This is a genomic window from Tepiditoga spiralis (assembly GCF_014701195.1).
GTDB lineage: Bacteria > Thermotogota > Thermotogae > Petrotogales > Petrotogaceae > Tepiditoga > Tepiditoga spiralis.
In genome coordinates this window covers 115,343-173,013 of the sequence record NZ_AP018712.1, presented here as the reverse complement: position 1 = coordinate 173,013, position 57,671 = coordinate 115,343, and the positions used below count along the sequence as shown (strand labels likewise).

Annotated in this window: 51 protein-coding genes, 2 tRNA genes, 1 other RNA gene, 2 pseudogenes and 1 CRISPR repeat array (2 of these 57 running past the window's edge); of the genes and pseudogenes, 22 read left to right on the top strand and 34 right to left on the bottom strand. The window is 26.3% G+C overall.

The annotated features are described in order from the left end of the window. From IGS63_RS00810 to IGS63_RS00790, 5 genes are all read right to left on the bottom strand, one after another. A protein-coding gene (locus IGS63_RS00810) for a 4Fe-4S dicluster domain-containing protein (RefSeq protein ID WP_190615159.1) crosses the window boundary here: on the bottom strand, positions 1 to 160 show its 5' portion. 56 nt of this gene lie to the left of the window's left edge; 160 of the gene's 216 nt are visible here — the first part of the coding sequence; the start codon lies at positions 158 to 160; its stop codon lies beyond the left edge, outside the window. 35 nt (positions 161 to 195) lie between these two features. Next, positions 196 to 1,473: a sodium ion-translocating decarboxylase subunit beta gene (locus IGS63_RS00805; protein WP_232521247.1), complete on the bottom strand. Its 1,278-nt coding sequence runs from the start codon at positions 1,471 to 1,473 to the stop codon at positions 196 to 198. A gap of 147 nt (positions 1,474 to 1,620) precedes the next feature. Next, the gene (gene ppdK, locus IGS63_RS00800; RefSeq protein WP_190615158.1) at positions 1,621 to 4,281 is read right to left on the bottom strand and encodes a pyruvate, phosphate dikinase; all 2,661 of its coding nucleotides are present in this window, start codon (positions 4,279 to 4,281) and stop codon (positions 1,621 to 1,623) included. Between the two features lie 157 nt (positions 4,282 to 4,438). Continuing rightward, entirely contained in the window at positions 4,439 to 5,332 is an 894-nt protein-coding gene (locus IGS63_RS00795) for an ABC transporter substrate-binding protein (RefSeq protein ID WP_190615157.1), read from the bottom strand. Beyond that, the gene (locus IGS63_RS00790; protein WP_190615156.1) at positions 5,329 to 6,495 is read right to left on the bottom strand and encodes a metallophosphoesterase; all 1,167 of its coding nucleotides are present in this window, start codon (positions 6,493 to 6,495) and stop codon (positions 5,329 to 5,331) included. The genes IGS63_RS00795 and IGS63_RS00790 overlap by 4 nt, the downstream gene beginning before the upstream one ends. Positions 6,496 to 6,694: 199 nt before the next feature. On the opposite strand from IGS63_RS00790, the gene IGS63_RS00785 reads away from it, so the two are divergent. The 4 genes from IGS63_RS00785 to secF all read left to right on the top strand — a co-directional run bounded on the left by IGS63_RS00785 (position 6,695) and on the right by secF (position 9,638). Continuing rightward, positions 6,695 to 6,771, top strand: a tRNA-Asp gene (locus IGS63_RS00785). A 134-nt stretch (positions 6,772 to 6,905) separates the two neighbouring features. Then, on the top strand, positions 6,906 to 7,301 hold the full coding sequence (yajC, locus tag IGS63_RS00780) for a preprotein translocase subunit YajC (RefSeq protein WP_190615155.1): 396 nt from the start codon (positions 6,906 to 6,908) through the stop codon (positions 7,299 to 7,301). A 35-nt stretch (positions 7,302 to 7,336) separates the two neighbouring features. Then, the gene (gene secD / locus IGS63_RS00775; protein ID WP_190615154.1) at positions 7,337 to 8,743 is read left to right on the top strand and encodes a protein translocase subunit SecD; all 1,407 of its coding nucleotides are present in this window, start codon (positions 7,337 to 7,339) and stop codon (positions 8,741 to 8,743) included. Between the two features lies 1 nt (position 8,744). Continuing rightward, the gene (gene secF / locus IGS63_RS00770) at positions 8,745 to 9,638 is read left to right on the top strand and encodes a protein translocase subunit SecF (RefSeq protein ID WP_190615153.1); all 894 of its coding nucleotides are present in this window, start codon (positions 8,745 to 8,747) and stop codon (positions 9,636 to 9,638) included. Positions 9,639 to 9,697: 59 nt separating this feature from the next. Here the strand turns inward: secF and IGS63_RS00765 are convergent, their stop codons facing one another. Together IGS63_RS00765 and IGS63_RS00760 are read right to left on the bottom strand one after the other, a co-directional pair. Continuing rightward, on the bottom strand, positions 9,698 to 9,802 hold the full coding sequence (locus IGS63_RS00765; RefSeq protein WP_190615152.1) for a MetS family NSS transporter small subunit: 105 nt from the start codon (positions 9,800 to 9,802) through the stop codon (positions 9,698 to 9,700). 11 nt (positions 9,803 to 9,813) lie between these two features. Further along, complete coding sequence (locus tag IGS63_RS00760; protein WP_190615151.1) at positions 9,814 to 11,325, bottom strand: sodium-dependent transporter; 1,512 nt, start codon at positions 11,323 to 11,325, stop codon at positions 9,814 to 9,816. Positions 11,326 to 11,546: 221 nt separating this feature from the next. Here IGS63_RS00760 and IGS63_RS00755 point away from each other — a divergent pair, with 221 nt between their 5' ends. Further along, positions 11,547 to 12,125, top strand: coding sequence for a hypothetical protein (locus IGS63_RS00755; protein WP_190615150.1), 579 nt, complete (start codon positions 11,547 to 11,549; stop codon positions 12,123 to 12,125). After that, a complete protein-coding gene (locus IGS63_RS00750; RefSeq protein ID WP_190615149.1) occupies positions 12,103 to 12,654 on the top strand; it encodes a DUF4416 family protein in 552 nt (183 codons plus the stop codon). Before IGS63_RS00755 ends, IGS63_RS00750 begins: the two co-directional genes overlap by 23 nt. A 30-nt stretch (positions 12,655 to 12,684) precedes the next feature. Here the strand turns inward: IGS63_RS00750 and IGS63_RS00745 are convergent, their stop codons facing one another. The 14 genes from IGS63_RS00745 to IGS63_RS00680 form a co-directional block, all read right to left on the bottom strand. Further along, complete coding sequence (locus tag IGS63_RS00745; RefSeq protein WP_190615148.1) at positions 12,685 to 13,698, bottom strand: 6-phosphofructokinase; 1,014 nt, start codon at positions 13,696 to 13,698, stop codon at positions 12,685 to 12,687. A gap of 179 nt (positions 13,699 to 13,877) precedes the next feature. Further along, entirely contained in the window at positions 13,878 to 14,960 is a 1,083-nt protein-coding gene (locus tag IGS63_RS00740) for a 4Fe-4S binding protein (protein WP_190615147.1), read from the bottom strand. Between the two features lie 4 nt (positions 14,961 to 14,964). Then, positions 14,965 to 16,224, bottom strand: coding sequence for an amidohydrolase family protein (locus IGS63_RS00735; protein ID WP_190615146.1), 1,260 nt, complete (start codon positions 16,222 to 16,224; stop codon positions 14,965 to 14,967). Further along, positions 16,221 to 17,519: an amidohydrolase family protein gene (locus tag IGS63_RS00730; protein WP_190615145.1), complete on the bottom strand. Its 1,299-nt coding sequence runs from the start codon at positions 17,517 to 17,519 to the stop codon at positions 16,221 to 16,223. Before IGS63_RS00730 ends, IGS63_RS00735 begins: the two co-directional genes overlap by 4 nt. A 1-nt stretch (position 17,520) precedes the next feature. Next, entirely contained in the window at positions 17,521 to 18,510 is a 990-nt protein-coding gene (locus IGS63_RS00725; RefSeq protein ID WP_190615144.1) for an ornithine carbamoyltransferase, read from the bottom strand. A gap of 51 nt (positions 18,511 to 18,561) precedes the next feature. Beyond that, entirely contained in the window at positions 18,562 to 19,758 is a 1,197-nt protein-coding gene (locus tag IGS63_RS00720; RefSeq protein ID WP_190615143.1) for a YgeY family selenium metabolism-linked hydrolase, read from the bottom strand. Beyond that, positions 19,755 to 21,173, bottom strand: coding sequence for a PLP-dependent cysteine synthase family protein (locus IGS63_RS00715; RefSeq protein ID WP_190615142.1), 1,419 nt, complete (start codon positions 21,171 to 21,173; stop codon positions 19,755 to 19,757). The genes IGS63_RS00720 and IGS63_RS00715 overlap by 4 nt, the downstream gene beginning before the upstream one ends. Next, a complete protein-coding gene (locus tag IGS63_RS00710) occupies positions 21,170 to 21,634 on the bottom strand; it encodes a nucleoside-triphosphatase (protein ID WP_190615141.1) in 465 nt (154 codons plus the stop codon). Before IGS63_RS00710 ends, IGS63_RS00715 begins: the two co-directional genes overlap by 4 nt. Beyond that, a complete protein-coding gene (locus IGS63_RS00705) occupies positions 21,628 to 22,425 on the bottom strand; it encodes an XdhC family protein (protein ID WP_190615140.1) in 798 nt (265 codons plus the stop codon). The genes IGS63_RS00710 and IGS63_RS00705 overlap by 7 nt, the downstream gene beginning before the upstream one ends. An 11-nt stretch (positions 22,426 to 22,436) precedes the next feature. After that, positions 22,437 to 23,054 (bottom strand): hypothetical protein, encoded by a 618-nt coding sequence (locus tag IGS63_RS00700; RefSeq protein WP_190615139.1) that lies wholly within the window; start codon positions 23,052 to 23,054, stop codon positions 22,437 to 22,439. Continuing rightward, complete coding sequence (locus tag IGS63_RS00695) at positions 23,051 to 23,881, bottom strand: FAD binding domain-containing protein (RefSeq protein ID WP_190615138.1); 831 nt, start codon at positions 23,879 to 23,881, stop codon at positions 23,051 to 23,053. Before IGS63_RS00695 ends, IGS63_RS00700 begins: the two co-directional genes overlap by 4 nt. After that, on the bottom strand, positions 23,872 to 24,342 hold the full coding sequence (locus IGS63_RS00690) for a (2Fe-2S)-binding protein (protein ID WP_190615137.1): 471 nt from the start codon (positions 24,340 to 24,342) through the stop codon (positions 23,872 to 23,874). The genes IGS63_RS00695 and IGS63_RS00690 overlap by 10 nt, the downstream gene beginning before the upstream one ends. Further along, entirely contained in the window at positions 24,332 to 26,401 is a 2,070-nt protein-coding gene (locus IGS63_RS00685; protein ID WP_190615136.1) for a xanthine dehydrogenase family protein molybdopterin-binding subunit, read from the bottom strand. Before IGS63_RS00685 ends, IGS63_RS00690 begins: the two co-directional genes overlap by 11 nt. Beyond that, on the bottom strand, positions 26,402 to 26,974 hold the full coding sequence (locus IGS63_RS00680) for a nucleotidyltransferase family protein (protein WP_190615135.1): 573 nt from the start codon (positions 26,972 to 26,974) through the stop codon (positions 26,402 to 26,404). A gap of 364 nt (positions 26,975 to 27,338) precedes the next feature. Between IGS63_RS00680 and IGS63_RS00675 the strand changes: the two genes are divergently transcribed. Further along, a complete protein-coding gene (locus tag IGS63_RS00675; RefSeq protein ID WP_190615134.1) occupies positions 27,339 to 28,529 on the top strand; it encodes a pyridoxal phosphate-dependent aminotransferase in 1,191 nt (396 codons plus the stop codon). Between the two features lie 21 nt (positions 28,530 to 28,550). Here the strand turns inward: IGS63_RS00675 and IGS63_RS00670 are convergent, their stop codons facing one another. The 3 genes from IGS63_RS00670 to IGS63_RS00660 are packed head-to-tail and all read right to left on the bottom strand — an operon-like array spanning position 28,551 to position 31,068. Continuing rightward, the gene (locus IGS63_RS00670) at positions 28,551 to 28,931 is read right to left on the bottom strand and encodes an ATP-binding protein (RefSeq protein WP_190615133.1); all 381 of its coding nucleotides are present in this window, start codon (positions 28,929 to 28,931) and stop codon (positions 28,551 to 28,553) included. Beyond that, on the bottom strand, positions 28,928 to 30,163 hold the full coding sequence (locus tag IGS63_RS00665; protein WP_190615132.1) for a DUF5693 family protein: 1,236 nt from the start codon (positions 30,161 to 30,163) through the stop codon (positions 28,928 to 28,930). Before IGS63_RS00665 ends, IGS63_RS00670 begins: the two co-directional genes overlap by 4 nt. After that, positions 30,163 to 31,068: an RluA family pseudouridine synthase gene (locus IGS63_RS00660; protein WP_190615131.1), complete on the bottom strand. Its 906-nt coding sequence runs from the start codon at positions 31,066 to 31,068 to the stop codon at positions 30,163 to 30,165. The genes IGS63_RS00665 and IGS63_RS00660 overlap by 1 nt, the downstream gene beginning before the upstream one ends. A 120-nt stretch (positions 31,069 to 31,188) precedes the next feature. Here IGS63_RS00660 and IGS63_RS00655 point away from each other — a divergent pair, with 120 nt between their 5' ends. The 7 genes and pseudogenes from IGS63_RS00655 to IGS63_RS00630 all read left to right on the top strand — a co-directional run bounded on the left by IGS63_RS00655 (position 31,189) and on the right by IGS63_RS00630 (position 38,738). Further along, positions 31,189 to 31,878, top strand: a complete 690-nt coding sequence (locus IGS63_RS00655) for a hypothetical protein (RefSeq protein ID WP_190615130.1) — start codon at positions 31,189 to 31,191, stop codon at positions 31,876 to 31,878. Positions 31,879 to 32,201: 323 nt separating this feature from the next. Beyond that, the gene (locus IGS63_RS00650; protein WP_190615129.1) at positions 32,202 to 34,061 is read left to right on the top strand and encodes an ABC transporter substrate-binding protein; all 1,860 of its coding nucleotides are present in this window, start codon (positions 32,202 to 32,204) and stop codon (positions 34,059 to 34,061) included. An 88-nt stretch (positions 34,062 to 34,149) separates the two neighbouring features. Further along, positions 34,150 to 35,187 carry an ABC transporter permease gene (locus tag IGS63_RS00645; RefSeq protein WP_190615128.1) on the top strand — a complete coding sequence of 346 codons (1,038 nt, stop codon included), beginning with the start codon at positions 34,150 to 34,152 and terminating at the stop codon, positions 35,185 to 35,187. Between the two features lie 10 nt (positions 35,188 to 35,197). Further along, positions 35,198 to 35,320: pseudogene (locus IGS63_RS11820) on the top strand (ABC transporter permease); the annotation flags it as partial. 456 nt (positions 35,321 to 35,776) lie between these two features. Next, positions 35,777 to 36,523: pseudogene (locus IGS63_RS11815) on the top strand (ABC transporter permease); the annotation flags it as partial. 11 nt (positions 36,524 to 36,534) lie between these two features. Continuing rightward, complete coding sequence (locus IGS63_RS00635; protein ID WP_190615127.1) at positions 36,535 to 37,554, top strand: ABC transporter ATP-binding protein; 1,020 nt, start codon at positions 36,535 to 36,537, stop codon at positions 37,552 to 37,554. Further along, positions 37,554 to 38,738, top strand: coding sequence for an ABC transporter ATP-binding protein (locus tag IGS63_RS00630; RefSeq protein ID WP_190615126.1), 1,185 nt, complete (start codon positions 37,554 to 37,556; stop codon positions 38,736 to 38,738). The genes IGS63_RS00635 and IGS63_RS00630 overlap by 1 nt, the downstream gene beginning before the upstream one ends. Positions 38,739 to 38,771: 33 nt before the next feature. Here the strand turns inward: IGS63_RS00630 and IGS63_RS00625 are convergent, their stop codons facing one another. The 3 genes from IGS63_RS00625 to IGS63_RS00615 form a co-directional block, all read right to left on the bottom strand. Next, entirely contained in the window at positions 38,772 to 40,451 is a 1,680-nt protein-coding gene (locus IGS63_RS00625; protein ID WP_190615125.1) for a phospho-sugar mutase, read from the bottom strand. An 87-nt stretch (positions 40,452 to 40,538) separates the two neighbouring features. Beyond that, positions 40,539 to 40,904, bottom strand: coding sequence for an HsmA family protein (locus tag IGS63_RS00620; RefSeq protein ID WP_190615124.1), 366 nt, complete (start codon positions 40,902 to 40,904; stop codon positions 40,539 to 40,541). A 2-nt stretch (positions 40,905 to 40,906) separates the two neighbouring features. Next, positions 40,907 to 41,398, bottom strand: coding sequence for a TetR/AcrR family transcriptional regulator (locus tag IGS63_RS00615; protein WP_190615123.1), 492 nt, complete (start codon positions 41,396 to 41,398; stop codon positions 40,907 to 40,909). 116 nt (positions 41,399 to 41,514) lie between these two features. Here IGS63_RS00615 and IGS63_RS00610 point away from each other — a divergent pair, with 116 nt between their 5' ends. Continuing rightward, positions 41,515 to 42,519 carry a dipeptidase gene (locus tag IGS63_RS00610; RefSeq protein ID WP_190615122.1) on the top strand — a complete coding sequence of 335 codons (1,005 nt, stop codon included), beginning with the start codon at positions 41,515 to 41,517 and terminating at the stop codon, positions 42,517 to 42,519. 21 nt (positions 42,520 to 42,540) lie between these two features. Then, complete coding sequence (locus tag IGS63_RS00605) at positions 42,541 to 44,175, top strand: sensor domain-containing diguanylate cyclase (RefSeq protein WP_190615121.1); 1,635 nt, start codon at positions 42,541 to 42,543, stop codon at positions 44,173 to 44,175. Between the two features lie 18 nt (positions 44,176 to 44,193). Here the strand turns inward: IGS63_RS00605 and ffs are convergent. The 4 genes from ffs to IGS63_RS00585 form a co-directional block, all read right to left on the bottom strand. Further along, positions 44,194 to 44,292: signal recognition particle sRNA small type (gene ffs, locus IGS63_RS00600), an RNA gene on the bottom strand. A 45-nt stretch (positions 44,293 to 44,337) separates the two neighbouring features. Next, complete coding sequence (locus tag IGS63_RS00595; protein WP_190615120.1) at positions 44,338 to 45,804, bottom strand: hypothetical protein; 1,467 nt, start codon at positions 45,802 to 45,804, stop codon at positions 44,338 to 44,340. Between the two features lie 111 nt (positions 45,805 to 45,915). Further along, positions 45,916 to 47,238, bottom strand: a complete 1,323-nt coding sequence (gene glnA / locus IGS63_RS00590; protein ID WP_190615119.1) for a type I glutamate--ammonia ligase — start codon at positions 47,236 to 47,238, stop codon at positions 45,916 to 45,918. Between the two features lie 87 nt (positions 47,239 to 47,325). Next, positions 47,326 to 48,264, bottom strand: a complete 939-nt coding sequence (locus tag IGS63_RS00585) for an asparagine synthetase A (RefSeq protein WP_190615118.1) — start codon at positions 48,262 to 48,264, stop codon at positions 47,326 to 47,328. Between the two features lie 366 nt (positions 48,265 to 48,630). On the opposite strand from IGS63_RS00585, the gene IGS63_RS00580 reads away from it, so the two are divergent. Next, positions 48,631 to 48,705, top strand: a tRNA-Glu gene (locus tag IGS63_RS00580). A gap of 97 nt (positions 48,706 to 48,802) precedes the next feature. Here IGS63_RS00580 and cas2 read toward each other — a convergent pair. The 3 genes from cas2 to IGS63_RS00565 are packed head-to-tail and all read right to left on the bottom strand — an operon-like array spanning position 48,803 to position 50,571. Further along, on the bottom strand, positions 48,803 to 49,090 hold the full coding sequence (cas2, locus tag IGS63_RS00575) for a CRISPR-associated endonuclease Cas2 (RefSeq protein WP_190615117.1): 288 nt from the start codon (positions 49,088 to 49,090) through the stop codon (positions 48,803 to 48,805). Positions 49,091 to 49,096: 6 nt separating this feature from the next. Then, complete coding sequence (gene cas1b, locus IGS63_RS00570) at positions 49,097 to 50,086, bottom strand: type I-B CRISPR-associated endonuclease Cas1b (RefSeq protein WP_190615116.1); 990 nt, start codon at positions 50,084 to 50,086, stop codon at positions 49,097 to 49,099. An 11-nt stretch (positions 50,087 to 50,097) separates the two neighbouring features. Beyond that, positions 50,098 to 50,571: a CRISPR-associated protein Cas4 gene (locus IGS63_RS00565; protein ID WP_190616065.1), complete on the bottom strand. Its 474-nt coding sequence runs from the start codon at positions 50,569 to 50,571 to the stop codon at positions 50,098 to 50,100. 214 nt (positions 50,572 to 50,785) lie between these two features. Between IGS63_RS00565 and cas6 the strand changes: the two genes are divergently transcribed. The 5 genes from cas6 to cas3 are packed head-to-tail and all read left to right on the top strand — an operon-like array spanning position 50,786 to position 57,155. Then, the gene (gene cas6 / locus IGS63_RS00560) at positions 50,786 to 51,514 is read left to right on the top strand and encodes a CRISPR-associated endoribonuclease Cas6 (RefSeq protein ID WP_190615115.1); all 729 of its coding nucleotides are present in this window, start codon (positions 50,786 to 50,788) and stop codon (positions 51,512 to 51,514) included. Positions 51,515 to 51,521: 7 nt separating this feature from the next. Next, a complete protein-coding gene (gene cas8a1, locus IGS63_RS00555; protein ID WP_190615114.1) occupies positions 51,522 to 53,216 on the top strand; it encodes a type I-B CRISPR-associated protein Cas8b1/Cst1 in 1,695 nt (564 codons plus the stop codon). A gap of 2 nt (positions 53,217 to 53,218) precedes the next feature. Further along, the gene (gene cas7i / locus IGS63_RS00550; protein ID WP_190615113.1) at positions 53,219 to 54,103 is read left to right on the top strand and encodes a type I-B CRISPR-associated protein Cas7/Cst2/DevR; all 885 of its coding nucleotides are present in this window, start codon (positions 53,219 to 53,221) and stop codon (positions 54,101 to 54,103) included. A gap of 16 nt (positions 54,104 to 54,119) precedes the next feature. Beyond that, the gene (cas5b, locus tag IGS63_RS00545) at positions 54,120 to 54,884 is read left to right on the top strand and encodes a type I-B CRISPR-associated protein Cas5b (protein WP_190615112.1); all 765 of its coding nucleotides are present in this window, start codon (positions 54,120 to 54,122) and stop codon (positions 54,882 to 54,884) included. 6 nt (positions 54,885 to 54,890) lie between these two features. Beyond that, positions 54,891 to 57,155 (top strand): CRISPR-associated helicase Cas3', encoded by a 2,265-nt coding sequence (cas3, locus tag IGS63_RS00540; RefSeq protein WP_190615111.1) that lies wholly within the window; start codon positions 54,891 to 54,893, stop codon positions 57,153 to 57,155. A 179-nt stretch (positions 57,156 to 57,334) separates the two neighbouring features. Then, positions 57,335 to 57,671: a CRISPR direct-repeat array (repeat unit 30 nt; unit sequence ATAATAATCAAACCATATTGGAATATAAAT); it runs 485 nt beyond the window's last position.

Below are 57,671 nucleotides of genomic sequence, written 5' to 3'. Positions count from 1 at the left end.
ATTGTAAACATCCAATACATTTAGCATGATCTGGAACTTCAGGTTTTCCATATTCTCCTGCAATTATTGTTTTTGTAGGACATATCCAGTAACATAATCCACATTTTTTACAGTACTCATAGTTTATTTCCACCTTGAAATTTTTTTTCACGGATGGCATAACAGCACCTCCAAATTAATTCGCAAATGCGATAATTAGTGTATCATGTTTATAAAAATACCAGCGGCAACTGCTGATCCTATAACACCAGCAACATTTGGACCCATTGCATGCATTAATATAAAGTTTCCAGGATCGTCTTCTTGTGCAACATGCTGAGCAACTCTTGCTGCATCAGGTACAGCAGAAACTCCTGCTGCTCCTATTAAAGGATTTATTTTGTTTTTTAAGAATAAATTCATAAACTTAGCAACTAAAATACCAGATGAAAGGGCAACTATAAATGCAGCAGCACCTAAGAATAATATTTTTAAAAATGCTGGTGTCAAGAATTTATCTGCAGTTGCAGAAGCTCCAACAGATAACATTAAAAGTATTGTACTCACATCGAGTATATACCTTGAAGCTGCTTCGGCAAGCCTTGCAGTTCTTCCACTTTCTTTTAAAAGATTACCAAGCATTAACATACCAACTAAAGAAATTGCCTGTGGAACTATTAAGGTTACAACAAGAGTCGTTAATATTGGAAAAATTATTTTTTCTCTTTGAGAAACAACTCTTAATTTTTTCATTCTTATTTTTCTTTCTGCTTTTGTTGTCCAAAATTTTGAAATAGGTGGTTGAATAATTGGTATTAAAGCAATATATGAATACGCTGCAACAGCAATTATTGATAATATTTGAGGAGCAAATCTTGATGCAAGATAAATAGATGTAGGACCATCTGCACCACCAATAATTGAAATTGAAGCAGCTTCAAACATATTAAATCCAATTAAATTAGCAATGATAAAGGTTACAAATATTCCAACTTGAGCAGCAGCTCCGAGTAAGAATAATATTGGATTTGCAATAAGATAAGAAAAGTCTGTCATAGCTCCTAATCCTAAAAAGATTAATGGAGGATATATACCTAAAAGCATACCTTGTTTTATATAATAAATTAATCCTCCTGGTGAAACAGATGTTGGCGGAGATAAAAATCCTGTAACTTCTGGTGGAATATTTGCCAAAATCATACCAAACCCCAAGGATACAAGTAATAAAGGTTCTGCATCTTTAGATATTGCAACCCATATTACCAAGATACCGATTAAGATCATAACTATGTGTTTCCAAGTTAGTTTTGCAAAGCCGTTGTTTTTTAAAAATAAAATTAAACCGTTTTCTTCAGTAGTATTACTAGTAGTAACTACCGATGTTGTATTAACGTTGTTTTTTGCAGGAACATTAGGAGTATCTGCAAAAAGTGAAAATGTTACCAACATGAACATAAGAATAAAAATAATTTTTTTTACGGATGGGGATGTCATGCCTCTTCCTCCTTAGTTATTTTAAAAGCTAAAAATATTATAATTCACCATGAAAAATTTTTCAAGTTTAATTATATAAGCATATCGGGGTATATTGTAAATAATTTATAAAAAGCGGGGATAAACTCCCCGCTTTAAGATTATTTATTAATCATTAACTCTTTTTCTTCTTTTGTATGTAACTGCAGCTTGAGCAGCAGCGAGTCTTGCAACTGGAACTCTATATGGAGAACATGAAACATAGTCTAAACCAACTAAGTGACAGAATTCAATTGATTCAGGATCTCCACCATGTTCACCACAAACTCCTGTTTTTAATAATGGATTAACTTCTCTACCATCATTAAGAGCCATCTTAATCATTCTACCAACACCTCTTCTATCAATGTGTTGGAATGGATCTGATTCATAAATTCCTTCTTTTATGTATTCTTTTATGAACTTACCATAATCATCTCTTGAGAAACCAAGTGTTAATTGAGTTAAATCATTTGTACCAAAGCTAAAGAAATCTGCTTGTTGTGCAATTTGATCTGCAGTAGCAGCAGCTCTTGGAACTTCTATCATAGTACCAACTTTGTATTCAAGGTCAATTCCTGATTCTTTTATTAATTCATTTGCTGTTTTTTCAACTAATTCTCTTAAGAATTTTAATTCATCAACTTTTCCAACAAGTGGAATCATGATTTCTGGTCTAACTTTTTTACCTTCTTTTGCTACTTCAATAGCAGCACCTATAACAGCTTTTGTTTGCATAACTGCAATTTCAGGATAAGTTATAGAAAGTCTACAACCTCTATGACCCATCATTGGATTGAATTCATGTAAATTTTCAACTATTTCTTTTAATTCTTCAACAGATATACCGAGTTGAGGAGCAATTTCTTTCATTTGTTCTTCATCATTTGGTAAAAATTCATGAAGAGGTGGATCCAAGTATCTTATAGTAACTCCATATCCTTCCATTGCTTCAAATAAACCTTTAAAGTCTGCTTTTTGGAATGGAAGTAATTCGGAAAGAGCAGCTTCTCTTTGTTCTACAGTTTTAGAAACAATCATAGTTCTCATCTTCATTATTCTTGCTTCATCAAAGAACATATGTTCTGTTCTACAAAGTCCAATTCCTTTTGCACCAAATTCTCTTGCTACTTTTGCATCTCTTGGTATATCGGCATTTGCTCTAACTCCAAGATCTGCTAATTTATCTGCAACTTCTAATAATTCAGCTATATCTCCGTGTAAACCTTGAGGTTTTATTGTTTTTACTTTACCAGCATAATATTTACCTTCGTTTCCATCTAATGATACCCAATCATTTTCTTTTATAGTAACGCCATTTATTGTAGCAGTTTTAGCATTTTCATCTATTTCTAAGTTTGCAGCTCCAACTATTGCAGTTTTACCCATACCTCTTGCAACAACTGCAGCATGTGAAGTCATACCTCCTGTTGCTGTTAAGATACCTTCTGCAGCATTCATTCCACCAACATCTTCTGGAGATGTTTCTGGTCTTACAAGAATAACTGGAATACCTTCTTCAGCTTTTTCTTCAGCTTTATCTGCACTAAATATAGCCATACCTGTTGCAGCACCTGGAGAAGCAGGTAATCCTTTACCCATATATTGAGCTTTTTTAAGTTCTTCTGCATCAAACATAGGGTGAAGAAGTTTTTCAATATCGGCAGGTTTAACTCTCATAACTGCTTCTTCTTCTGTTATTAATCCTTCTTTTAACATGTCTACAGCTATTTTAACTGCAGCAGCAGAAGTTCTTTTTCCTGTTCTTGTTTGTAATAAATATAATTTACCTTTTTCCATTGTAAATTCAATATCTTGCATATCTCTAAAATGATTTTCAAGTTTTGTCATTATATCACATAATTGTTTGTAAACTTCAGGATTAACTTCATTTAATTTTTCCATTGGTTCTGGAGTTCTTATACCAGCAACAACGTCTTCACCTTGTGCGTTTAATAAATATTCACCATAAAATTTCTTTTCTCCAGTATTAGGGTTTCTTGTGAAAGCAACTCCAGTTCCAGAATCTTCTCCCATATTACCAAATGCCATCATTTGAACATTTACAGCTGTTCCAAGTAATTCTCCTTCTTTAATACCATTTATAGCTCTATATTTTATAGCTCTTTCGTTATTCCAACTTCCAAAAACAGCTTCAATAGCAGCCCACATTTGTTTCTTTGGATCTTGTGGAAAGTCTAATCCTGCTTCTTTATAAGCTTCTTTATAAAGTTCAACAACTTTCTTTAAATCTTCTGCATCAAGTTCGAGATCTCCTGTAACGCCTTTTTCTCTTTTTACTATATTTAATTTTTCTTCAAATTTAGCATGTTCAATTCCAAGAGCAACGTCACCAAACATTTGCATAAATCTTCTATATGAATCATAAGCAAATCTTTCATTGTTTGATAATTTTGCTAAAGCTTTAACAGAAACATCATTTAAACCAAGGTTTAATATAGTATCCATCATACCTGGCATTGAAACTGCAGCACCTGATCTAACAGATACTAATAATGGATTTTCATTGTCTCCAAATCTTTTACCAGATATTTTTTCTAATTTTTCAATAGCTGCATCAACTTCAGCTTTTAATTCTTGAGGAAAAACTTTACCATTTTTCCAATAGTAATCACACATTTCAGTTGTGATTGTAAATCCACCTGGAGTAGGGAATCCTAATGATGCCATTTCAGCAAGATTAGCTCCTTTACCTCCTAAAAGATGTTTCATTTTTGAACTACCTTCAGCTTCTCCGTTACCCCAAGAGTAAACATATTTTTTAGTCATTCTTTTCCCTCCCATTTCTAAAGTAAATACGTAAATATTTTTTATAATCAAGAAATGATACCATATTTTTATAAATAGAAAAAATCAATAACCATCAAAATTATTACAAAAATATAGATTCTGTGTAAAAAACAATGTTTGTATAGTGTTGAAAAGGTTATTTTAAGTACAACATATCTTTAGAATAATTATCTATAAAATTAAACTTTTTTAATATTTTTAAATAATTTAAAACATTTCCAATATCTGTTTTGTATATTATTTCAGAACGTTTTGCAGCTTTTTCAATTACAGGTTTGGGCATCTTTCCTCCCATTGATTTAACAACAAAATCTATGGCTTCATTGGTGTTATTTATGAAAAAATCATTTGTTGATTTTCTGTAAGCGTTTATAATTTCATTTGCAGTAGATACATTTATTGAGTTTTTTATAAAAAGTCCTGCAATAGGAATCTTGTTGATACTTTTTGAAACCTTATAATAAATACTTTGTATATCTAATTTTGGACTTATTTTTCCTTTAGTTTTTACTTCTGCTAAAGATACAAATGGTTCTGGAAGTACAGCTATACTTTCTTTGTTACTTGCAAGAAGTTGAATTATATCTGCACCACTTTTTACGTATACTATATCAAAATTCAAGTTCATTTCTTTTTTTACCATTTTTAAAATTAAATCTGCAGTTTGACCTGGTCCATGTATAGTTAAAACTCTTTTACCTTCAAGTTGTTTTACATCTTTTATGTTTTGTGAAGAAACAAGATAAAAAGTTTTCCACAAAGATACTCCAGCAAGCTTATAATTTGCACCCTTATTTATTAATTGTATTCCATAAGCTACTGGTAAAACTATAAAATCAGCTTGTTCTTTTAAAACAATTGTTTGAGCTTCATCAAGCGTTCTCCATAAGTTGGTTTTTAAATCTTTTGGTGGAGCTATATATAGTCCAGCAGCAGGTAATAAAGTTGGACCTATAGGATTGTAAAAACTCATTGAGAAAATAGATACTGAAACAATTAAAATAATGCTAACAATTAAAAATTTTTTCATTTTCCACCTCCAAAATAACTTTCTTCAGTATAGAGTTTTACTTTTAAATTTTCTTCTATACAAAGATAAGATATTACATTTTTTCTTATAAATTCATTTTCATTTATCCCAAAATTTTTAGAAACTATATGTTTCCATGCACCTGTATTAGCATAAAATTTTTTTGTGTAAGCATTTTTTAATATTTTGTGTGTGGGTTGATGATTGTGACCCATGATAATACCATTTATATCTTTTGAGTCTAATCTAATAGATTTATCTGTATATCCAATTAAATTTTTTTTAGGAATATAAAAATCATCTAATAATAGTTTTTTTGATTGTAATAAAAGTGAATTTGTTTTTTTAAAACCTCTAAATAACATTATTGTTCTAACTAAAAATTCTCCAAATTTCATTCCACCAATTTTATTTACAAAAACATTAGTTAATATTGAGTATTTTGGGAAACTTACCTTTAACCATTTTTTTATTTGAGGTGTTCTTACAAAGTTTATAAAATTTTCAGACCACAAAGATTTTAAGTTACATTTTAAGTTGTACCTTTCGTTTATATAATCTAACCATTGAAAAACATCCAGTATAGGTGAAATATTATCATAATCAGAAATTAATTCATCTGGAAGAATATCATTGACTGTAGAATCAAAATTTTCTTCCATATACTTCATCATATATTCACCAAAAGAAGGTAAAATATTATTTTCTTTGTCAATTGCAAATCTATTCATTGGATCGAATTGATTACCATGAATGATAAATATTTTACATTTTTTATCATAATAATAAGGAAAGAATTCTATATTTCCCATAAAATCTTTTATTGTTTGTTGTAATTTTTCATTGTGAAATATATAATAATCATGATTTCCAATAATATATCTAATTTTAGACTTTTTAGATATTTTATTAATTGTATCAAAAAGTTGTTGATGCTTATTGTACACATTTTTTAATTCTGATACATTAAAATTATCTATATACTCTTTTGCCGTATTGAGTAAAGAAGTATTGTTTCCAGCTATTAATTCAAAAATATCACCAACAAAAAATAGTTCATTAAACTTCATATTTTTTAATATATAAATTAAATTTTCATCATAAACAAAATCATCTTTAGAACTTCCATTTCCAATGTGTAAATCGCTTATATAAAGTTTCATAAATCACTTCCCAAAATATAAAATTCACTTTTATTATACTCTAAGGAAAAATAAAAATCAAATATTAAAAAATAAACAGTGAAGCTAATAAATTAAAAAAATTTATCAATAATTAAGAAAAATAAAAATGTAACATTTTTTTAACTTTAAATATATTTACAAATTACCAGAAATCTGTTAAAATAATTCACGTAAACGCGGGGACGTGGTGCAGTTGGTTAGCATGCGGGTCTGTCACACCTGTGGCCGCGAGTTCGAGTCTCGTCGTCCCCGCCATGAAACCTCCTAATTTATTAGGAGGTTTTTTTTTACTTATAAATTAATAAAAAAGATGAAATTTACATTAAATTGTGTTATAATTCTTAAGTGTATATTTAAAATTAAGAAAAATTTTTTTGGAGGTGTAAGTTATGTTTGAAAACATATTAAATTTTGTTAATTTTGGTGCTGCTGGAGGAACTGCTCCTACTGCAAGTGCTCCAACAACAACCGGTGCAGCAGCAAGTAGTGGATTTGGTAGTATATGGTTTATAATAATACTATTTGTTTTAATGTATGTTATGTTGATATTACCTCAAAAAAGGCAAGAAAAGAAACATAAACAAATGTTATCTCAAATAAAAAAAGGAGATAAAGTTTTAACTTCATCTGGAATAATTGGAAAAGTTGTATCTGTAAATTCTGATAAAATAAGAATAAGAACAGCTGAAAAAACAGAACTAGACATTACTAAAAATGCTGTAGGAACTGTTATTAGTAAAGCTTCTGAAGATACAAAAAAAGATGATATAAAAGAAGAGAAATAATAATTTCAAAATTTATTATAAGGGGGTTTCATTAGGTGAAAGCAAGAAAAGTTCGTTTGATTTTTTCAATAGTCATTATACTTGTAGCCCTTCTTGGAATGATTATTCCGGGAAAAGATTCTGCCAAGTATAGTGGAATGAGTAAGGTTCTTTCCAAGATAAAACTTGGTCTCGATATTCAAGGGGGAAGCTCTTTAGAGTATGATTTAAAAGTTGATAGTACAGCAAAAGCACAAGATATTATTGACAATGTTATACTCGTTTTAAGAAAGAGATTGGATATTGCTGGATATACTGAAGCATCAGTAGCAAAAGTAGTTAGCAATGGTAAAATAAGAGTAAGAGTAGAAATTCCAGGAATTTCAGATACAGCAAAAGCAGAAAAATTAATTGGTAGTAAAGGTAAACTTTATTTTGCAGAAGTACTCGATACTAAAGTTTCAGATGTAAAACCAACACTTTTAAGAAATAGAACTATGGAAATTGATGGTAATAAGATAGACTTATATGATTATGTTCAAGATAAAGATAATGCAACAAAGTGGTACAAAGTAAAAAAAGTTTTTGAATTTGGAGAAAATCCTTTTGAAATTACAGGTGCAGATTTAGTTGATGCAAAACCATCTGTTAATACAAGAAATGCAGGGTTTTTAATAAATTTAAACTTTGGTTCAGAAGGAGCTAAGAAATTTTCATTAGCAACTGGAAATTTAGTAAATAAACAGTTAGCTATAATTCTTGATGATAGAGTAGTAATTGCTCCTGTTGTTAATACACAAATTACTTCAGGTGCAGCTATTATTGAGGGAATATCAACACTTGAAGAAGCAAAAAATGATTCTGCTTTAATAAAAGGTGGAAATCTTCCTGTTGATTTAATAAAATTTCAAGAAAGATCACTTGGACCAACACTTGGAAGAGATATAGTTGAAACTATAATTAAAGCAGGTTTATTTGGTTTAATACTCGTTATGATTTATATGGTAATATTCTATAAATGGATGGGTGTTGTTGCCGATATTGCTTTGATATATAACTCATTGTTATTGATGGGATTTTTAAGTTGGACAGGTGCAATATTAACCTTACCAGGTATTGCAGGTATAATTTTAACTTTTGGTACAACAGTTGATGGAAATGTTATTATATATGAAAGAATAAAAGAAGAATTAAGACTTGGTAGACCACCATTGACGGCTGTTAAATTTGGATTTGAAAAAGCCTTTTGGACATTATTTGATGCTAATTTAACAACTATAATTGCTGGTGTGGTTCTTTATTACTTTACAACAGGTGCAGTTAGAGGATTTGCTATTACTCTTATAATTGGAGTTATAGGAAGTTTATTTACTAATCTTGTTGTTTCAAGAATTATATTAGAATCAACTTCTCACAATGTAAAATCTGAAAAACTTGTAAAAGAAGTAAAGGGGGAAAACTAATATGAATATAGATTTCGTAGGAAAGAGAAAATTTTTCATAACCCTTTCTTCTATACTAATTGTAATAGCTCTAATATTATCATTTACAAAAGGGTTTAACTTTGGTATAGACTTTGCAGGAGGAACAGAATTAACTGCATCATTAGATAAAAAGGTTGAAATATCAGAAATAAGAAATGTTTTAAAAAGTATAAAAAGTGATTATGCAACAGCAAAAATTGTTGAATTAAAACCTTTAAAAGGTCAAGAAAATAAATTTTTGTTTACTATAACAATTAAGGATTCATTTAATACAGATCAAAAGGAAAACTTTTTAGCTTCTTTGAAAAAAGGATTTGGAGATAATAACTTTGAAAAATTACAATTTAATGATGTATCAGGTGCAGCAGCTGAAGAAATTAAAACTTTTGCTTGGTATGCTGTATTAATATCTCTCGTATTATTATTGGGTTATATATCTCTTAGATTTAAATTTTCTTTTGGTGTAGGAGCACTTGTTGCACTTGCTCATGATATAATAATTGTTGTAGGTTTATATTCATTATTTAATATAGAAATAAATGTTTCAGCAATAGCTGCGTTTTTAACGCTTGCAGGATATTCGCTAAATGATACAATAGTTGTTTATGATAGAATAAGAGAAAATATGAAAAAAATGAGAGGTAAAGATATCTCTGAAATTGTAAATAATAGTATAAACGAAGTTATTGTAAGATCATTAAATACATCTATAACAACATTTGCAGTTGTGTTTTTGATGTTGTTAATTGGTGGAAGATCAATTGCACCATTTGCTTTTGGATTAACTTTTGGTGTTATTGTAGGTACTTATTCATCACTTTATATTGCAAGTCCTCTTGTAATTGGATGGTTAAAAAAATCTAAAGTATATTAAATTTTAAATAAAAAAAACGATTTCTAATTCAGAAATCGTTTTTTTTTTATTTAGTGTAATTATTTTTTATTTTGTTTTTTATAAGCTACACTTAGTGACCATCCAAGACCACCAAAAAGGACAGTCCCAACAATTATCATAAAAACTATAGCAGATGCACTCATTATATCCCTCCTTAGTCTTCTACGTCAAAATTTATTTCTTTTATAACAAAGTCTTTGTTCTTTTCTTTTATTAAACTAAAAATAAATCCTAATATAGGAACGAATACAAAAACTGAAAAACCTGTTAATATAGACCAAATAGGATATCCACCATATGGTTTTTTGAATTCATCTATAGCTGACGTTGTTAAAATCCAAATTAATATTATTGGAATTAAGTATTTTATAAAGAAAGTAAACCATTTACCAATTTTTATTTCAGATACATTATTTATATAAGTTCTTAATTTTTCTGCTCCTATTATCCATCCAAATATTAAGGATTCAAAAATTCCAACAATTAAGAGCGCATAATTTCCTATAAAATGATCTATTATATCTAACCAATAGAGTCCTCCTTGAGTTGCAAATAAAAGACCAAATATAAAACCAATTATAGACATTGTAATTAGAAATTTTTTCTTTCCAACTTTAAATTTATCAGAAATAGATGCTTCTATTGCTTCTACTAATGAAAAGGCAGAATCTATTCCTAAAGTCAATAGCATTACAAAGAATAAAAATCCAAATATAGCTTGAACAAAAACTCCTCCAGGTAAAAGAGATATAGCTTTTGGATAAACAACGAATGCTAAACCAATTCCTTGAGAAACAACTTTATCTACACCTACACCTTGAATTGTAGCCATGTAACCTAAAACAGAGAAAACAGCTATTCCAGCTAAAAAAGAAGTTGCAGAATTTCCAAGTGCTGTTATTACAGTGTTATTTGCAACATCACTTTTTTTAGAATTGTAACTTCCATAGGTTATCATAACACCAAAAGCTAAACTTAAAGAAAAAAATATTTGTCCAAAAGCTGCTGCCCAAACTTTTACATCAGCTAACTTCGAAAAATCAGGTGAAAATAAATAGTTTAGTCCTTCTCCAGCACCATTTAAGGTTATACCACGTAAACCTAAAACAAGTAATAAAATTATAGGTAAAGGTACAGTCCAAGCAACAGTTTTTCCAACACTATCTGTTCCTTTTCTTAAAATTAAATAAATCCATAACCATGTAACTGCAAGTCCAATAACTATTGCCCATCTTAAAGCACCTATTTCTCCAGGACCACTACTAATTTTTAAAAAGCTATTAAAAAAATAATCTGAAGGATTATTTTTCCAAGCAACAGTTGTTGATTTTATAAGATAATTAAATATCCATCCCATAATAACATTATAATAAAAAGTAATTATTGCTCCAGAAAAAACAGCCCACCAACCAATCATTTCAAATCCTTTTCCTGCACTTCGCATTACTTTTGGTGCACTAGCCTGTAATCCTTGTCCCATTCCAAACTCTGCCATTAATAAAGGTATACCTGCTACGAATAAAGCAATAAAGTAAGGAATGTAAAAAGCTCCTCCCCCATTTGAATAAGCCATGTAAGGAAATCTCCAAGCATTTCCTAAGCCAGCTGCAGAACCAACAGCAGCAAGCACGAAGGCCCATCTCGAATTCCATCTTTGTCTTGCCATAAATATTCCCCCTTTTTTGAAATGAATAAAATTATTTAAATTATATTATAATATTTCTTTTAAGTCAAGTTTGTTAAAAAAGTATTAATTAAAATTAATATAAACATATTTTATGCTTTTTATTTTTAATAAACTGTTTCTATTAATAATATTCTTTTGTATAAAAATTTTTAATAAAAATATTTTTAATTATATGGTAAAATATAGTGGGAGTTGATAAGATGAAAGGAACCTTTAATAAAAATATATCTTACTTAATAAAATCAAAAAATCTTGATATTAAAGAAATTGCAAAAGAGTTAAAAATTTCAATGTATTCTTTTCAAAAAATTTTAAATGAAGATTATACAGGATATTCTCGAACTTCATTAAAAGATATATCAAAAAGGCTTGAGGAAATTTTAGACGAAAAAATAACGTTTATTGAAAAAAAAGAAAGTATTGTTGAAGATAAAACTGTAAACAAAAAAGCTGTTATTTATTTAATATTTCTTTGGTTTCTAATATTTTTGAATGGGATTTTTTTGTTTCTAGTATCTAAAGATGCTCTATTATATAGTAAAATAAGAAATGGAAAAACCTTTGATGTTTATATAAAAAATTTAAGTAAAAAAGATATAAAATTAAATAATAAACTTTTATCTTCGGAAAAATCTCTATTAGTTAAACTAAGTGTAGATGATAAAATTAAAGTAGAAAATAATAATGGTATAGTTGAATTAAAAACACCATTTGAAGTATACAGAATAAAATTAGAAAATTTTGAGGTGGTTTTAAGTGGGAAAGTTAAAAAAAAGTGAAATGGTGAATTATGTAATTCACGCATTTACAGCTGGTAATTCTGATTATTGGCTTAACGAAACAGGAGTTATTGAAGAAATAAAAAAACATTTTGGAAAAATTGATTATATTTCAAAACCATTAGATTTTCAAAGATTTACAGACTACTATAATGAAGAGATGGGTAAAAATATTGTAGTTGAAGGAAGAATGATCAGTTTAGAATTAATGGCATCGCCAGCCTTTTTAGCAGATGCAAAATTAATTACAAATAAAATTGAAGAAAAGTTTGCAATTGATGGTAAAAGAAAGGTAAATTTAGATGTTGGATATGTTCATCATACACAGTTTGTTTTAGCTACAACAAAACAACAAGGTAATAGAATTTATATAGGTAGAAATATATATGCTGAGATAACTTTAATGTACGTTTATGGAAAATGGGCTCATAGTAATAATTCTTATGAAAATTTTAAAGATGAAATGTATAAAAAAGAACTTGAAGTTATAAGAGGTTTATATTTAAAAAAGAGAAAAAAAATAAAATAAAACAGGCTTTAGCCTGTTTTATTTTATTTTTTAAAAGAAAAGTTTTGCCATTTCATAAATTTCTGGTTTAACAGTTTTATTTTCTAGGATTTCTTCTGTGTAAGGAATTTCAGTTACTTCATATCCATGAAGACCAAGAGCAACATTAGTTTTTCCTTCTTTAACAGCTTTAACAGCTCCACAACCAAATTTAAAAGCAAGGAATCTATCAAAAGCTGCAGGAGATCCTCCTCTTTGCATATAACCTAGATTTACTATTCTACAATCTATTTCATCTGAAACATTCTCTTTTATGTATTCCATTACTAATTCAGAAGGTGAAACAAGTTTATTATCTGAACCAGAAACATTTTTAATTTCTTCAGGAAGTTCAGCTTTTTCTTCTACAACAATTATAGAGAATTTTTTACCAACATCATATCTCTTTTTTATATTTGCAAGCATATCTTTAGGATCAGGAAGTACTTCTGGAGTTATTATATAGTCAGCTCCTCCAGACATTCCACCAATAGTAGCAAGCCAACCAGCTTCATCTCCACCAACTTCAACAACTATTACTCTATGACCAGCATTTGCTGTTGAATGTAAAAAATCAAGTGAAGTAACTACAGTTTGAAGTGCTGTTAGAAAACCAATACTTAAATCTGTCCATTTTAAATCATTGTCTATTGTAGCTGGAATTATAACAGAAGGTACACCTTCATCTTTTAATTTTAAGGCTATACCAGCTCCAGTGTGACCTGTTAATAAAATTAAAGAGGTTATTTGATACTTTTTTACATTTTCCTTTAATTTCTCAAGATCTTCAGCGTTTTTAGTTGGATCATATTTAGAAGAACCTAGTATAATTCCACCTTCAGGAAGTTTTCCAGAAACGTGTTCCTTTGTCATGATAAACATCTTATCATTTACAAGACCTTTAAATCCATCGTATACACCTATTACTTCTATATCTTCTTCTGCACCTTTAACAATTAGTGCACGAATAACTGCGTTTAAACCTGGACAATCTCCACCAACATTTAAAATGGCAATTCTTTTCATAGAGCTTACCTCCCAGAATATTTTTTTGCTTTCATTTTAATTTTATCATTAATGTAAAAAAATGTCTACTAAAAAAAGTAAAGATTTTTAATGAAAAGTTAGAATAATTCCAATTTATAAAAAAAGGTTAGTGAAAAAGAGAAATTTTATTTTTTAATTCAAAAGCAATAAGTAATGCCCTATAGAACATTACTTATTGCTTTTGTTGGACATCTTGATTCACATAAACCACAGCCAAAACATTTTTTGTTATCAACTATTACTTTTTCATTTACTGTAATTGCAAAGTATGGACAAACATTTTCACATAATTTACATAATGTGCATTTTTCATTATCTATTTTTGGGTGATTTGGAGTAAAGGTAGGTGTTCTGGTTAATATTTTACTTTCAATTACGTGTTCTATTGATGAAAAACCATATTTTTCAAGTTTTTTTGGTAAAGAATTTATTATTTTTTTATATAAGTCCTTACCTTTTATTAGTGCTGATGAAAGCATTTGAACACCAGATGCACCAGCTAGTAAAAATTCAATAATATCTTCAGCTTTTTCTACACCACCTGTTCCTATAATTACAGCATTTGGAACATTTTTATGAATTTCGTGTATAAGAGCAAGAGATAGTGGTTTTATTACAGGACCAGAAGTCCAGGCAAAACCGTCTTTATTTCCTAATAATGTGCTTCTTGTTTCTAAATCTATTTTCATTGTTGGTCCAAGTGAATTTATTGCAACAACACCATTAGCACCACTTTCCATTATTTTTTTAACAAATTCTATTGGTTCTGGTATGTGTGGACTCATTTTTATGAAAAGTGGTTTTTTTGTGTATTTTCTTATAGTTTTAACTATTTCTGATATTTTATTTAAGTCTTTTCCAACATAATGAGTTGATATTTCAAATATATCTGCAAATTCATCTAATTTTGGTATTAAAAATTCCATATCTTCTTTTGTATATCCGGCGCTTACAATTAAAGGAATATCAAACTCTTTTTTTGCTTTTGGGAGTATTTCATGTATCCATTTTTTATAAGAATACTCTGACCAAAGTTCATTGTTCATTATAAAATTTTTTTCGCCATATATACAAGGTCTTATAACTTCAGCACCTTTTATTGATATAGTTTTTGTAACCATTGCTCCAACACCACTTTTATAAAGAAAATTCATCTTTTCAAAGTCTCCAGTCAATGGACCTGAGGCAGGCATTAGAGGATTTTTTAAGTCTATTCCACAAATAGATGTTTTTAAATTCATAAAATCACCCCTGTATTTTATTCCATAATTTTTGTGATACTTTTTTTGATTCATTATATATTTCATTGTTTGTTTTTAAAATTTTTCCATTACAAATTACTGTTTTAGGTCTAAAATTATCAAATACACCATAAAAGATGTGACCATCTGCATTTTCTTTTGTCATAGGAGTTGGTGAATTATAAGGAACAATTAAAAAATCTGAAACATAATCTTTTTTTATTTTTCCAAGTTTTATTTTTAGTATTTTTGAAGCATATTCAAAGTTTGTATTTATTATTTTTTTTAAATCATCTATAGAAAAGGCAAGTGGATTTAAATATTTATGTTTCATTGAAAATAAAAGTGTTTGTATATCCTTTGCGAAATTATATCCAAGTCCATCATTCCCAAGCATTAAAGGAATACCTCTTTTTTGCAGCATTTGAATATCAGGAAGTCCAACACCATTATTCATATTTGAAGTTGGATTTAAAACTATATAAGAGTTTGATTTTTTTATTAAATTAGCTTCGTTTTCATCTATATGTATGCAGTGAGCAAGTATTGAGTTATTTTTTATTAAATCATATTTTTTTAATCTTTCAATTATTCTCATTTGATGATTTTTTATACAATCATCTTCGTCTTCTAAACTTTCTGCAACATGAATGTGTATGGGTAAATTTGTAAGATTAGATATTTTTTTTAAGGTGTTGTCTGATAAAGTTATTGATGCATGCATTCCAAATATTCCTGAACATTTTTCAGAATTGTTTTTAGAAAATTCTATATTTTCTTCAATACATTTATCAACATCGAATCTATCACTTGTTTCAAAGCAAAAAATACCTCTCAATCCAGATTTATCACAAATAGCTTTTTTTAAAGTGTTTAAAGAGTTTGTTATTTCACCACTTGCATGGTGATCTATTATTGTTGTTACTCCATTTTTTATAAATTCATTTGAGCTAATTAATCCACTGTAATATATGCTTTCAAGAGTTAATTTTGAGTCTAATTTCCACCATAATTGTTCTAATAATTCTTTGAATGTTTCTGGGTTAAAAGGAATATTTAAGCCTCTTGCAAAAGTAGAATAAATGTGTGTATGTGAGTTTACAAAACCAGGCATTACAATAGAGTTTTTGGCATCGATAATATCACAATTTTTATTAAAATTTTTCATTTTATCAATTTCTATTATTTTTTTATCATAAAGAATGTACATATTTTCAAAGTAGTTTTCATAATCATATATGTTTGCATTTATTATTGCCTTCATAATATCTTCCTTTCTATAAAACTTCCTTTTGTTTTAATAAATTTATTTTCTTTAAGTATAAACTTACCATTTGAAAGTACACTCATTATTTTACCTTTTACTTTTATATTTTGATATATTTCATAGTCACAAAGTGAATGAGTGCTTTTAATTATACTTTCTTCATTTGGATTGAAAATAACAATATCGGCATCACTTCCTGGTAAAAGTATTCCTTTTTTGGGATATAATCCATGAACTTTTGCAGGGTTTATGGTGAATTTATTTATTATTTTTTCTCCAAACATTGAATACATTAAAACAAATGAATGTTCGATTCCACCAATACCCATAGGTATTAAGTCTGTAAAGGAAGTCATTTTTTCTTTTAAAGTAAATGGACAATGGTCTGTCCCTATTGTGTATATATTATCTATATTTTGTTTTAATTTTTCAACTTCAAGTTCATTTCGAAGAGGAGGTGTCATGGTATAAAGATTTCCTTTATTTGAGTTATATACTTCAGAATTGAAATAAAAGTAATGAGGGCAGCTTTCAATAAATAAAGTTTTATTTAATATTTTTGAATAACATTTTTTTAACTTTTCAACACTCGTTCCACAAGTTGTGTGAACTATATATAGTCTACCATTTGTATATTCTGCCATTTGTGATAGTTTTATTATTTCTGTTATTTCAGAAATTTCTGGACGTGATTTTGCATGCTCAGCTATTATATTTCTTCCTTTTTTTATTAAGGTATCATTTTCAGAATGTATCATCACGTTTATTTTTTCTTTGGAAGATATTTTTAATAATTCATATATATAATCGTCATAAGTTTGTCTTTCGCCGTATGTAGTAAATAACTTTATGCTTGGAATACCTAAAGTTTTTGATTTTTTTACTAAGTCCATTGGAGAACTTTTAGGGTTGAAAATAGTTGTATGAAAGGAATAATCAATGATACTTTTTTTTGCAAGAGTATTTCTGATTTTAAAGGCTTTTTCTAAATTTTCAACTTTATTTATTGGATCTAAAAAATCAATGAAAGTGGTTACTCCGCCATAAACAGCGGAGATTGAACCACTTTCAAAAGTATCAATTGATGTATGATTTCCAACAGTGAGTTCAAAGTGAACATGAGGATCAATAAATCCAGGCAAAACATACATATTTTTAGCATTGTATTTTTCTTTTGAAAAGAGAAGTTCATTTGAAAGTGCTGAAATTTTTCCATCTTTTATATAAATGTTTAATTCTTTAAATTCATTGTTTATATAAACTTTTCCATGTAAGATGGCAAGATCAAACATTTTAGTATCTACCACCCATTAATAGGGTCATAATTGCTTTTGCTGTATGAAGTCTATTTTCGGCTTCATCATAAACTATTGAGCGTGGACCATCTATTACAGAATCTTCAACTTCATTTCCTCTATCAGCAGGTAGTGCGTGCATGAATACACCACTCTTGTCTAAAAGTTTCATTTTTTCTTCTGTGCACTTCCAATCTTTGTGTTTTGCTTGTTCAGCTCTTATTTCTTCTTCTTTATCGGAAATAAAGAATCCGCCCCAATTTTTAGGGAATACAACGTGTGCATCTACAAAAGCATCATCCATGTTGTTAGTTATATTTAATTTTCCACCATGATTTTCAGCGTTTTGTTTTGCAGTTTTTACTATATCTGGCATTAAATCAAAACCTTTTGGATATGCAAGAGTTACATCCATTCCAAACCTTGTAAATAATAATATTTGTGATTGAGGTACAGACAATGGTTTTAAATGACTTTCTGCGTAGCCCCAACTTATTCCTACTTTTAATCCCTTTAGATTATTACCAAATCTTTCTCTCATAGTCATTAAATCAGCCATTACTTGAAATGGATGGTATATATCATCCTGTAAGTTCATTAAAGGGGCTTTTGAGTTTTTAGCTATTGCATTTAAGTATTTGTTTCCTTCACCATAAGTACAGTGCCTAATTCCTATACCATCACCAAAACGGGATAGTATAACTCCTGTATCTTTAGCTACTTCACCATGAGAAACTTGCATTTTATCAGGAGATAAGAAGATACCATCACCGCCAAGTTGAGCTATTCCAGCTTGCATACTGTTTCTTGTCCTTGTTGATTGATCAAAAAACATTAAAAATAGAGTTTTATATAAAAGATATGGTGTTTGTTCTCCATATGAAAATTTAATTTTTAAATCTTTTGCTAAATCTAACATTATATTTAATTCTTCATTTGTAAAGTCTTGCGTTGTTATAAAATGTCTTCCTCTAAAGAATGTTGACATGTTATTCCTCCTTATATTAAATATGATTAAAACAATATTTTAGTTTTACAGTTAAGGTATCATATTAATGAGTGTTTTTGGAAAATTAGCATAAAATGCTGCTGCTTTAACTAAATGTTCTATTTCAACCTTTTCATTTGGTGCATGAGCATACTTTTCTTCTCCTGGACCAAATCCTATTGTTGGAATATTATAAACACCTGCTGTTACTGTTCCGTTTGTGCTAAAAGTCCATTTATCAACAACTGGATCTTCTTCAAAAGTTTTTATATATGTTTTAATTCCAGCTTGTATTATAGGAGAACTTTCATCAATTTCCCATGCAGGGAAAAATTTTTCTACGGGATATTTTATGCCTTTATAAGAAGGTCTACTGTATTCTAATTCAATTATTTCAGCTTTTACACCAGAACGTTTTATAGCAGTATTTAATTCTTTAAATATACTTTCTTTTGTATCATATGGGGTTATTCTTCTATCAAGTTGTATTTGACATTCATCTGGTACTGCATTTTGAGATGGTGATTTGAAAAATATTTGACTAACAACTACTGTTCCTTTTCCAAGAAATGGATGAGGTTTTAACTCTTCATTTAATTTTTCAATTTCATTTATTACTTTAGCCATTTTGTATATTGCATTTTCTCCACGTTCAGGTGCACTAGCATGAGCAGATATACCAGTAGTTTTAATTCGGAGTTCAATACGACCACGGTGACCTCTGTAAATATTTAGAGAAGTAGGTTCTGTTATAACAACAAAATCTGGTTTTAACTTTTCTTTTTCAATTAAATATCTCCAACACATTCCATCACAATCTTCTTCCATAACTGTTCCAGTTACATATACAGTGAAGTCATCCATTAAGTTTAATTCTTTTAATATCTTCATACCATATACTGCAGAACAAATGCCAGCTTTTTGATCTGATGCTCCTCTTCCATAAACATATTCAGCATCATTTTCTCCACTAAAAGGTTCTCTATCCCATAAGTTTTCATTTCCTACTTCTACAGTATCTATGTGTCCATCTATGGCTATTATCTTTTTTCCATTTCCTATTTTTCCAATTATATTTCCAAGTCCATCAGTTTTTATTTCATCAAAACCTACTTTTTCCATTTCTTTTTTTATAACTTCTATTACAGCACTTTCATCTGCAGAATAACTCTTTGCTCTTATTAAATTACTCATGAATTGAACAATTTCAGATTCATATTTTTTTGCTAAATCGAGTGCTTTGCTCATTTTTCCACCTCATACATTACTTTATGCAAACGTTCAGCATTTTTTTCTCTGTATTCTTTTATCTTTTCATCCATTTCAAAAACTTTATTTTGTTGTTCTTCCCAATATTTTTGATCTTTTTGTGCATTTATTTCTTCTATGGTTTTATTTTGTTGTTCTATCCATGTAAAGTATTTTAAATTATGCCATCTTTCTCTGTTATATTTTGTTCCTTCAAATACATGTGATGGTTCTGCAAACAAACAAATTCTTTCAGTTCTTGATTTTGCTTCACTCGTAGTTAACTTTCCAAATTCATCGTCTAATTGTTTCATAACTGAGTGATATCTTTCTATACTGTCAGTTGCAACTACAAAGATATTTTCATCTTCTTTCATATTGTAAAATTTTGCCATTTTTATAGCTGCTATTATATTTGCTACACCTGAAATACCAAGTTTAGTAGATATATTTTTAATATCTTTTTCCTTTAATGATTGTTTTAAATACTCTATTCCAACAGGATCTGTCATTACTTGAAGCATTTTTTTACTATCCATATCATCAACGAGTACGGTAGCATCCATATTCATTACATTGTGTATCCAAGTTACATGTTTATCTCCTATTCCTTGTATGTCATGTCCACCATATCCATTTAAAGAGATTGTAGGGCATTGAATAGGTTCCATTGCAACTATCTTTGTTTCAGGAAATAACTGTTTTAGTCTATCTCCACATGCAATTGTTCCAGCAGAACCAACTCCAAGAACTACAGCAGCAACTCTTTCGTTTCCTATTTTCTTTTCTTTTACAAGTTCTGCCATTGTATTTCCTGTTACGTGATAGTGAAATCTATAATTTCCAAATTCTTCAAATTGATTTAATATTCTAACATGTTCTGGGTCTTTTGTTTTTAATTCTTTGCTCTTATCGTAAATTTCTTTTACATTTGACTCACAACCAGGGGTTGCTATTACATCAGAACCATAACTTCTTATTATGTCAAATCTTTCTTTACTCATGAGTTCAGGTAATAATACTAATGAATTATAATTCATTCTACTACTAACCCATGCTCCGCCGATTCCATAATTTCCAGTTGATGGCCATATTAATTTATGAGTAGAAGGATCTACTTCATGAGTTACGGTTTTTTCTGCAAGGACAGAGTAAGTTGCACCAACTTTATGACTTCCAGATGGAAAATCTTTTGCATATAAAACGATTATATTTGCTTTTACACCAGTTAGTTCTTTTGGCATTTCAAAATAATAAATTTCATCATCTTTATCTCTCCAAGTTATATTGTATAAATTAATGGGATGAAGAGGATCTTTATCTTTCATTTCTATTGCTCTTTTTCTTAATTCAGGATCAATTTTCCAAGGATGAAGCATTTCTTCAAAAGTAGGACCTATTATTGGTGTTTTCATTTTATTACCTCCGTAATTATTTTATAATTTTTTATTTTAAATTCTTTTATAACATTTTGTATACAAGAACTTCTAATACATACATAAATTTCTATATTTTTCTTTAAAGCTTTTTTGAAACTCGTATAAAATCCTTTTTTTGATAATTCAAGAGGACCTATTTCGTCTATGTAGAGAGTTTTTTTGTTAATTAATGTTTCATCTATAATTTTATTTGCGAAAATAAAACCTTTTTTTGAAAAACTAAATCGACTTAATTTAAAAAGTTCATCATCAAACTTATCAATTGATATGAAGGGTATAATTTCATTGTTTGAAAGTCTAGTGAGATTGTAGCCATAAAATTCATTGTTTTTGTAAACTTTTATAGCTGCAAACCCATCACCCCCAGTTGTTTTAAAGATATTTATTAATTTTGTTGTTTTTCCAGAGTTTATTTCGCCACTTATTATATTTACCAAATTTTTCTCATCTTCTTTATTTGTTTTTTTTGATATTTTATTGATTGTATTTCTGATATTATTGAAATTGCTATTTCGTGGGGTGTTGGGCCACCGATATCTAAACCAACTGGTGTATGAAGTATTGATAAATCTGCATTTGATACTTCATCTTTTAGTTTTTTCACCATTAAATTTGCTTTTGTATCTGATGCAAGCATACCAATATACTTTGGTTTAGAGTTTAAATAAACATTTTTTAAAACCTCATAATCATGAGCGTGAGATGGTGTGGAAATAACTATATAACTATTATCTTCAATAATATTGTTTTTAAAAAAATCAGATACTGTAGAATTTATAGTTTTGTTTATATTTGGGAAATCATTAAATATTCCATCTCTTTCATCTATTACGGTTACAAAATAATTTAATGGATTTATATGGTATGTCAATGCTTTTCCAACATGGCCAGCACCAAAGATATAAAGCTTTTCTCCGCTACCAATATATTCATAAAATAAAGTTACATTTCCACCACATACCATTCCAGTGTTTTCAATTACTTTATTTTCTTCATTTAATGCATATTTGTGTAGTTCATTTTTTTTATTTTTTAAAAGGTCCAGTGCTTTTTTATAAGCAAATTCTTCAAGTGAACCACCACCAACAGTACCAATTCTTTTGTTTTTTGTTACCAACATTTTTATTCCAGGTGTTGCTGGACCAAATCCATCTTTTTCTACTACTGTTATCAAAATTCCATTTTCACCTTTTTTTTTAAGATTTAAAAGTTCTTCGTATATTTGCATTTATTCACCCCTTATCTCAAATTCAATTCTGCTAACATCGCAACTGAAAGAATGACTAAAGAAAGAGCTGGAGTAATTTTCATATTTTTAATTCTTTTAAATTCAGGTAATTTTATTTTTTTCATAAATGCATATATTATTATTGAATTTATTAAAGAGTCAATTATTAAAAAGTTCATTATTTCAATTAAGTTTTTACTTATTACGAAATTAGGAGCATTAAGAGGGATTTCAATAAAAGATAATAGTACAAAAGCTACTCTCCAAGACATGCTCATTGTAAATATGCTAGTAAAACTTTTTTTGTTTTTGAATAAATAAAGAAATGTAAATACGGCTAATCCTTCAAATAAAATTGAGATTGCTGGATTTATAGCCTTTATTGGATGAATTGGAAGTGCTAAATCCAATAATTTTATAGAAGCAGCTACCATTGAAACTTCAATCACTGTAAAAAGATTTTTTGTTTTTTTGTATGCCATATTCATAAATAAAAAAGCAAAAGCAAACATTACAAAACCCGCTATACCAGGAATAAAAACAGAAATAAAATGTAATCCATAACCAAGAGTTGCTTCAGTTAATCCCCAAAGAGCTCCAAAAAAAAGTACATAAAAAAATTTTTTCATCTTACCAACCCCCTTAAAAAATTTTCTAATAAGTTCAAAGATACGGTTTTTCTATATTTTGATGTTGATCTTAAATCATCTATTGGTTTTATTACTTCTGAATAAGAATTTAAAATTCTATTTATTCTTAAGTCATTTACTTTTTTATTTATTAAAGAATTTTCTAATTCTTTATTTCTAATAACGGTTGGACCAACTGCTCCAAAAGAAATTCTAATATCTTCAATTTTATTTTCATTATTTATATTGGCTAATCCTAGAAAAGAAATTTTTGATAGAGCATTTGATTTTCTTGTACCTACTTTTTTGTAATAAATATTATTAAAATTAATGTTTTTAAAGGATATTTTTGTTAAAATCTCATTTTCTTTTAATTTTATCTTTCCTGGTGAAATAATAAAATCATAAATTAAAACTTCTTGTATTGAATCATAAGATTGAAGAGTAAGTTTAGAATCTAAAGAATATAATAATGGTAATAAATCACCAGCTGGAGAAGCATTACATATATTCCCGCCAATAGTTCCTAAGTTTCTTATTGCTGGTGATGATATTTGAGAAGAGATATTTTTTATTATGTTTGGAAGATTAGAATGTATTAATTCTGATTGAGTTACACATGCTCCTATTTCAATTTTTTCATTTATTTTTATATTCTTTAATTCTTTTAAATCAGAGATAAAAATAACAGTATTTTTAATATTTGGAATAGATAAATTTTTGTATTTAACCATTAAGTCTGTTCCACCAGCGTATACAGTACAATTTAAATCATTTTTAATTTTTAAAGCTTCTTCTAAAGTTTTTGGTTTATAAGCTATTTCCATAAATTTTCACCTCTTTTGGAGGCTAATTTTATTCCATCGACTATCATATTGTATCCTGTACAACGACAAATGTTTCCAGATATCCCTTCTCTAATTTCTTCTTCTGTTGGTGTTGGATTTTTTGAAAGCAACGCTTCTGTTGCTATTACCATCCCTGGTGTACAAAATCCACATTGAACGGCTCCTGCTTCTTCAAAAGCTTCTTCTATTATTTTATATTTTTTATTTGTTTTGTAGCCTTCAATGGTTGTTATAGTTTTATTTTGGATATTACCAACTGCTACCATACAAGAATTAACTAACTTTCCATTTATTAATACTGCACATGCTCCACATTCACCTTCGCCACAGCCTTCTTTTACTCCTGTAACTTTTAAATCTCGTAAAACATCTAATAATCTTTTTAAAGGATTTACATCTAATGTTATTTCTTTTTTATCTAATATAAAATTAATTTTCATTATGCATCACTTCCATTATTTTTTCTGGTGTTAAAGGAATTTCATAAAATTCTTTATTTAAAGCATTCTGCACAGCTCCAACAAATGCAGGTGCTGCTCCAACTAATGGGAGTTCACCAGCTGCTTTTGCACCATAAGGACCTTCAATATAAGGATTTTCTATTAAACTACTGTGTATTTTTGGGAAATCTTTTGAAGTTGGAACTATATAATTGGTTAGGTTATTTTGCAGTATTTTTCCATTTTTTATGTTCATTACTTCTAAGTAAGAATAACCTAAACCTTGAACTATTCCGCCTTCTATTTGTCCTTTTATTATTTTGTTATCTATTGCTATTCCAACATCGTTAATAGTCCAAATATTATTTATTTCAACTTCTGCAGTTATATCATCTATTTCAACTTCAACTATGTCAATTCCCCACGAATAAGTTGGATAAGCATCACCTTTCATTTTTTCTTGATCCCATTTTATATAATTTGGCTGTTTATAATGTTTTTCAATAGTTATAACTTCTTTATCTAAATTATTTTTTAACTCATCAGCAGCATCTTTTAATAATTTTCCAACTACCATAATACTTCTTGAAGCAACTGTTGGACCAGAATCAGGAACTTTTAATGTATCTGGATTTTTAAATGTTATTTCATGATAAGATTTATTTAAAGCATGAGCAACTATCTTTCTAAAAGTTGTTTGAAGCCCTTGCCCCATTTCAACATTTGATACTAAAATTTCTATTTTATCTTTGTTTTTTTCCAATTTTACAGTTGCTTTTATTATGTCCCGTTCTCCACTTCCCGTAAATCCGCCACCATGAAAAAATAGTGAAATTCCAATTCCTTTATTTTTTTTATTTTTAAATTCTTCATATTTTTTATAATATTTTGATTCTTGCGTTATTTTTTTAATCATTTCTGGTAGTTTTATTTCATCTCTAAAAATTCCACCAGTTGATGTTGAATCACTTGTTTTCAATAAGTATTCCGTTTTTAAATCAAGTGGGTTTTTATTTAAATACATTGCAATATTATTCATATGTGTTTCTATTGCAAAAAAAGCCTGAGGTGCTCCAAATCCTCTAAATGCTCCATTTGGAACTGTATTAGTTTTTAAAGCTTTTCCTTTTACCCTTAAGTTTTTTATATTGTATACACCAATTGCGGCAAACATAGCTCTTTGAAGTACTACTTCGGATAATCCAGCGTACGCACCAGCATTTAAAGATATATCAACATCTATACCTGTAATTTTTTTATTTTTTAAAGATGTTTTTATAATAATTTTAGATGGATGTCTTTTTGTTGTACATATAATATCTTCTGCTCTATCATAAACAATTTTTACAGGATGTTTTGTTTTTAAAGCAGCAAGTGCTGCATGCCCAGCTATTAAAGATGGAAACTCTTCTTTTCCTCCAAAAGCTCCTCCGGTTGTTGTTTGGATTACTCTTGTATCAGAATTCATTAATTGATCAAGAGCATTTTTTACATAATATGGACATTGCATAGATCCATAAACAGTGATTTGATTATTTTCAATGTTTCCTATCATTCCTTGTGTTTCTAGATAGATTTGTTCTTGATATCCAGTTTTATAGGTTCTTTCAAAAATTTCATCACTTTCATCAAATGTTTTTTTTATATCTCCACTTTCAAAACTATACTTTTCAATTATTTCTTTACCTTCAAAATCAGCTTTTAATGATTTATAAGATACTTCTATGGCATTTTTTATTTTATTAACTTCTTCTTTGTCAGGACCAGCAATGAGTAAAATCGGTTCACCTATATAATTAACTTCATCTTCAGCTAAAAAAGGCATATCTTCTTTTATTATCTTTACAATATTTTTTCCTGGAATATCATTTTTATCTATTATGAAGTAATTTTCAGGTAGAATTGGGATTTTTATATTTAAAATTTTTCCATGAGATATACTTGATCGTAGAGTTGAAGCATAATAAAGTGATGGGAAATTAATATCATCAATGTATTTTGCTTTACCTGAAATTTTTTCCTTATTGTCTATTCTATTTACAGAGTCACTTATTTTCATTTACTCACCCCCTTTAAAGTATTTTTTTATATTTTCATAATCTTCTAATGTATCTATATCATTTATAATTGAGTCATCATTTATTTCTACAATTCTATATTCTCTTTTGTTTATAAAATAATTTAATGATAATGTATCTGGTTCTAATAGAATATCTGAAATCAAAGAACTATTCATTAATACAGGGTGTCCTTTTTTATTTCCAAATGCAGGTATTACTATATTTTCTTTATATTTTAATAAAGTTTCATATATATTTTTATTTAATTTTGGATAATCTCCTGGAGTTAAAAAAAATCTGTCATTTTTTACATGTTTTATACCTTCTTTTACTGAAGTAAACATGCCTTTAGGATAATTTTTATTATAATAAACTTGAACTTTTTTATATGATTTTACTAAGTCATAAACTTCTTCTGCTTTGTATCCGCAAACAACGATTATATTTTCACAAACATTTATCATTGATTCAACAGTGTGTTGAATAACAGTTTTACTGTTTAATTTTAAAGACATTTTCATAACACCTGTTCTTTTAGAATAACCACCAGCGAGTATAACTCCATCTACCATACTTATCCCTCCGAAAATTTACATAACTTTTCCCTAAAATTAACTGGGGTAATAATATAATAACACATTTTTAAATATTTTTGCAATATTTTAAATTATTTTTTAACAAAAAACAAGATAATATTTATAAAAAATTTGTTTTTGTAATAATTATAAAATTTTTGTGTGTAAATAATTACTTTTATTTATATAAAAATTAATGTGAAACTTATTAATAAAAAAATTTTTATTATATTTGAGTTATTAAGCATTACTTACTATAAATTAGGTTTATTTTACTTAAATCGAATGTTTTAATAATTGTTTTTTTTATAAAATAGTTGTATCATTCATAATGAAAAAATATAATTTGAGAGGTGAGTTTATGAAGTTTTCAGAAAGAGTTTTAAATATGCAAGAATCACCAATAAGAAAGTTGATTCCTTTTGCAGAAAAAGCCAAAAAAGCTGGGAAAAAAGTTTATCATTTGAATATAGGACAACCTGATTTAGAAACTCCAAAAGAATTTTTTAGTACTATAAGTAATCTTCCATCAAAAGTAATTGCATACTCTCATTCTGCAGGTATAATAGAATTGAGAGAAGCTTTTTCTAATTATTATAAAAAAATGAACATAGATTTTGATCCTGAAGATATAATTATAACAACAGGTGGAAGTGAAGCAATTGTTTTTTCTCTTGCTGCTATTTCAGATCCAAATGATGAAGTTATAGTAATAGAACCATTTTATGCTAATTATAAAGGTTTTGCTGAAATGTTAAATGTAAAACTTTTACCAGTTAGGGCTGTTCCTGAAAATGGATATGCAGTTCCACCAACTGAGGAATTTGAAAAGGTTGTAACTTCAAAAACTAAAGCAATTATATTTTCAAATCCATCAAATCCAACAGGTGCGGTTTATACTCGAGAAGAATTGCAAAGAATAGTTGATTTTGCAAAAAAACATGACTTATACATTATATCAGATGAAGTGTATAAGGAATTTACTTTTGATGGAACAAAACATGTTTCTATAATGGAATTTGAGGATAAAGAAAGATTTATAGTTGTTGATAGTATTTCAAAAAGATACAGTGGATGTGGAATGAGAATTGGGGTTTTTGCAACTAAGAATAAAGAATTGTATTCACAAGTAATGAAATTTGCACAATCAAGACTTTGTTCGCCTGTTGTTGAACAGTATGGAACTGTAGGAATATTGAATAATATTTCTGAAGAATATATGGAAAATGTAAAAAAAGAATATATGAAGAGAAGAGATATTGTTTATGAGGAACTTTCTAAAATTGAAGGATTATCTTTTGAGAAACCAAAAGGATCATTTTATGTTTCAGTTAAAGTACCAGTAGATAATACAGAAGAATTTATAAAATTTATGTTGAATGATTTTGATATAGATGGAGAAACTGTTATGGTAGCACCTTTAAATGGATTTTATGCTACTGAAGGAGCAGGACTTCAAGAATTAAGAATAGCATATGTTTTAGAACCATCAAAATTAAGAAGAGCATGTTATATTCTTGCTGAAGGAATTAAAGCTTATAATAATAAATAAAAAATAGCAACGATTTCGTTGCTATTTTTTAAATTTTATAGAGATAATATTTTTTTCTTCTTTTCTTATATAATTAAAATCATCACATAAATTTTTTATTATATGAAGTCCCAAACCTCCGCCTCTTGATAAAGATTGAGACAAGAAAAAATTGTCATCATTTAATTCGAGATATTCTTTTGGTATAGGATTACCAGAATTTTCTACTTGTAAATGTATTTCTTCATTATTAAAATAAATGTGTAATTTGCTTTTTTTTCCATATTTAAAAGAATTACTACCTATTTCGTCGACAGCCATTTGTAGTTTAAATATTAAATTATTATCATTTACTATTGACTTTACAAATTCCATAGCATTTTTGAGTTTTTCAATATTTAAATCTTCAACAGAGTACTTCATTTTCCACCTCTAAAATATTTTATAAGTTCAAAAACAAAAAATGTGAACAAATAAATGAATAAACCATTTAAAGTTCTTAAAATCCCTAAGTAAAGTGGTGTATGAAAATGCAGGAAAGTATCTAAAATTGACACTATTAACAATGTTCTAAAAAAAGAAACTATTATTCCCGTATTATTTAGATAATAAAAAGGGTATGATAAAAGTTCTTTTGTTCTTGGTCTTGCTATAAATATCTTTTCTATAATATCTCGCATTTTTCTTTCAAAGTTACTAACATAACTCCAGTTTCCACTTCTTAATATGTATATAATAGAAAAAAACATTATAAGTAATATAGTAATAAGATCAAATTTTTTTAAATTCTTTAACTTAAAATTTTTTAATTGGTTTATTATTTCAAATGAAAGTAAAGCTATTAATAGTACTTTTATACCTCTTAAAGAGTTTAATTTGTTTATTAATAAATAATCATATCCACTGAAGTATACCATAATTCCAAAAAAAATAGAAGAAAAAACTACCTTTAAAACATTTTTTTTAGAAATTTTATAATATACAATGAATGAAAAAATAGTTGCAGCTGTAACATAAGACCATGATTTAAATAATAATAAAGAAATTAAATAAATTATTGAAAAAAAAGGTAAATAAATATATATATTAAAGAATATTAAAAGAAAAAAAATATATTTTATTAAATGATTTGGTGAAAAATAAGATAAATCATTTATTGGTTTTTCATATTTTAAATTATTTTTAATTTTAAGTGTTAATTCATCTTTTCTTAATGTGTTTGGTATCCAAAAAACCTTTATTCTTCGCTCTTTTAAAGCTCTATGGAATCTTTGTACTATTATTTCATCATCGTATTTTTCTATTTCTTTTACTTTTATATAATGACAATATTTAAATTTATTTAGATCTAAAGCGGTTTCATTCTTTATTTTACTGAAATATTTATCAAAGTCAGAAAATTCTACTATAAATATTATATCATTATTTTTTATTAATTTATTTAAAAATTGTAAGTCATTTTTTTTTGAAATACTATTAAAATCTTTTAAAAAAACATAATTATTGTACTTATAATAAACGTAATTATTTAATTGAACTTTTTTAGGTTCAACAAATGAAAAGTATTTTGTATCACTTATATCTATAAATAAAGAGTAAAACGAAAAAAAAGACACAAATACTATAGAAATAATTATTATATATTTTTTTTTCATTATTTAATCCTTTTTATATTTTCAAAAACTTTTTCTAAATCAGAATAAAGAGGAGCATAAAAATCATATTTTTTATTTTTATAATCAAATTTTAAATTGTATGCATGTAAAAAAAATCTCTTTAAACCATATTTTTTTCTAAATATTTTATTGATTTCTTTATTTCCATAAAGATCATCGCCAATAATTGGGTGTCCAATATTTGAAAACTGAACTCTTATTTGATGTTTTCTACCTGTTAAAAGATGAACGTCTATATAAGAAAAAGTACCTTCGGGAAGATTTAATTCATCAATTAAAGAATAAGTTAATTTTGCATTTTTTTCATTAATTAAAGAGTTTAAAGTTCCTTTTGGTTTTAATTTTCCAAAAACTAAAGTTTTATAATACTTATCTGCTTTTCTTCCTGAGATTAAAGAACTTAAATCACGAGAAACCATTTTATTCTTTGCAATAACCAAAGTTCCAGAAGTTAATTTATCTAATCTATGAACAAGATGGGGTTCGAAAGGATTATTTGAATTTTTAGCATAATATTGCAATCCTTCTATTATAGTTACCATTTGTTCGCCTGTTCCAGGATGCATAGAAACTTTTGGAGGTTTATTTATTACAATGAAATCGTTATTTTCATATATGATATCGAATTTAAGTGGTCTTGCTTTCATTTCTGGTTTTTCTGGTCTTATAATATCTTCATTTTTTTCATTATAATATATTGAAATGATATCTCCTATTTTTATTTCATAATCATTTTTTTTAATTCTTTTTCCATTAACTTTTATATTTCCTTTTCTAAAAGATTTATATATAGCCCCTAATTTTATTTCTGAAAGATTATTTCTTATAAATTTATCTAACCTTTTATAATAATTTTTTTCATCAACTATTAATTGTTTTAACATTTTTTCCTCCAAATCAATTTTTAAAAATACATAGTGTATAATATCATATACAAGTTGTTTGTATTTTACAACTAAAAAATACTACTTTAATTATACAACAAAACATGGAGGTTTTTTATTATGTATAAGAAAACACTAGAAACTCTTTATAAATTTTTGGGTAAAGAATTATTAAAAAATGAAAATAGAAAGAAATTAGAAGAATCAATATTCAATAATTTAAAAACAGTATTGGATTTTAAAGAAATATATTCTTCTATAAAAGAATTAGAAAATTTTGAAGTTCAAAATTATTTATTAGAAATGTTAATGAGTAGTTTTTTTAATAAATTAAATATGGTTTATAAAGACAAAGAATTAATGTACGGTGAAAAAAAAATATCTATTGAATTAACTTCGAAAGCATTAGAATTTTTGATAGAAATAGCAGAGCTTTCAGAACCAAATACAGAATTGATATTTAATATTTTATCTAATGATATAGAATTAAGAGCAGAAGCAATAGCTTCAATTTTTTCAAATTCAAAAAATTTATGGGAAGAAGACGAAATTAATTCTTATTTAAAAAAACTAAAACCATTAACCCTTAAGTTTTTAATATTTTTATGTGAAGTAGAATTAACAACAACAGAAGAATTATTAAAAAAATTGAATTTAAAAAATAAAAAATCTGTATCAGCACTTGTTAGTGCTCTTTCGAGAAATGCACCAAAAGGAAAAGAAAAACTTGTTTTTAAAAATAACAATTCAATTAAAATTAATATGAAATATAAAAATATAATAATGAATGAATTAAAAAAAAGAGTTTAGTAAAATTGCTGAACTCTTTTTTTGTATTACTTCGGTACTATGAGTTAATTATAGTGTAATCATAAGTTAATTACAGTTCTTTTTTGATATATGTTAAAATATTAAATTTTTCAAAGGCTTTTAAAGACGTTTATTGATTAAAAAGAAACATTTTCTCTTTAATAATTAATAATCGTAAAATTAAATTAACTTACTTGCATTTTTAGAAATATTATGGTAGAATATCTCTGTATGGTTTGAAAGTTAGTTAAGTTAATTACACTTAACATTTTATTCAATCAAATTCATGTTTTTTCAAAAAATTCTCTAAGGGGGGAAAACGGATGAAGAAACTTTTTGTTCTTTTAACGGCATTACTCATGGTTACTGCTGTTTTTTCTAATGTTGTTAATCCAGACACTTATTTTAATGCAACAATAGGTGAACCGGATACATTAGACGTACATCAAGCTTATGATACGGCTAGTAGTGAAGTTATTTTTAATGTTTATGAAAACCTTGTTGAATACGATGGAGAAAGTATGTCTAAGTTTTTACCAAGACTTTCAACAGAAGTTCCATCAGTTGACAATGGATATTTAAAAGATGATGGTAAAACTTATGTTTTCCATATAAGAAAAGGCGTTAAATTCCACAATGGAAATGATTTAACTCCTTCAGACGTAGAATATACTTTTGAAAGAGCTTTATTAGCAGATCCAAGTGCAGGTCCTTTATGGATGGTTTTTGAAGCTTTATTTGGTTCAGGAACATATGATGTTGAATCAATGGTAAAAAAATATGCAGGTGTTGCATATAAAGATATGTTTGATGCTAAAGGTAATATTTTACCAAAATATAAAGATACATTAATTAACTTTTATAAAGATGTTATAGATCCTGTTGTAGAAGTTAAAGGCGACGATGTTTATATTCATTTAGCAGCTCCATTTGCAGCATTTTTAAATATAATTGCACAAGGTTCTTCTTGGGGAGCTATTCTTGATAAAGAATGGAGTGCAAGTATAGGTTTATGGGATGGAAATCCTGACGGATGGTGGAAGTATCACGATTGGAAAAAAGAAGATTCTCCACTTTATGCAAAAACAAATGGAACAGGTCCTTTCATGTTAGAATCATGGGATAGAACACAACAAAGAGTTACTCTTGTAAGAAATGATAATTATTGGAGAACACCTGCAAAACTTAAAAAAGTTATAATTGCTGGTATCGATGAATGGAGTACAAGAAAGGCTATGCTTGAAAAAGGTGAAGCAGATCAAATTTCAACTCCTGCAGAATTCCTTTCACAAGTAGAACAAAATCCAGATGTATTTGTTAAAAGAGGTCTTTCATCAGTATCAATTACAGCTCTTTCATTTAATTGGAGTGTAAAAGCAGATTCTAAATATATAGGTTCTGGTAAATTTGATGGACAAGGTATACCAACTAACTTCTTTGAAGATCAAAATGTAAGACTTGGTTTTGCTTACTCATTTGATTATCAAGCATTTATAAAAGAAGTATTAGATGGTGAAGGTTATCAAACACCAACAGTTCTTCCACAAGGATTCTTGGGATACAATGATAATCTACCTAAATTTAAATTTGATCTTAAATTAGCAACAAAATATTTCAAGAGAGCATATAGAGGTAAATTATGGCAAAGAGGATTCAAGATGACCATTCTTTACAACACAGGTAACAAAGCAAGACAAAAATCAGCAGAAATTTTAAGAGATAATTTAAAGAAAATCAATCCTAAATTTGATTGTGAAGTTAAAGGTGTTCAATGGCCAACATTCCTTGATGCAAGAAAAAATGGAAAAATGCCAGTTTATATAATTGGTTGGTTAGCTGATTATCCTGATCCACATAACTTCATCTTTACATATTATGATAGCAATGGAGATTATGGATCATACTATGGTGCTAACTTTGCAGAATTTGCAAATAAACCACAACCAGATTTTGGTGCAAAATCATTAAATAAAATGATTGAAGATGCAGCAAAACATCCTGATCCATCTGTAAGACAAAAACTTTATGAACAAATTCAAAAATTTGTAAATAAATATGCTGTAAGTATGCCACTTTATCAACCATATGGTTCAAGAGTACAAAGAAAATGGGTTAAAGGTTGGGTAAGAAATCCAATATGGCCAGGTACTAATTATTATCCACTTTATAAATCAGATAAATAATAAAAATTAAATACTTAAGGGAGGGGCGGTAGCCCCTTCCTTATTTTCTTTTTCAAGTTAATAAAACATTAACCGGAGGTGAAAAGTTTTGACGTCATATATCATTAGGAGGTTGCTTTTGTTACCACTAATAATGCTTGGGGTAACTTTAATTGTTTTTTCTATTATGCAACTTCTTGGTTCAGATCAACTTCTTTCAGCTTATGTGGATGCAAATGCAATTGATAAAATGTCTCCAGCTGAAATGGAAGCTGTAAAAGAGAAGTATGGATTAAATGATCCATGGTATATTAGATATGGAGTATGGTTAAATGGAATTTTACATGGAGATTTAGGATGGTCAATTGTTGGTAAAGATAAAGTTTCAAAAGCCATTTTAGAAAGATTTCCATATACAGTAGAACTAGCACTTTATGCAATACTTCCTATAATTGCAGGTGGTATTTGGCTCGGAATAAAAGCGGCAGTTCATCATAATAAATTTGCTGATCATTCAATAAGAATTTTTGCATTGATTGGTTGGTCGCTGCCTGATTTTGTCTTTGGTTTATTAATATTAATGATTTTTTATGTAGGATTGGGATGGTTCCCACCTGGAAAACTTGGAGTTAATGCAGAAGCAGTAGTAGCTTCTCCTGAATTTCATAGATATACGAAATTATTAACTATAGATGGATTATTGAATGGGAGACTTGACATTTTTTGGGATGCATTGAGACATCTCATAGGACCTATATTAACAATGGCTTATTTATGGTGGGCTTATCTTCTTAGAATTACAAGAGCTTCTATGCTTGAAGTTTTAAGGAAAGATTATATAAGAACAGCAAGAGCAAAAGGACTTTCTGAAAATGTTGTTATTAACAAACATGCAAAGAAAAATGCTTTAATTCCTGTTACTACAGTTGCTGGTCAAATGGTTATAGGTCTTCTTGGTGGTGCTGTTATAGTTGAAACTGTTTTTAACAGACCAGGAATAGGTAGATTTGCAGCACAAGCTGCACAACAATTAGATTATGGTTCAATAATGGGTAGTCTATTGTTCTCTTCTGGAATACTCGTTTTTGGTAATCTTGTTATTGATATAGTCTATGCAATTGTAGATCCAAGAATTAGATTAGGGTAGGTGAGAATTGATGAATAATGAAGAAATAAAAAGAATGCTGAGAAAATTTTATAAAAATCCATCTGCCATGTTTGGTTTATTTTTATTAATTGGTTTTATAATAATAGGAATATTGGCACCTGTTCTTGCACCTGTTTCAATACCTAATGATTCAGATTTAGAAGATATTTCAAATTATTTAGCAAATTATACAGAAGATAAAAAACAAGATATATTGGATTCTTTTCAATCTTATTATGAATTATCATATGATTTTTATTTAACTGATTATGATACTATAATGGATTTAAAAGATAAATTAATTAAATATAAAAGCAATAAATTATCAAAGAAAGATTTTTCTGAATTTTTATTAAGTCTTGCAGATGAATATATAATTGATCAAAGTTATGTTGATCAATTAAACAGTGGAGATAAAAAAGTTATTAATGAATTAAATTCATTGGTAAAGACTTATGAAACAAAGAAAAAAGAAGCTTCAAAGGAAAAATCAAGAATAGAACAATTAAGTAATTCAAAAAATTTTGAAAGTGATGCTCATAAGATATACAATGAGCTTTATAAAAGTTATGTAAAATCCATAAATTTTGATCCATATTTAATGCCTAATGTAACACTTTCATCAAAACCTGAACCACCTTCAAAAGATCACCCTTTTGGAGTTAGTAATGGTAAAGATATATATTATGGAGTTATTTGGGGAGTTAGAACAGGATTTAAAATTGGATTAATTGTTGTTATTTCTGGAACAATAATAGGTTTATTTATAGGATCTATTTCTGCTTATTTTGGTGGCTGGATAGATGAAGTATTAATGAGAATTACAGATATTTTTATGTCTATTCCATTTTTACTTGCTGCAATGGTATTAACTACAATTCTTGGAACAGGATTGGATAAAGTTATGATTGCACTCGTTGTGTTTGGTTGGATGGGAACTGCAAGGCTTATAAGAGGTAATATTTTACAAACAAAAAATGAACAATATGTACTTGCTGCAAAAGCACTTGGAGTATCTGATGCAAAAATAATAGTTAAACATATATTACCAAATACAATTTTCCCTGTAGTTGTACAGGCTTCTATGAGAATTGGTTCAATGGTTATAACAGCTGCTGGTTTGAGTTTTCTTGGTGTTGGTGCTCCTCAAGGTTATGCTGACTGGGGTTCTGTTTTAACTTATGCAAGAGATTGGATGCTTGGTGGTGGAAGTAATGCATTACAATATTGGTATACAATAACCTATCCAGGTATAGCAATGGTTCTTTTTGTTCTTGCATGGAATCTTGTTGGTGATGCATTGAGAGACATCTTTGATCCAAAACTCAGAATGTAAGGAGGTTTGTTATGTCGACAAAAAAAGATGAACCAATCTTAAAGGTTAGAAATTTAAAAACATATTTTAAAACTGAAGACGGAATTGTAAAAGCTGTAAATGGATTATCTTTTGATTTATATCCAGGTGAAACATTATCTATTGTTGGTGAATCTGGATCAGGTAAATCAGTTACATCATTGAGTATAATGAGACTTTTGGATGAAAATGGATTTATTCCAGAAGGAGAAATTATATATAAAGGAAAAGATATAACAAAATTTTCTGATAAAGAAATGAGACACGTTAGAGGTAATGAAATTTCTATGATTTTCCAAGAACCAATGACAGCATTAAATCCTGTTTTTACAATAGGAGAACAAATGATGGAAATGATGGAACTTCATATGAATTTAAAAGGGAATGAAGCTAAAAATAGAGCTATTGAACTTTTAAGAAAAGTTGGAATACCTGAACCAGAAGAGAGAGTTGATCAATATCCACATGAACTTTCTGGAGGTATGAGACAAAGAGCTATGATTGCTATGGCACTTTCTTGTAATCCTGAAGTTTTAATAGCAGATGAACCTACAACAGCACTTGATGTTACTATACAAGCACAAATTCTTGAATTAATGAAAGATTTGCAAAAAGAATATGGTATGGCTATTATTTTTATAACACATGATCTTGGTGTTGTTGCTGAAATATCTGATAGAGCAGTTGTTATGTATGGTGGTGAAGTTGTTGAAAGTAGTGATATAATAACTGTTTTTAAAAAAACAAAGCATCCATATACATGGGGATTAATGAATTCAATCCCAAAGATAGAAGAAGATGTTGAAAGACTTTGGGCAATTCCAGGAAATGTTCCAACTCCTTTAAACTTTCCAAAGGGATGTAAATTTTCAAATAGATGTTTTTTAGCAGATGAAAAATGTAAAAAACAACAACCTGAATTAGAAGAAATTGAAAATGGTCATATAGTTAGATGTTGGCATGTTGATAAATTGGTTAAAGAAATTCAAAAGGTAAAGGGGGAGAATAAATAATGGCTGAAAAAAAGATTTTACTTGAAGTTGAAAATTTAAAAAAATACTTCCCCGTAAAAGCAGGAGTTTTTAAAAGAGTAGTTGCACAAGTAAAAGCGGTTGATGATATATCTTTTAAGGTATATGAAGGTGAAACATTAGGATTAGTTGGAGAATCTGGATGTGGAAAAAGTACGAGTGGTATGTCAATTTTAAGACTTTTAAATCCAACTTCAGGAAGAATTTTGATAGAAGGGCATGATACAACACCATGGTTTATGAATTCTTTTGAATCAAAAAAATATATAAAGAAAACTTATGTTGAAAGATTTGATGAATTAAAAAACAAATTAGGAAATGAAAAAAAAGTAATAGAAACACTTGAAAAAGATGTTGATAAAAAATATGCAAAAATATATTTTAAAGATGGATATCATGGTTTACATGAAGAAATGTTATCTAATATACATGAAAAAAGACTTTTCTTTAGAAAAAATGCTCAAATAATTTTTCAAGATCCTTATTCATCATTGAATCCTCGTATGAGAATTAAAAATATAATTGCCGAAGGTATGATTACTCATGGAATTGCTGATTCAAAAGAAGCAACTGAAATAGTTGGAGATTTATTGGAAAAAGTTGGTTTATCAAGAGAATATTTATATAGATATCCTCATCAATTTTCAGGTGGTCAAAGGCAAAGAGTAGGAATTGCAAGAGCACTTGCTTTAAAACCAAAGTTAATAGTTGCTGATGAAGCGGTATCTGCTTTAGACGTTTCTGTACAATCACAAATTTTAAATTTAATGTATGATTTACAAAAAGAATTTAATCTTACATATGTTTTTATTGCACATGATCTTGCTGTTGTTAAGCATATAAGTGATAGAATTGCTGTAATGTATCTTGGTAAAATAGCTGAATTGACTTCAAAAGAAGAACTGTTTGATAATCCATTACATCCATACACAGTATCTTTGATGTCAGCTATTCCTATGCCAGATCCAGAATACAAGAAAGAAAGAGTTATTTTACAAGGAGATGTTCCAAGTCCATTAAATCCTCCTTCAGGATGTAGATTTCATACAAGATGTCCAATAGCAAAAGATATTTGTTCTAAAAAAGAACCACCATTAAAAGAAATTAGTCCAGATCATTTTGTTTCTTGTCATTTTCCAGGAGAATTTAAAGTAAAACTAAAATAATTGAAAAAAGAAGTGTTCTAAGAACACTTCTTTTTAATTTATTAAGTTAAAAATAATTAATTCTACATCGGAAATTAAATTAAGAGCTTTTTCTTCAGAATCAGAATTAACTAGTATATAAAACTTTATCTTTGGCTCTGTTCCTGAAGGCCTTGCTATTAACTTTATACTTCCATATCTTAATTCTATTACATTGGATTTTGGAAGATTATTGTGTCCTTTGTTATAATCAATAGTTTCTAAAAGTCTAAAAGAACTTATTTTTATTGGAGGTTCATTTTTTATTTTTTCCATAATATTTCTTATTTTTTGAGCTCCAGAATATCCTTCAAAGGTAAAAGTCATTAATTTTTCTTTATAATATCCATATTTTTCATACAATTCATTTAAGTACATCTTCAAAGTTTTTTCTTCTTTTTTTAATTCTGAAGCCATAACAGAAATTAAAGCTGAAGCAATTACAGCATCTTTATCTCTTGCATGTTCATTTGCTAAGTATCCATAACTTTCTTCGAATCCAAAAATAAATTTATTTTTTCTATTGAATTTATATTCTTCTATTTTTTCTCCTATAAATTTGAATCCCGTTAGTGTTTCATCAACTGATACATTAAAATGTTGAGCAATTGGCTTAATCATATCTGTAGAAACAATAGTTTTTACTATTATTCCATTTTGAGGTAATAAGTTGTGTAACTTTAATTTTGAAAGAATAAAATGTGAAAGCATAATTCCCATTTCGTTTCCATTAAAAGAAATATAATCATTATTATATTTTTCGAAAACTCCAATTCTATCTGAATCTGGATCTGTTGCTAAAACAATATCAGCATTACTTTTTTTTGCGAGACTTAGTCCAAGTTTAAAGGCTTCTTTTTCTTCAGGATTTGGTGATTTTACTGTAGAAAAATTTATATCTCTTTTTGCTTGTTCTTCAACTATTTCAATATTAAAATCTAATTTTTTTAAAATTTCAGAAACTGGTTTGAATCCAGTACCATGCAAAGGGGTATACACTATTTTTAAATTATTGTTTATTTCTGGAACTAATGTACGAACATAACCTTCAACTTCATCTATATAATTATTGTATACTTCATTATCTAATTCAATTATTTTTTCATTGTTTATACCTTCTTCATATTTTATAATGTTTATATCTTTAAAATAGTCTAGTTTATTCACTTCTTCAATTATTTTTTCAGCGATATTTGGTACTGCTTGGACACCATTTGAAGTATATACTTTATACCCATTATATTCTGCTGGATTGTGGCTAGCAGTAATAACTATTCCACCATCAGCTTTAAGATATCTTACAGCGTAAGATAAAATAGGTGTTGCTGTTGGTTCAGAAAATAAATATACATTTATTCCATTTGCTGCAAATACTTGTGCTGCATTTTTTGCAAAATAATCAGACTTATTCCTTGTATCATAAGCTATTACTATTGAAGGAAAATCTTTTATTTTTTTTAAGTAATTTGCAAAACCTTGTGAAGCTCTTGCTACAGTATAAAAGTTCATTCTGTTACTACCTATACCTATTTTTCCTCGCATTCCACCTGTTCCAAATTCCAAATCTTTATAAAATCTATCTATTAATTCATTTTCATTAGATTTTATAGTGAGTAATTCATTTTTTAAAGAATCATCAACATTATTTAGCCAAAGATCAAAAGTTTTATAAGATTTTATTTTTACATCATCCATTTTTATCACCTCGTATAATACACTCTTATAAATATATTATACTCCAATAAAAAAATTTTTTCAAAAATGTTGTAGAATTAAATATTATTAATTAGCACTTGCACCAAAAATCATACCACTTAAAAATGGAATTAACCACATAAGCCAAACAAATAAACTAAATTTATGGAAATTTTTTATCCAAGTTTCATTATTTTTTATAAAAACAACACTTCCCCACAATGCATGAATTAACATTAAAAATATTGCAAGTAATCCAGTTATTTTATGAAATGGTTGTGGATGTTCTGAAATCATAGACATTAAAGTTGTTCCTGTAGTATCAAAAAATAGACCAATCCAAAATAAAATTAAGAATTTTTTTGTTAATCTACCTTTTAATTTCTCTCCCCAAACTCCCCAAGAATAAAAAATGAGAGCTAATACTATAGTTATGATTGCTGATAATAACATTTTTATACACCTTCCTTATTTAAAAGTATTTTTTTTAATTTTGAATATTCTATAAAATTCCAAGTTGCAGTTGCCATTAAATTTTGAAGTATGAATTCAGGATTTTTTAGCTTTGTTTTATTAGAAATTAATGTAATTACTTTTTTTATCATAGAAGATCTGATTTGAGGAATATTATTTAATGAATTATTTTTCCAAAAATCTTTATAAGTTTTTTGATAAGTACATAAAACTTCATATAAATCATCTAAAAATTTTTCTTGGTTTAAATATTTTTTTTCATTTAACAAATATATACTTTCTTTCCAATACTGTTCCATTAATTTTATTATTAAAGCATCTTTGTTTTCAAAATAATTATAAATCGTTCCAATTGAAATTCCAGATTCTTTTGCAATTTTTCTAATACTCAAACTATTTATTCCTTCATTATTTATAATAATTTGAGATGTTTTAAATATAATATCAAGTGGTTTTTTAATAATTTTAGGCATAAAATTCCTCCATGGATATTTTTTTGAACAACGTTCAAAAAAAGAATAACATTATTTTGTTAAAAATAAGTTTCTATTTGATAAAAATGTTATAATTTATATGGAGGTGTATTTTTATGAATATAAAAAATAAAGTAAAAGAGATTCAAAAAAATTCCATAATAATAGATGCGCATTTTGATTTATTAATGGATGTTCTTAGAAAAAGAGAAAATGGAAGAATAAATATAATAGAAAGCGATTATTTGAAAAAGTTTAAAAAAGGTGGAATAAATATAATTGTATCTTCAATATTTATAGATAATAAATTCTTACCAGAACAGGGATTAAAGAGAGCTTTATTACAAATAAGCGCTCTTTATCAAGAAATAAAAGAATCAAATAATAAGGTTATATTGTGTAAAAATTATGATGATATAATGAATACAATAAAAAAAGATAAAATAGGAATACTACTTTCTTTTGAAGGTGTAGAACCAATAGGAAATGATTTGAATTTATTAGATATTTTTTATGAACTTGGTGTGAGAATGGCAGGAATTACTTGGAGTAGAAGAAATTATGCTGCAGATGGATGTCATTTTGATAAAAAAGTAGAAGGTAAAAAAGGTGGATTAACAGATTTTGGAGTTGAATTAATAAAAAAAATGGAAAAAATGAATATGATTATTGATGTTAGTCATATAAATGATCAAGGGTTTTGGGATATTATAAATTTTTCAAAAACTCCCATAATTGCATCACATTCAAATGTTAGGACTTTATCTTCTTCTATGAGAAATTTAACAGATGAACAAATAAAGGCTATTGCAGAAAGAGATGGTGTAATAGGAATGAATGGAAACAGTATTTTTATATCAAATTCAAATCCGTCTATTGATACTTTTATAGATCATGTTGATTATATTGTTAATTTGGTTGGTATTGAACATGTTGGAATTGGTTTTGATTTTTGTGATATGTTTAGAAATGAAAATTCAAAAACTTTTGATGTTATAAAAGGTCATGAAGATATAGGAAAGTTTATAGAAAAACTATTAGAACACGGATATAATGATAAAGAAATAAAATTAATACTTGGAAATAATTTTTTGAGAGTATATAAAAATATTTTAAATTAAAATAATATTGGAGTTGATAGTATGAAAAAAACAAACTATTTAAAAAAGGCTAAACCATATATATTGACTGTAATAATTTTGATTTTTTTTAGTTATGTTATTGACAATATTTACTTTGAAAATGAATTAAATGAAATAAAAAAATCCTATATTAGTCAAGCGAATTTTTTTGCGGAATCATTAGTTTCAGGATATTTTCAATGGGATGAAATGTATAATGCAGTATTAAATAATGATGTTGAAGATATAAATAAAATTATAAAGGATTTAAAAAAAACATATAAAAGTGTTTTATTTTTTAAAATAATTGATAAAATTCCACCTAAAAAAAATTATGAAATTACAAGTGATAATAAAGACTTAATTTTTATTTTTAAGATATCAGATGATTTTAAGGATAAATTTATAAAAAATAGAGTAGTTTTAATAAAAGTAAATTCTGAATATATACTCAATAAAATTGATTTAAAGAGAATAAGAATAGCTTTTTCTAATAAAAATTTTGTTTATAATCTAAAATATAAGAGAGTTTTTTCATCTTTTGATATAATAATTTATGTTATGGCTGTTATTTTTACTATTATTATTATTTTGATTTTTCAAGGAAATAATCAAAAAAAGATAATGGAATCTATTAATTTGCAAAAGAGATCTTTAAAAGAAATAAGTGATTTGACAAATTATCTTTTAAAAATAGAAAATGAACCATCATATGATTATTTAATAAAAAAAGGAGTAGAGATAATACCTGGTGCTCAAGCTGGAAGTATTTTAATGAAAGCAGGTGAAGAATATAAGTATGTTTCATGTTTTGGATATAATTTTAAGGAACTTTCTAAGATAACTTTTAAAGCAAATGAATTAATACAAGGAGAAGATATAAAAATAAAAATAATAAAAAAAATTCATTCAGCCAATAAACAAACTCTTAATAAAAAAAATTTTGATATTTTAGATAAAAATGGAAAAACAAAAAAAATAAAATCTACACTTTTTATACCAATAATTATTGAAAATGAAATATTAATTTTTATAAACTTAGATAATTTTGAATCTGAAGATGCTTTTAATCAAAATTCAATAGAAATTGCTAAAATTTTTTCTAATCAATTATCTGCTTTGCTTAGAAGAAAGAAAATCGAAGAATACTTAAAATATGCAGCAAATCATGATACTCTTACCAAGCTTCCAAACAGGAGAATGTTTGAATTAGAATTTGAAAAAATGATTTCATTAGCTAAAAGAGAACAAAAGAAAATTTGTTTACTTTATATGGATTTAAAAAAGTTTAAAAATGCAAATGACAAGTATGGACATAAAGCAGGAGATTTGGTTTTAAAAACTGTAAGTAAAAGATTAAAAAAAATACTTAGAAAAAGTGATTTAATTTCAAGAATTGGTGGGGATGAATTTATTATTTCTTTGTATAATTGTAAGAATTATATAGATTTTGTTGAAAGGGCTATAAAAGAAGTAGAAAAAGATATATTTTTTGAAGATAATAAAATAAATGTTTCAGGAAACTTTGGTATTGCTATTTTTCCAAAAGATGCAAACACGGTAGATAGTTTGATTTTAGAAGGAGATATAGCAATGTATAATGCTAAAAAGAAAGGATTAAAGTATTTTTTAGCATCACAAAATAAATTTATATAGTGTCTTTAAAATAAACAAGGTGGCTGAGCTACCCGCGGCACACGAAAAACACCACTTATGGCTGCTACCTTCCGGTCCTGACCAGGTTCGTAGGTATTCGTTGCGCGGGACCCAACCACTTGTAATTGATCCTAAAACATTATATCACATTTATCAAAAAAATCAATACCTATGGTATCTTCTGCTAGTTACAACTACATTAACTTCATGATTATTTATTGTTTCAATATATTTTTCATCCTTTGGTAGTGCTGGAGGAACAACAATTTTTTCTATCTTCCATTCAATAATTTTTTTTATTACAAAATCACTGTTAACTGGAGAGTCAAATATCAAAGTTCCTTTTTCAAAAGTATCGCCAGCTTCTTCAACTATTTCTTCAAGAACTTTTAAGGCTACTTTCCTGTTTAAAGCATTTTGTACTCCTGAATAAATTTTATTATTTTTTACATATACTATTGTATCAGAACGGTGTAACTTTGCCACTTCAAATCCAATAGTTTCAACATCAGGTAAATCAGCTTCAATTTTTTTATACTCTTGTTTTACAACTAAATCTCCATCTACAAAGTATTCATAATTCATATTTATTTCTTTTTTATTTATTTTAAAAATCATTGGTTTATAACCAAGAAAATGATCAATATTTGGTTCAGAAGAAGTGATTATACCATCTAATTTACTATTTTTTAATTTTTTAACCATTTCAACATCTTCTGTATAAACAATTCCACCTCTTAATTGATCTAACATACCATAAAACTTTTTAATATCCTCATTTGATGGATTTAAATAAGCAAAAACAAAAACTCCTTTTTTAGAAAAAGCCAATAAATTACCTTTAGTCTTTACAGCAACACTATATAATAATTTTACATCTTTTAAAATTCTTAAGGTTGGAGATTTATGTGTGGTTAAATTAATAACATTATCAAACAAGCTTTCGCCATTAACAAATTTTAATAAAGTACCTTCTTGCAATGGATTAGAACCATATCTAAGCATTCCTAAAATTTCAAAAAATTCATGTTCATACTTTTCTGAGGCAAATAATTCTGAAAAAACTTTGTGTATATTAGAATCATATTTTGAACAAGAATAAAAAGCTTTAAGAGATAACTTTCTTCTATTATGAAGTGGAAAATCTCCACATTCTTCAATGCTGTCTATTATAGTGTTGTAATCTTCAGGATCAACAACTGGAATTACATCTCTATAATTTTTTGCAGCAGCTCTTAAAAGTGCAAATCCGCCAATATCTATATTTTCTAAAAGTTCTTTTTCATTTGTTGTATTTCTTGCTACTTCATCAAAAGGATAAAAATTAACAACAACCATATCAACTTTTGGTATATCATATTCGATGATTTCTTTTTCTTGATTTTTATTACCATCAACAGCAAGAACACCACCAAATAATTTTGGATGCAAAGATTTAACTCTTCCATTTAAAATTTCTGGAAATTTTGTATAATCAGACATTTTAGTAACTTTTATACCTTTTTCTTCTAAATAATTTGCTGTTCCACCTGTACTTATTATTTCAACATTATTTTCATATAAAAATCTTGCAAATTTTTCTAAGCCGTTTTTGTTATAAACAGAAATTATTGCTCTTTTTATATTCATATAAAAACCTCCTAATTTTTTTATTTTATTATACCATTTTTATTTTAATTTTTGTTTTCAACATATTTTTAATTAATAAATAAAAAATAGAAATAGCTAAGCTATTTCTATTTATAATATTCCAAGATATTTATTTGTTTCCCAATCAGTAACTGCTGCATCAAAAAGTCTACATTCTTTTTCTTTTATTTCAATAAATTTTTTAAAAATATGTTCTCCTAAAACATCTTTTATAAATTCATCATTTTTTAAGCATTCAAGAGATTCTTTTAATGAACTTGGAAGTTTTTTTATGCCAAGTTCCATCTTTTTATCTTCTTTCATTTTATATATATTTTCAACAACAGGTTCTGGTGGAAGAATTTTTTCTTTAACTCCTTTTAAACCAGAAGCAAAAATAACAGAAAAAAGAAGATAAGGATTGGCTGTTGGATCAGGACTCCTTAATTCAATCCTTGTACCCTTTCCTCGTGAAGCAGGAACTCTAATCAAAGCTGTTCTGTTAGAAGCAGCCCATGCAACATTAATTGGAGCTTCATATCCTGGAACTAATCTTTTATAAGAATTTATAGTAGGATTTGCTATTGCGGTTATAGAGTTTATATGTTCAAATATACCTCCAATAAAGTACTGCAACTCTTGACTCAATTCGTATTTCTTGTTTTTATCATAAAAAATATTTTCGTCATTTTTAAATAAACTCATGTTACAATGCATTCCAGAACCATTTATTCCAAAAAAAGGTTTAGGCATAAAAGTTGCATGCATACCTCTAAGTAAAGAAATTGTTTTAACAACAAGTTTAAATGTTTGTATATTGTCTGCTGTTTCCAAAATTTTATCATATGTAAAATCAATTTCATGTTGTGATGGAGCTACTTCATGATGAGATGCTTCAACATTTAATCCCATTTCTTCAAGTGCTTCAACAATCATTTTTCTAGTTTCTTCTCCATGACCTATTGGAAGTAAATCAAAGTAACCACCTTTATCCATCAACTCGAGTTTTGGATTTCCTTTTTCATCTCTTGGAAGAATAAAAAATTCTGGTTCTGGTCCAGCATATCCAATATACTCTTCATCTCTTAATTTTTTTACTATTCTTTTTAAAACAGACCTAGGATCACCTTCATAAGGTTTGCCATCTGGTTTATAAACATCACAAACAAATCTTCCAACCTTTCCATTTTCCAATGTCCATGGAAGAATTGTGAATGTAGAAAGGTCAGGAATGAGATACATATCTGATTCATCTATTCTTGCCATTCCCTCAATGGAAGAACCATCAAACATAACCTTCCCATCTAAGGCTCTTTCTATTTCATCTGCTGGAATCTCCACATTTTTTAACATACCGTTTATATCGGTAATTTGAAGCCTTATAAATTTTATTTTTTCTTCGACTATTTTTTTTAAAATTTCCTCTCTGGTCATAAAACACCCTCCTTATTCCCCGTAATAAATAAACTATAATCTATTATTGGGTATCATAAGTTAAAATGAAGTTTCTGTTTTTTTAAATTAAATAGAATATCTTCCTGGAGCTTTTGCAAAAAGTCTTGCGTTTTCAACATGATCTAAACCAAGTATATATCTTGTAAATCTTTCAACACCTATACCACAACCAGCGGTTGGTTTTAATATACCTTCTTTTGCTAAACTTAAATATTCTTCAAACATTTTTGATGAAGTTCTCTTTAAATCCATTCTTTTTATTATTTGATCATATTCATGTTCTCTTTCACCACCGGAAATACCTTCTCCAAAACCTTCAGGAAAGATTAAATCAAAATCAAGAAGAACATCTGGATTTTTCATATCTTGTTTATCATAAAATTCTCTTTCAAGTAAAGGCATGTCAATGAGCCAAAATGGTTCTTTTGATTTTTTTGAAAGTATTTTTTCATAATCTTCTCCATAAGTACTTTTAGCTTCTTTTACAGTTATTTTCTTAAAAGGTTTATTCAAAAAATCAAGTGATGGATGATATTTTTCAATTATTTCTGGGTAACTATCTTTTAATGTATTAACAGTATACTTTATAGCTTCTTCCATAATATCCATTATTTCATCACGAGTTGCTCCAAGTTTTTCCATATCGATTTGAACAAATTCAACAAGATGTCTTCCACTGTCATAATTTTCTTCAGTTTCGAGTCTTAAATTTGGAGAAACAGAATAAATTTTTTCATGAACAAGTGTACTTATTTGCTTATGAAGAATCATAGATTTAGTTATAGAATATGTTTTTCCATAATAATTAATATCAGCATTAAAAACTGGATGGTTTAGTGGATCAGTCATTGGTGAAATAATTACAGGTAAAATTTCAATAAAACCTTTTTCATCTAAAACATGCCTTACACTTTTCAAAATTTGACTTTGTATAAAAGTTACATCTTTAAAAAAATTTCCATCAGTATATTTTTTTACTAATTCTAAACTATCTACTTTTTTCATATTGATTCCTCCCTTAATTTTATATCAAAGCCCCAACTTTGATATTTATTTGAAGTAATTTTGGGGATTACTTCAAATACCCGGGTATAAATAAAAAACCGATGCTTATTAAGCATCGGCAATTATATGTCAAAACAGACAGCGTGTCATTGCCGACGCTGTAAATTATTATTATTATTAAATTGTACATTTGATTTAATTTTTGCAATTAATGAAAAATATTTCATATTAACCACCCTTGTTATCGTTAATTAATTTTCTAAATTTTAGCATAAAAAAAATATTTTGTCAAGTAATATTTTTTTAGTAGTAAAAAAATATCTTTACAAAGAATATTTTATATGTTATAATAATAGTTGTAAATATGGCCCCATAGGATAACGGTTAATCCATCGGATTCTCAGTCCGAGAATCGGGGTTCGATTCCCCGTGGGGCTACCAGTCAGCATACATGTATTCATATAACGAACTGCTCTCATAATTGAGAGCAGTTTTTTGATATATTTATGTAGTTTATATATAAACAAAAGTTAAAAGATTAAAAGAAATTAGATGTCTTATCTTCTTTAATTCCCCAAAAATCTTTCATTAGCCATCTAGGATTATTACTTTTAAATATTATTACTGAGTCTAAATCTTTTCTTATATATCTATTTAATTCAGCATGAAGCTTTTCAAGTTGAGCTTTGTCTATTTCTCCTTCAAAAACAGATTTTTGTACATGATTTAAATATTTTTTACATATTTTAAATGAATTATTTAATATTCTTTGACCCTTTTTATTATCTTCTTCTATGTTTATATCATAAATTAATATTACATACAATATTTATCACCACCATATTTTGAATCCTTCATATTTTGTATCTTCTGTTACGTGTTTTTCTAATTTATAACATTCTAATCTAAATAATCTTCTATAAGATACTTTTTTATTAAGTTTTTTGTGTTTTATTGTTTGTTTTAATCTTTCATCAAATTCTTTTAATATAATTTTTTTTGCAGAGTCTTTTAATATTATATGATTAAACTCTTCTATAAAAGATTCATGTGTTATCATATTTTTATTTAATAACGAAAATATCAATCTATCTCCAACAATAGGTTTGAATATTTCTGATATATCTAAACTTAAGCTATATCTTCTTTCACTTGGAGAGTGTAAAAAACTTATAGTAGGATCTAAATGAGTATGATATATTTCGGTGAGAGTTGTAGTATATATTAATGAATTTATAAATGAAATTAATGAATTTATCCAGTTTTTTGGAGGGTGTTTTTCTCTTTTTTTGAAATTTATATTTTGATTTATAAAAAAATCCCATGTAGAATAATATATTTTTCTTATATTACCTTCTATTCCCATCAATTCTTCAATTGAATTTACATTATTAATTTTCTTTCTTAAAAAATCTATTTCTTTTATTTGAAATTCTAGAGTAATACCTTTTCTATTATAATATTTTAAATTTCTGCTTATATTAAAACTTGCTGAATTTATAAATTCTTTTGCAATTAATAATCTTTTGTGAAAGTTTAAATGATTTACAGCTTGCTTTAAGTGAACATCACCAGACAATAAATTTTCTCTTGGATAAAAACTTCCCGAATAATATCCATAGTAATTAAAAAAATGTACAGTTATGTTATTTTGAAATAAAAAATTAGTAAGTTTTGAATTAAAAGATATTTCTCCAAATACATATATTTGATTTACATCTTCTACTGGAATATATTTTGATGTTCGAGTATTTTTTATAATTAATGAATTATCTCTTCGTTTTAATTCTCCGTTAGAAAATAAATAATAAGACCTTTTCATAAAATCACCTCTTATATATAGCAATATTCATAATATGCACATTTTTTACATATTTTGTTATCTTTTATTACATTAGGTATTTTTTTATTATTTATTATTTTATATATTTCATATATTTGTTTTTCAATTATAATATAATCATTTTTATCTAAATTTATTTCTTTTCTTATATATAACTTTGGATATTCTAATATACCTTTTATATCATTTAATCCATATTTTGTTAATATATACAAATAATATTTAATTTGCATAATATTAGCTTCTTCAAATGAATTGCTTTTTTTTATTTCATGTATTGTTTTATTTCTTTTTATATAATCTATGTTTATATTGTCTATAAGATAATTTTTCTTTTGATTGCTATAGGATTCTTCTTCTATTATTTTACCTATTTTTACATTAATGTTTTCATCTTCAAAATTTAAATTATGAGAAAAAAGCCAAAGCTTTCTCTTGCAAATATTAAAGTAATATATATGCATTCCAGACAAATTTTTTATTTTTCGTCACCACCTAAAAAACATTAGATAAATTCAAGTTTTATATTGAAAATATTATATAAATATGGTAATATTAAAATAGGATTTTTAAAATGTTTTATTTATATTAATTTCTGAAAAAAAAATAATCATTTACATTATAATAAAATTATACTATTAATAAAAGAAAAATCAAAATGAAAGTGAGGTGAAAAAAATGAGGTTTAGATTATTTTTTGAATTAGAAAATAAAGAAATGCCTTTAGATTATAGACGGATTTTTATGAGTTTTATAAAAAAGAGTTTTACAGAAAAAGATGTTAGTATTTTAAAAAAATATTATAATGAAAAAGATTCTATACAAAAACATTTTTCTTTTGGTATAAATTTTGGAAAATGTAAATTTGAAAACCAAAAAATTAAGATGGAAAATAATAAATTTTTTATGGTTTTAAGTTCGTTTGATAATGAATTTGCAATTAATTTTTATAATTCTATTTTAAACATGAAAACCCAAAAATTCCCTTTACCTAATTCTAATTCTATGACTTTATTTAATATAAGTTTAGAAAAAGAAAAATGGATAAATAAGAATGAAATATATTTTAAAATCATGAGTCCAGTTATAATAAGAAAACATGAAAAAAAAGATAATAAAGATTTTTATTATACTTTGGACAATAAAGAATCAATTAATATTTTAAAAGAAAATATTAAATATACTTTATTAAAATCAGAATATAATAATTTAGTTAAATATGTAGATAATCTCAAAATAGATATAGTTAATTTTAAGAAGACAATAGTTTTAAATTATTCTGCTAAAATTCCTGTTACGTTAGGTGTGATCAAAGTAAAAGGGAATGAAATGATATTAGATTATTTATATAAATCTGGAATTGGAAGTAAAAGAAGTAATGGATTTGGATTAGTAGAAATTTTATAAAAAGGGGGTGTTAATAATAAGTACTATAAGATTAGAAATGAATGATTGGCTATATAATGCAGGATTAGTTGGACTTTATAATATTTTAAATCATAGTAATGCAAGTTCTTTAAAAAAAAATAATAATGGATTTGAATTTGATATTGAAGAATTAGATAACTTTGAAGAGAAATATTTTGAATATTTTATGGATAAATATCAATATATTTTACCTTATAATAAATTTGAAAGTTTATCAAATTATTTGAATAATTTTGAAGAAAAGTACTTTAAAGAAAATAGTGAATTTATAGGAGATATAAACGATTATATAGGTTTATTGAAGAAAAAACTAACTTCAAATTCTTATTCAAACACGTATCCTTTATTAAAAGATTTAGATATTGATTTTTTTGAAGAAGGAAAAAAATTAAAAAAAATAAAATTTAAAAAAAATGATACAGATGAAGAAAAATTAAAAGTCATAAAAGAAACAGTTGAATCTCTTATTTTAATTAATAGTAAGTTAAAAGAAAAAGTAGTAAAAAAATACTTATGTTCTAAGGACGTAATTTATAATATAATAAATAATTTTTGGAACAATATTAGTATTTTACATAAACAAAATAATAAGAATGATCATTTTCTTCAATTTAAAAATGATTTTGTAGATACAACTTTAAATTATTTAAAAAAAGATATAAGTAAAGCTAAATATAATTGTTGTGTTTGTGATAGAAAAATAACAAAATTATCAAAGCCAGAATCATTTGATTTGGTATGGATTAATAAAATTGGTGTAGATCAAAATAGAAAAAGTTCTCATTTTTGGAATTTTAATAATACTTCTTATATATGTCCTGTATGCAATTTGGTTTATGCATGTGTTCCAGCAGGTTTTAATAATTATTATGGAAAAGGTATATATATAAATAAAAATAATAATTTTAAATCATTAGTTGAAAGTAATAATATTTCTTTTAAAAAAGATGAGGGAATACATTCTTATTTTGATTTAGAAAACTTTACTTATAGAAATATTCTTAATTCTTTAGAAAGCGTAGAAATAAACAAAAAAAGATTAGAATTAGAAAATATACAAATTATAAAATTTGATAAAGAAAATTCTTTAAGACCTTATACTTTTAATATTTTATCTAAATCTATGATTAATGTATTAAAAAAAGAAAAAAAGAGATTAGAATTTATTATAAATAAATATATTAAAGTTTCAAATGATGATTATATTAGTTTATACGATGCTACTATAAATAATTTATATAATAATTCGTTACTATTTAATTTAATAAATGAATCTATGAATATACAGTTTAGAAATGATGGTATTATAAAAGATTTTTTAATTAATCTTATATATATAAATAATACTTTTTTAAATACAAAGGGGGAAAGAGGAATGAACGAAAAGTTAATTACTATGGCTAAGTTTAAAGGTGAAGAATTTAAACAATATTATAAACAAAAAAATTCTGAAAATAAAATAAATGGAATTACTTATAAATTATTAAATTCATTAAAAACTAAAAATAAAAATTTATTTTTAGACACAATAATTAATAGTTATATGTATTTAGGAAAAGAGATTCCAAGTATAATTCTTGAATGTAATAAAAATGTAGAATCATTACAAACTATTGGATATGCTTTTATTTTAGGTATTCAATCAACAAAAAAAGAAAATATTGATAAAGGGGGAAATTAATAATGGATAAAAAAGGATTAACTATATCTTTTATTATAGAAGCTGAAAGTGCTAATTATGGTGAAGGAATTGGCAATGTTTCATCATTAAAAAAATTAACTCGTTCTCAAGGTGAAAGCTATACATATATTTCAAGGCAAGCATTAAGATATAATATTATAAATCAATGTGGTTATGATACTACAAAATTATCTTTAGATAAAGAAGTTATACAATATGCTCCAGATGCTCATATAGATGAATATCCAGAGATAGATTTTTTTGGATATATGAAAACTTTAAAAGGTGAAGATTCTAAAACAAGGTCTGCTGTAGTTAGATTAAGTAATGCTATTGCATTAGAACCATTCTCTTTAGATTTAGATTTTTTATCTAATAAAGGATTATTAGATAGATATAATATGCAAAATGAAAATAAAAAAAAGGGTTCTAATTTAGCTCAAAGTGAAATACATAAATCTTATTATACATATACTATTACTATTGATTTAGATAAAATAGGTATAGATAAAGTAGAAAATATTGAAATAGATAATTCTGAAAAATCAAATAGAGTTTGCAATTTACTAGATACTATAAAATTTTTATATAGAGACATACGTGGAAGAAGAGAAAATTTATCTCCAATACTTGCAATAGGGGGAGTATATAATATAAAAAATCCATTTTTTCATAATAGATTGATTTTAAAAGATGGAAATTTTGATATAGATACAATAAGAAATATTTATACATATGATGAAGAAGTTGAAAATAAAACTAAAGTTGGAGTTATTGAAAGTAAATTTAATAATGGTTATGATATAAAAGAAAAATTAAATGCTAAGAAAATAGGTGAATTTTTTGAAGAAATAAAAAAAGAAGTAAAAGATTATTATATTAAGTAAATAAAAGGAGGTAAAAATGAATAAAAAAGCTATTAGAATAAAAGCTTATCAAAATATGGTTAATTTTAAAAAACCAACAAGCTTTCAATTAAAAGAAACTTATCCTTTACCTCCATATTCAACAATAATAGGTATGGTTCATGTAGCTTGTGGTTATAGTGAATATCATGAAATGCAAATAAGTGTTCAAGGTGATCATCATTCTAAAATAAATGATCTTTGGACTAGATATGAATTTGCTTGTACTTCTTTTGAAAAAGGAAGACATCAATTGAAGGTTCCATACTCAAAATATGATAAAAAATCAAATTCATATAAAGAAAACGAATTAGGAATTACAAAGGGTATATCAACAGCAGAATTACTTGTTGATTTAAATCTTATTATACACATAATTCCAGAAAGCCAAGAAGAAATAGAGTATATTTACAATAAAATAAAATATCCGGACACTTATTTATCATTGGGAAGATGGGAAGATTTGGTACAAATTAATGAAATAAAAATAGTTAATATTGAAAAAAAAGATCTTGAAGAAGATTTTAATTTAGAACATGATGCTTATATTCCTGTAAAAAATTTTGAAATTGGAGATATTAGTACAAATTCAACCAAATATAAAATAAATAAAGATTATAAATTACAAAAAATAAAGAAAAATGTTTTTATAAGAAAATGGAACAAAATAGATGTTTACCATGCGTCTAAAATAAATACAGGTATTTTTGAAGATAGTAATATTTATTTAGATGAAGATAATTATTTTATTTTTAATGCGTAAAAGAAGGTGATTGAATTTTACTATGCAAAAAGTAATCCAAAGGAAACTATTGAAGAGCATACAGAAAAACTATTAGATAATTTAAACTTACTAAAAGAAATATATCCTAACATAAAGAATATTGATTGGGATATTCTTTATGTTATTTGTAAATATCATGATTTAGGAAAGATAAACCCAAAATTTCAAACTAAGATAGGTAATTATATAGAAGATAATTTTAAAGATATGAAAGAAATACCACATAATTTTTTAAGTCCATGTTTCTTACCGAAGAAAAAAATTAAAAAATTATTAGAAAGCAAAAACTATAATGAACAGGAAATAAATAAATATTTAATAATAATTTATCAAAGTATATATTGGCACCATGAAAGAGAAGAACCAGAAAATTTAATTAATTTATTTAAAGATTATAAAGAAGAAATTCAAAATTTAATAAAAGATTATATTTTTGCAATAGATAAAGAGAAGCTGAAATTTAATCCATCAATAGGTCGTTTTGTTTCTAAACCTATTGAAAATCAAATTGAAGATTATGGAGAAGATATATTATATGAATATATTTTACATAAAGGATTATTAAATAAAATAGATTATTCTGCAAGTGCAGGCCTGCCAATTGAAATTTCTCCAGAACCTTTATCAGATTATGTAATTAAATTTTTAAAAAAAGAATATAATTCAAATTTGAATGATTTGCAAGAATATATGAAAGCAAATGAAAATAAAAATATTGTAGTTATAGCTTCTACTGGATATGGAAAAACAGAAGCAGGATTATTATGGATAGGAAAAAATAAAGGTTATTTTACTTTACCTGTAAAAGTATCTATAAATAGTATTTATAGAAGATTGTTAAATAAGATTAAGTTAAAAAAAGAAAAAGTAGGATTGTTACATTCAGATACTTTAAGTGAATTATTAAAAGATGCAAGTTCATATAAATTTGATGAAGATTATTATAATTTGACAAAAAATAAAAGTTTACCACTTACAATAACAACTTTGGATCAAATAATAAAATTTATTTTTAAATATAACGGATATGAGTATGACTTAGCACATTTATCATATTCAAAAATTATTATTGATGAAATTCAAATGTATAATTCTAAAATGTTAGCTTATTTGATAATAGCTTTAAAATATATTGATAAAATTGGAGGTAAATTTAGCATTATAACAGCAACTTTTCCTCCTTTTATATATGATTTAATGAAAAATTATAATATAAACATAGAATTATCTGAAAATATGTTTTTGTCAAATAAGAAAAGACATAAGATTAAAGTATTTAAAGAAGATATTTTAAATTTAAAAATAAATAAAAGCAAAGAAAAAGTATTAATTATTGCAAATACTATAAAAAAATCTCAAGAAATATATGATTTAATAAGTAAAAGTGAAGAGTATTCTGAATATAATATTGAGTTATTGCATAGTAGATTTATAAATAAAGATAGAAAAGAAAAAGAAGATTTAATAATAAAAGTTGGAAATAAACAAAAGAATGGAAAATATATATTTATTTCAACATCTATAGTTGAAGCAAGTTTAGATATTGATTTTGATATTCTTTATACAGAATTATTAGATTTGAATAGTCTTTTTCAAAGAATGGGAAGATGTTACAGAAAAAGAGAATTAAAAGAAGGTTTTAATAATGTGAATATATTTATAGGAAATGAAAAAAATTCTCCTTCTGGTACAAATATAAAAGAATTTATTGATAGAGAAATATTTGAGTATTCAAAAGAAGAAATATTTAAATATGATAATAAGTATATTTCAGAAGAAGATAAACAGAAAATGATAAAAAGCATCTTTAATACTGAGAAATTAAAAGAAACAGAATATTTTAAAAATATAAAAAATTATTTAAATTATTGGAATGAGATTGAAAAAGGAAGTGTTGAAAAAAAGTATATTAATTTAAGAGAAATAGATAATTGTACAATTATTCCAAAAACTATATATAATAAATATAGTGATATAATAGAAGAAAAATATAGCAAAATAACAAATTTAAAGAAAGATTATGAAAATAAAAAAAGGTTTATAGAGATTAATAATTTGATTGAAGATATAAAAAAATATTCAGTTAATATACCATCATATATGATTAAATCAAATAATATAAAATTAAATTTAGTAGAAAATATTGAAATAAATAAATATAAAAAGTTATATATATTAAATTATGACTATAGTAAAGAAAAAGGTATAGGAAAATATTTGGGAAAAGTAGAGGAAGATAATTTTATTTAAAAAATCTGTTGAACTTAACTAAGCAAATAAACACCTGTAATAGACAGATTCTAAAAATAGCTAATACTATAAAAAATGTTCTTATGTAAATTTTATTAATAAATAAAACATTGGATTTTGAATAAATCAACAGATAAGCAAGTTATAATTAAGATATAATATAAATTTTAAAATTACGTATAATAATCAAACCATATTGGAATATAAATTCAGATAAAAAAGCATTAAACAGAGCAATAGAGCAAATAATAATCAAACCATATTGGAATATAAATCTGCTGGGGTATTGTGAAATACATTTGAAGTTCTTCATAATAATCAAACCATATTGGAATATAAATAAATACATTTCTACATGTAAATAGTCTTCATTCATTAATAATAATCAAACCATATTGGAATATAAATATCAACAATATTTCCAGGTAAAACTTGGTCTAATTCATAATAATCAAACCATATTGGAATATAAATGTAGTTATTTTCATAATTGCTGGTTTATCTGCCAAAAATAAT

Bases quoted from the DNA above. Each gene is read 5' to 3' on its own strand.
- IGS63_RS00715 (WP_190615142.1), bottom strand. From the start codon at position 21,173: ATGAAAACACCAATAATAGGTCCTACTTTTGAAGAAATGCTTCATCCT.
- IGS63_RS00690 (WP_190615137.1), bottom strand. From the start codon at position 24,342: ATGAAAATTAATTTTATATTAGATAAAAAAGAAATAACATTAGATGTA.
- IGS63_RS00705 (WP_190615140.1), bottom strand. From the start codon at position 22,425: ATGCAAATATACGAAGAACTTTTAAATCTTAAAAAAAAAGGTGAAAAT.
- ppdK (WP_190615158.1), bottom strand. From the start codon at position 4,281: ATGACTAAAAAATATGTTTACTCTTGGGGTAACGGAGAAGCTGAAGGT.
- IGS63_RS00730 (WP_190615145.1), bottom strand. From the start codon at position 17,519: ATGTTTGATCTTGCCATCTTACATGGAAAAGTTTATATAAACAATGAA.
- IGS63_RS00790 (WP_190615156.1), bottom strand. From the start codon at position 6,495: ATGAAACTTTATATAAGCGATTTACACATTGGAAATGGAAGTTCTAAA.
- cas1b (WP_190615116.1), bottom strand. From the start codon at position 50,086: ATGAAAAGGTCTTATTATTTATTTTCTAACGGAGAATTAAAACGAAGA.
- IGS63_RS00605 (WP_190615121.1), top strand. From the start codon at position 42,541: ATGAAAAAAACAAACTATTTAAAAAAGGCTAAACCATATATATTGACT.
- IGS63_RS00625 (WP_190615125.1), bottom strand. From the start codon at position 40,451: ATGGATGATGTAAAAATAAAATCTTATAAAACTTTTGATCTTTGGCTA.
- IGS63_RS00795 (WP_190615157.1), bottom strand. From the start codon at position 5,332: ATGAAAAAATTTTTAATTGTTAGCATTATTTTAATTGTTTCAGTATCT.
- IGS63_RS00650 (WP_190615129.1), top strand. From the start codon at position 32,202: ATGAAGAAACTTTTTGTTCTTTTAACGGCATTACTCATGGTTACTGCT.
- secF (WP_190615153.1), top strand. From the start codon at position 8,745: ATGAATATAGATTTCGTAGGAAAGAGAAAATTTTTCATAACCCTTTCT.
- IGS63_RS00735 (WP_190615146.1), bottom strand. From the start codon at position 16,224: ATGAAGGCAATAATAAATGCAAACATATATGATTATGAAAACTACTTT.
- IGS63_RS00685 (WP_190615136.1), bottom strand. From the start codon at position 26,401: ATGAAAATAAGTGACTCTGTAAATAGAATAGACAATAAGGAAAAAATT.
- IGS63_RS00765 (WP_190615152.1), bottom strand. From the start codon at position 9,802: ATGAGTGCATCTGCTATAGTTTTTATGATAATTGTTGGGACTGTCCTT.
- cas6 (WP_190615115.1), top strand. From the start codon at position 50,786: ATGAGGTTTAGATTATTTTTTGAATTAGAAAATAAAGAAATGCCTTTA.
- IGS63_RS00655 (WP_190615130.1), top strand. From the start codon at position 31,189: ATGTATAAGAAAACACTAGAAACTCTTTATAAATTTTTGGGTAAAGAA.
- IGS63_RS00755 (WP_190615150.1), top strand. From the start codon at position 11,547: ATGAAAGGAACCTTTAATAAAAATATATCTTACTTAATAAAATCAAAA.
- IGS63_RS00565 (WP_190616065.1), bottom strand. From the start codon at position 50,571: ATGCATATATATTACTTTAATATTTGCAAGAGAAAGCTTTGGCTTTTT.
- IGS63_RS00700 (WP_190615139.1), bottom strand. From the start codon at position 23,054: ATGAAAAAATTTTTTTATGTACTTTTTTTTGGAGCTCTTTGGGGATTA.
- IGS63_RS00620 (WP_190615124.1), bottom strand. From the start codon at position 40,904: ATGTTATTATCAGCAATCATAACTATAGTATTAGCTCTCATTTTTTAT.
- IGS63_RS00595 (WP_190615120.1), bottom strand. From the start codon at position 45,804: ATGAATATAAAAAGAGCAATAATTTCTGTTTATAACAAAAACGGCTTA.
- IGS63_RS00585 (WP_190615118.1), bottom strand. From the start codon at position 48,264: ATGAAAAAAGTAGATAGTTTAGAATTAGTAAAAAAATATACTGATGGA.
- glnA (WP_190615119.1), bottom strand. From the start codon at position 47,238: ATGACCAGAGAGGAAATTTTAAAAAAAATAGTCGAAGAAAAAATAAAA.
- IGS63_RS00740 (WP_190615147.1), bottom strand. From the start codon at position 14,960: ATGAATTTAAAAACATCTATTTGTGGAATAGACTTAAAAAATCCTCTA.
- IGS63_RS00745 (WP_190615148.1), bottom strand. From the start codon at position 13,698: ATGAAAAGAATTGCCATTTTAAATGTTGGTGGAGATTGTCCAGGTTTA.
- IGS63_RS00615 (WP_190615123.1), bottom strand. From the start codon at position 41,398: ATGCCTAAAATTATTAAAAAACCACTTGATATTATATTTAAAACATCT.
- IGS63_RS00670 (WP_190615133.1), bottom strand. From the start codon at position 28,931: ATGAAGTACTCTGTTGAAGATTTAAATATTGAAAAACTCAAAAATGCT.
- IGS63_RS00665 (WP_190615132.1), bottom strand. From the start codon at position 30,163: ATGAAAAAAAAATATATAATAATTATTTCTATAGTATTTGTGTCTTTT.
- IGS63_RS00725 (WP_190615144.1), bottom strand. From the start codon at position 18,510: ATGTCAACATTCTTTAGAGGAAGACATTTTATAACAACGCAAGACTTT.
- yajC (WP_190615155.1), top strand. From the start codon at position 6,906: ATGTTTGAAAACATATTAAATTTTGTTAATTTTGGTGCTGCTGGAGGA.
- IGS63_RS00610 (WP_190615122.1), top strand. From the start codon at position 41,515: ATGAATATAAAAAATAAAGTAAAAGAGATTCAAAAAAATTCCATAATA.
- IGS63_RS00805 (WP_232521247.1), bottom strand. From the start codon at position 1,473: ATGACATCCCCATCCGTAAAAAAAATTATTTTTATTCTTATGTTCATG.
- IGS63_RS00760 (WP_190615151.1), bottom strand. From the start codon at position 11,325: ATGGCAAGACAAAGATGGAATTCGAGATGGGCCTTCGTGCTTGCTGCT.
- IGS63_RS00630 (WP_190615126.1), top strand. From the start codon at position 37,554: ATGGCTGAAAAAAAGATTTTACTTGAAGTTGAAAATTTAAAAAAATAC.
- IGS63_RS00675 (WP_190615134.1), top strand. From the start codon at position 27,339: ATGAAGTTTTCAGAAAGAGTTTTAAATATGCAAGAATCACCAATAAGA.
- IGS63_RS00720 (WP_190615143.1), bottom strand. From the start codon at position 19,758: ATGAGCAAAGCACTCGATTTAGCAAAAAAATATGAATCTGAAATTGTT.
- IGS63_RS00680 (WP_190615135.1), bottom strand. From the start codon at position 26,974: ATGGTAGATGGAGTTATACTCGCTGGTGGTTATTCTAAAAGAACAGGT.
- IGS63_RS00635 (WP_190615127.1), top strand. From the start codon at position 36,535: ATGTCGACAAAAAAAGATGAACCAATCTTAAAGGTTAGAAATTTAAAA.
- IGS63_RS00660 (WP_190615131.1), bottom strand. From the start codon at position 31,068: ATGTTAAAACAATTAATAGTTGATGAAAAAAATTATTATAAAAGGTTA.
- IGS63_RS00695 (WP_190615138.1), bottom strand. From the start codon at position 23,881: ATGGAAATAGCTTATAAACCAAAAACTTTAGAAGAAGCTTTAAAAATT.
- cas5b (WP_190615112.1), top strand. From the start codon at position 54,120: ATGAATAAAAAAGCTATTAGAATAAAAGCTTATCAAAATATGGTTAAT.
- cas7i (WP_190615113.1), top strand. From the start codon at position 53,219: ATGGATAAAAAAGGATTAACTATATCTTTTATTATAGAAGCTGAAAGT.